This window comes from Asanoa iriomotensis (assembly GCF_016862515.1).
Classification (GTDB): domain Bacteria; phylum Actinomycetota; class Actinomycetes; order Mycobacteriales; family Micromonosporaceae; genus Asanoa; species Asanoa iriomotensis.
The window spans coordinates 57,672-112,834 of the sequence record NZ_BONC01000010.1; the positions used below are offsets into that span (position 1 = coordinate 57,672).

57 protein-coding genes (2 of these 57 cut by a window edge) are annotated in these 55,163 nt (G+C 71.7%); 39 read left to right on the forward strand and 18 right to left on the reverse strand.

What is annotated here, in order from left to right:
* Both Air01nite_RS41040 and Air01nite_RS41045 read left to right on the forward strand, forming a co-directional pair.
* On the forward strand, positions 1-151 hold the 3' end of the coding sequence (locus Air01nite_RS41040) for a hypothetical protein (protein WP_239090608.1). 431 nt of this gene lie to the left of the window's left edge; the window shows 151 of its 582 coding nt (coding positions 432-582); its start codon lies off the left edge, out of view; it ends in the stop codon at positions 149-151.
* Between the two features lie 41 nt (positions 152-192).
* Positions 193-981 (forward strand): hypothetical protein, encoded by a 789-nt coding sequence (locus Air01nite_RS41045; RefSeq protein ID WP_239090609.1) that lies wholly within the window; start codon positions 193-195, stop codon positions 979-981.
* Here the strand turns inward: Air01nite_RS41045 and Air01nite_RS09660 are convergent.
* Both Air01nite_RS09660 and Air01nite_RS09665 read right to left on the reverse strand, forming a co-directional pair.
* Complete coding sequence (locus tag Air01nite_RS09660) at positions 950-2,143, reverse strand: sensor histidine kinase (protein WP_203701643.1); 1,194 nt, start codon at positions 2,141-2,143, stop codon at positions 950-952. The two genes, Air01nite_RS41045 and Air01nite_RS09660, sit on opposite strands and share 32 nt — an antisense overlap.
* Entirely contained in the window at positions 2,140-2,796 is a 657-nt protein-coding gene (locus Air01nite_RS09665; protein WP_203701644.1) for a response regulator transcription factor, read from the reverse strand. The genes Air01nite_RS09660 and Air01nite_RS09665 overlap by 4 nt, the downstream gene beginning before the upstream one ends.
* Positions 2,797-2,930: 134 nt before the next feature.
* On the opposite strand from Air01nite_RS09665, the gene Air01nite_RS09670 reads away from it, so the two are divergent.
* From Air01nite_RS09670 to Air01nite_RS09685, 4 genes are read left to right on the forward strand one after another with little or no spacing between them, the layout of a single operon-like run.
* Positions 2,931-3,473 carry a hypothetical protein gene (locus Air01nite_RS09670; protein WP_203701645.1) on the forward strand — a complete coding sequence of 181 codons (543 nt, stop codon included), beginning with the start codon at positions 2,931-2,933 and terminating at the stop codon, positions 3,471-3,473.
* Positions 3,470-4,543, forward strand: coding sequence for a peptidoglycan-binding protein (locus Air01nite_RS09675; protein ID WP_203701646.1), 1,074 nt, complete (start codon positions 3,470-3,472; stop codon positions 4,541-4,543). Before Air01nite_RS09670 ends, Air01nite_RS09675 begins: the two co-directional genes overlap by 4 nt.
* Positions 4,540-5,193 carry an ABC transporter ATP-binding protein gene (locus tag Air01nite_RS09680; RefSeq protein WP_203701647.1) on the forward strand — a complete coding sequence of 218 codons (654 nt, stop codon included), beginning with the start codon at positions 4,540-4,542 and terminating at the stop codon, positions 5,191-5,193. Before Air01nite_RS09675 ends, Air01nite_RS09680 begins: the two co-directional genes overlap by 4 nt.
* Entirely contained in the window at positions 5,190-6,389 is a 1,200-nt protein-coding gene (locus tag Air01nite_RS09685) for an ABC transporter permease (protein ID WP_203701648.1), read from the forward strand. Before Air01nite_RS09680 ends, Air01nite_RS09685 begins: the two co-directional genes overlap by 4 nt.
* A 2-nt stretch (positions 6,390-6,391) precedes the next feature.
* On the opposite strand, the gene Air01nite_RS09690 is transcribed toward Air01nite_RS09685, so the two are convergent.
* Entirely contained in the window at positions 6,392-8,239 is a 1,848-nt protein-coding gene (locus Air01nite_RS09690) for an AfsR/SARP family transcriptional regulator (protein WP_203701649.1), read from the reverse strand.
* A gap of 82 nt (positions 8,240-8,321) precedes the next feature.
* On the opposite strand from Air01nite_RS09690, the gene Air01nite_RS09695 reads away from it, so the two are divergent.
* Entirely contained in the window at positions 8,322-9,191 is an 870-nt protein-coding gene (locus tag Air01nite_RS09695) for an alpha/beta fold hydrolase (protein ID WP_203701650.1), read from the forward strand.
* A gap of 90 nt (positions 9,192-9,281) precedes the next feature.
* Positions 9,282-10,025 (forward strand): hypothetical protein, encoded by a 744-nt coding sequence (locus tag Air01nite_RS09700; protein ID WP_203701651.1) that lies wholly within the window; start codon positions 9,282-9,284, stop codon positions 10,023-10,025.
* Positions 10,026-10,028: 3 nt separating this feature from the next.
* Here the strand turns inward: Air01nite_RS09700 and Air01nite_RS09705 are convergent, their stop codons facing one another.
* Positions 10,029-11,333: an ABC transporter substrate-binding protein gene (locus Air01nite_RS09705; protein ID WP_203701652.1), complete on the reverse strand. Its 1,305-nt coding sequence runs from the start codon at positions 11,331-11,333 to the stop codon at positions 10,029-10,031.
* 29 nt (positions 11,334-11,362) lie between these two features.
* Entirely contained in the window at positions 11,363-13,429 is a 2,067-nt protein-coding gene (locus Air01nite_RS09710) for an NPCBM/NEW2 domain-containing protein (protein ID WP_203701653.1), read from the reverse strand.
* 92 nt (positions 13,430-13,521) lie between these two features.
* Between Air01nite_RS09710 and Air01nite_RS09715 the strand changes: the two genes are divergently transcribed.
* The 3 genes from Air01nite_RS09715 to Air01nite_RS09725 are packed head-to-tail and all read left to right on the forward strand — an operon-like array spanning position 13,522 to position 15,529.
* Positions 13,522-14,403, forward strand: a complete 882-nt coding sequence (locus Air01nite_RS09715) for a carbohydrate ABC transporter permease (protein WP_203701654.1) — start codon at positions 13,522-13,524, stop codon at positions 14,401-14,403.
* The gene (locus Air01nite_RS09720) at positions 14,400-15,215 is read left to right on the forward strand and encodes a carbohydrate ABC transporter permease (protein ID WP_239090610.1); all 816 of its coding nucleotides are present in this window, start codon (positions 14,400-14,402) and stop codon (positions 15,213-15,215) included. The genes Air01nite_RS09715 and Air01nite_RS09720 overlap by 4 nt, the downstream gene beginning before the upstream one ends.
* Positions 15,216-15,259: 44 nt before the next feature.
* Positions 15,260-15,529, forward strand: a complete 270-nt coding sequence (locus Air01nite_RS09725) for an ImmA/IrrE family metallo-endopeptidase (RefSeq protein WP_239090628.1) — start codon at positions 15,260-15,262, stop codon at positions 15,527-15,529.
* Here the strand turns inward: Air01nite_RS09725 and Air01nite_RS09730 are convergent.
* On the reverse strand, positions 15,526-16,002 hold the full coding sequence (locus Air01nite_RS09730; protein WP_203701655.1) for a hypothetical protein: 477 nt from the start codon (positions 16,000-16,002) through the stop codon (positions 15,526-15,528). The two genes, Air01nite_RS09725 and Air01nite_RS09730, sit on opposite strands and share 4 nt — an antisense overlap.
* Positions 16,003-16,193: 191 nt before the next feature.
* Between Air01nite_RS09730 and Air01nite_RS09735 the strand changes: the two genes are divergently transcribed.
* The 8 genes from Air01nite_RS09735 (at position 16,194) to Air01nite_RS09770 (ending at position 23,910) form a co-directional block, all read left to right on the forward strand.
* Positions 16,194-17,864, forward strand: a complete 1,671-nt coding sequence (locus Air01nite_RS09735; RefSeq protein ID WP_203701656.1) for a purple acid phosphatase family protein — start codon at positions 16,194-16,196, stop codon at positions 17,862-17,864.
* Positions 17,865-17,930: 66 nt separating this feature from the next.
* A complete protein-coding gene (locus Air01nite_RS09740) occupies positions 17,931-18,533 on the forward strand; it encodes a hypothetical protein (RefSeq protein WP_203701657.1) in 603 nt (200 codons plus the stop codon).
* Positions 18,530-19,303, forward strand: a complete 774-nt coding sequence (locus tag Air01nite_RS09745) for a nickel/cobalt transporter (RefSeq protein WP_203701658.1) — start codon at positions 18,530-18,532, stop codon at positions 19,301-19,303. The genes Air01nite_RS09740 and Air01nite_RS09745 overlap by 4 nt, the downstream gene beginning before the upstream one ends.
* 46 nt (positions 19,304-19,349) lie before the next feature.
* Positions 19,350-20,435, forward strand: a complete 1,086-nt coding sequence (locus tag Air01nite_RS09750) for a lysylphosphatidylglycerol synthase transmembrane domain-containing protein (RefSeq protein ID WP_203701659.1) — start codon at positions 19,350-19,352, stop codon at positions 20,433-20,435.
* A gap of 41 nt (positions 20,436-20,476) precedes the next feature.
* Positions 20,477-21,637: a glycosyltransferase family 4 protein gene (locus tag Air01nite_RS09755; protein WP_203701660.1), complete on the forward strand. Its 1,161-nt coding sequence runs from the start codon at positions 20,477-20,479 to the stop codon at positions 21,635-21,637.
* Positions 21,634-22,473 carry a PIG-L deacetylase family protein gene (locus Air01nite_RS09760; RefSeq protein WP_203701661.1) on the forward strand — a complete coding sequence of 280 codons (840 nt, stop codon included), beginning with the start codon at positions 21,634-21,636 and terminating at the stop codon, positions 22,471-22,473. Before Air01nite_RS09755 ends, Air01nite_RS09760 begins: the two co-directional genes overlap by 4 nt.
* On the forward strand, positions 22,467-23,057 hold the full coding sequence (locus Air01nite_RS09765) for a glycerophosphodiester phosphodiesterase (RefSeq protein ID WP_203701662.1): 591 nt from the start codon (positions 22,467-22,469) through the stop codon (positions 23,055-23,057). The genes Air01nite_RS09760 and Air01nite_RS09765 overlap by 7 nt, the downstream gene beginning before the upstream one ends.
* A 34-nt stretch (positions 23,058-23,091) precedes the next feature.
* Complete coding sequence (locus Air01nite_RS09770; protein WP_239090611.1) at positions 23,092-23,910, forward strand: enoyl-CoA hydratase/isomerase family protein; 819 nt, start codon at positions 23,092-23,094, stop codon at positions 23,908-23,910.
* A 28-nt stretch (positions 23,911-23,938) separates the two neighbouring features.
* Here the strand turns inward: Air01nite_RS09770 and Air01nite_RS09775 are convergent, their stop codons facing one another.
* Positions 23,939-25,147, reverse strand: a complete 1,209-nt coding sequence (locus tag Air01nite_RS09775; RefSeq protein WP_239090612.1) for a DUF808 family protein — start codon at positions 25,145-25,147, stop codon at positions 23,939-23,941.
* A gap of 132 nt (positions 25,148-25,279) precedes the next feature.
* Here Air01nite_RS09775 and Air01nite_RS09780 point away from each other — a divergent pair, with 132 nt between their 5' ends.
* Complete coding sequence (locus tag Air01nite_RS09780; protein WP_239090613.1) at positions 25,280-25,738, forward strand: hypothetical protein; 459 nt, start codon at positions 25,280-25,282, stop codon at positions 25,736-25,738.
* Here the strand turns inward: Air01nite_RS09780 and Air01nite_RS09785 are convergent.
* Positions 25,735-26,295 (reverse strand): TetR/AcrR family transcriptional regulator, encoded by a 561-nt coding sequence (locus tag Air01nite_RS09785; protein WP_203701663.1) that lies wholly within the window; start codon positions 26,293-26,295, stop codon positions 25,735-25,737. The two genes, Air01nite_RS09780 and Air01nite_RS09785, sit on opposite strands and share 4 nt — an antisense overlap.
* An 87-nt stretch (positions 26,296-26,382) precedes the next feature.
* On the opposite strand from Air01nite_RS09785, the gene Air01nite_RS09790 reads away from it, so the two are divergent.
* Complete coding sequence (locus Air01nite_RS09790; RefSeq protein WP_203701664.1) at positions 26,383-26,766, forward strand: nuclear transport factor 2 family protein; 384 nt, start codon at positions 26,383-26,385, stop codon at positions 26,764-26,766.
* Positions 26,767-26,811: 45 nt separating this feature from the next.
* Here Air01nite_RS09790 and Air01nite_RS09795 read toward each other — a convergent pair whose 3' ends face one another.
* Positions 26,812-30,207 carry a phosphodiester glycosidase family protein gene (locus tag Air01nite_RS09795; protein WP_203701665.1) on the reverse strand — a complete coding sequence of 1,132 codons (3,396 nt, stop codon included), beginning with the start codon at positions 30,205-30,207 and terminating at the stop codon, positions 26,812-26,814.
* 141 nt (positions 30,208-30,348) lie between these two features.
* On the opposite strand from Air01nite_RS09795, the gene Air01nite_RS09800 reads away from it, so the two are divergent.
* From Air01nite_RS09800 to Air01nite_RS09810, 3 genes are all read left to right on the forward strand, one after another.
* The gene (locus tag Air01nite_RS09800) at positions 30,349-31,695 is read left to right on the forward strand and encodes a YncE family protein (RefSeq protein ID WP_203701666.1); all 1,347 of its coding nucleotides are present in this window, start codon (positions 30,349-30,351) and stop codon (positions 31,693-31,695) included.
* An 11-nt stretch (positions 31,696-31,706) separates the two neighbouring features.
* Positions 31,707-32,852, forward strand: coding sequence for an erythromycin esterase family protein (locus Air01nite_RS09805; RefSeq protein WP_239090614.1), 1,146 nt, complete (start codon positions 31,707-31,709; stop codon positions 32,850-32,852).
* Between the two features lie 145 nt (positions 32,853-32,997).
* Positions 32,998-34,212, forward strand: a complete 1,215-nt coding sequence (locus tag Air01nite_RS09810) for a chymotrypsin family serine protease (RefSeq protein ID WP_203701667.1) — start codon at positions 32,998-33,000, stop codon at positions 34,210-34,212.
* 50 nt (positions 34,213-34,262) lie between these two features.
* On the opposite strand, the gene Air01nite_RS09815 is transcribed toward Air01nite_RS09810, so the two are convergent.
* Entirely contained in the window at positions 34,263-34,751 is a 489-nt protein-coding gene (locus tag Air01nite_RS09815; protein WP_203701668.1) for a hypothetical protein, read from the reverse strand.
* Between the two features lie 65 nt (positions 34,752-34,816).
* Complete coding sequence (locus tag Air01nite_RS09820; RefSeq protein WP_203701669.1) at positions 34,817-35,041, reverse strand: hypothetical protein; 225 nt, start codon at positions 35,039-35,041, stop codon at positions 34,817-34,819.
* 35 nt (positions 35,042-35,076) lie between these two features.
* Here Air01nite_RS09820 and Air01nite_RS09825 point away from each other — a divergent pair, with 35 nt between their 5' ends.
* From Air01nite_RS09825 to Air01nite_RS41055, 3 genes are read left to right on the forward strand one after another with little or no spacing between them, the layout of a single operon-like run.
* On the forward strand, positions 35,077-35,661 hold the full coding sequence (locus tag Air01nite_RS09825) for a TetR/AcrR family transcriptional regulator (protein WP_203701670.1): 585 nt from the start codon (positions 35,077-35,079) through the stop codon (positions 35,659-35,661).
* Between the two features lie 59 nt (positions 35,662-35,720).
* Positions 35,721-36,737 (forward strand): alpha/beta fold hydrolase, encoded by a 1,017-nt coding sequence (locus tag Air01nite_RS41755; RefSeq protein ID WP_203701671.1) that lies wholly within the window; start codon positions 35,721-35,723, stop codon positions 36,735-36,737.
* A gap of 8 nt (positions 36,738-36,745) precedes the next feature.
* Positions 36,746-37,432, forward strand: coding sequence for a class I SAM-dependent methyltransferase (locus tag Air01nite_RS41055; protein ID WP_308439964.1), 687 nt, complete (start codon positions 36,746-36,748; stop codon positions 37,430-37,432).
* On the opposite strand, the gene Air01nite_RS41540 is transcribed toward Air01nite_RS41055, so the two are convergent.
* Entirely contained in the window at positions 37,425-37,898 is a 474-nt protein-coding gene (locus tag Air01nite_RS41540) for an Lrp/AsnC family transcriptional regulator (RefSeq protein ID WP_203701672.1), read from the reverse strand. The two genes, Air01nite_RS41055 and Air01nite_RS41540, sit on opposite strands and share 8 nt — an antisense overlap.
* A 112-nt stretch (positions 37,899-38,010) precedes the next feature.
* On the opposite strand from Air01nite_RS41540, the gene Air01nite_RS09840 reads away from it, so the two are divergent.
* Both Air01nite_RS09840 and Air01nite_RS09845 read left to right on the forward strand, forming a co-directional pair.
* Positions 38,011-39,396 carry an APC family permease gene (locus tag Air01nite_RS09840; RefSeq protein ID WP_203701673.1) on the forward strand — a complete coding sequence of 462 codons (1,386 nt, stop codon included), beginning with the start codon at positions 38,011-38,013 and terminating at the stop codon, positions 39,394-39,396.
* A gap of 31 nt (positions 39,397-39,427) precedes the next feature.
* A complete protein-coding gene (locus tag Air01nite_RS09845) occupies positions 39,428-40,462 on the forward strand; it encodes a LacI family DNA-binding transcriptional regulator (protein ID WP_239090616.1) in 1,035 nt (344 codons plus the stop codon).
* Here Air01nite_RS09845 and Air01nite_RS09850 read toward each other — a convergent pair.
* Together Air01nite_RS09850 and Air01nite_RS09855 are read right to left on the reverse strand one after the other, a co-directional pair.
* Entirely contained in the window at positions 40,459-41,493 is a 1,035-nt protein-coding gene (locus tag Air01nite_RS09850) for a substrate-binding domain-containing protein (protein WP_239090617.1), read from the reverse strand. The two genes, Air01nite_RS09845 and Air01nite_RS09850, sit on opposite strands and share 4 nt — an antisense overlap.
* A 17-nt stretch (positions 41,494-41,510) precedes the next feature.
* Complete coding sequence (locus tag Air01nite_RS09855) at positions 41,511-43,808, reverse strand: glycoside hydrolase family 3 N-terminal domain-containing protein (protein ID WP_373310364.1); 2,298 nt, start codon at positions 43,806-43,808, stop codon at positions 41,511-41,513.
* A 430-nt stretch (positions 43,809-44,238) separates the two neighbouring features.
* On the opposite strand from Air01nite_RS09855, the gene Air01nite_RS09860 reads away from it, so the two are divergent.
* The 4 genes from Air01nite_RS09860 (at position 44,239) to Air01nite_RS09875 (ending at position 49,504) form a co-directional block, all read left to right on the forward strand.
* Positions 44,239-45,576 carry an extracellular solute-binding protein gene (locus Air01nite_RS09860; protein ID WP_239090619.1) on the forward strand — a complete coding sequence of 446 codons (1,338 nt, stop codon included), beginning with the start codon at positions 44,239-44,241 and terminating at the stop codon, positions 45,574-45,576.
* A complete protein-coding gene (locus Air01nite_RS09865; protein WP_203701674.1) occupies positions 45,573-46,499 on the forward strand; it encodes a carbohydrate ABC transporter permease in 927 nt (308 codons plus the stop codon). Before Air01nite_RS09860 ends, Air01nite_RS09865 begins: the two co-directional genes overlap by 4 nt.
* A gap of 1 nt (position 46,500) precedes the next feature.
* Positions 46,501-47,403: a carbohydrate ABC transporter permease gene (locus Air01nite_RS09870; RefSeq protein ID WP_239090620.1), complete on the forward strand. Its 903-nt coding sequence runs from the start codon at positions 46,501-46,503 to the stop codon at positions 47,401-47,403.
* A gap of 229 nt (positions 47,404-47,632) precedes the next feature.
* Positions 47,633-49,504, forward strand: coding sequence for a transketolase (locus Air01nite_RS09875; protein ID WP_203701675.1), 1,872 nt, complete (start codon positions 47,633-47,635; stop codon positions 49,502-49,504).
* Here the strand turns inward: Air01nite_RS09875 and Air01nite_RS09880 are convergent.
* On the reverse strand, positions 49,497-49,841 hold the full coding sequence (locus Air01nite_RS09880; RefSeq protein ID WP_203701676.1) for a UBP-type zinc finger domain-containing protein: 345 nt from the start codon (positions 49,839-49,841) through the stop codon (positions 49,497-49,499). The genes Air01nite_RS09875 and Air01nite_RS09880 overlap by 8 nt on opposite strands.
* Positions 49,842-49,925: 84 nt before the next feature.
* Here Air01nite_RS09880 and Air01nite_RS09885 point away from each other — a divergent pair, with 84 nt between their 5' ends.
* Positions 49,926-50,540 carry a DedA family protein gene (locus Air01nite_RS09885; RefSeq protein WP_203701677.1) on the forward strand — a complete coding sequence of 205 codons (615 nt, stop codon included), beginning with the start codon at positions 49,926-49,928 and terminating at the stop codon, positions 50,538-50,540.
* Here Air01nite_RS09885 and Air01nite_RS09890 read toward each other — a convergent pair.
* Complete coding sequence (locus Air01nite_RS09890) at positions 50,537-51,073, reverse strand: TetR/AcrR family transcriptional regulator (RefSeq protein WP_203701678.1); 537 nt, start codon at positions 51,071-51,073, stop codon at positions 50,537-50,539. The two genes, Air01nite_RS09885 and Air01nite_RS09890, sit on opposite strands and share 4 nt — an antisense overlap.
* A 70-nt stretch (positions 51,074-51,143) precedes the next feature.
* Here Air01nite_RS09890 and Air01nite_RS09895 point away from each other — a divergent pair, with 70 nt between their 5' ends.
* Positions 51,144-51,500, forward strand: coding sequence for a winged helix-turn-helix transcriptional regulator (locus tag Air01nite_RS09895; protein ID WP_203701679.1), 357 nt, complete (start codon positions 51,144-51,146; stop codon positions 51,498-51,500).
* Between the two features lies 1 nt (position 51,501).
* On the forward strand, positions 51,502-52,278 hold the full coding sequence (locus Air01nite_RS09900; RefSeq protein ID WP_203701680.1) for a pentapeptide repeat-containing protein: 777 nt from the start codon (positions 51,502-51,504) through the stop codon (positions 52,276-52,278).
* Here Air01nite_RS09900 and Air01nite_RS09905 read toward each other — a convergent pair.
* Positions 52,275-52,559: an adhesin gene (locus Air01nite_RS09905; RefSeq protein WP_203701681.1), complete on the reverse strand. Its 285-nt coding sequence runs from the start codon at positions 52,557-52,559 to the stop codon at positions 52,275-52,277. The genes Air01nite_RS09900 and Air01nite_RS09905 overlap by 4 nt on opposite strands.
* A 164-nt stretch (positions 52,560-52,723) precedes the next feature.
* Between Air01nite_RS09905 and Air01nite_RS09910 the strand changes: the two genes are divergently transcribed.
* The 3 genes from Air01nite_RS09910 to Air01nite_RS09920 are packed head-to-tail and all read left to right on the forward strand — an operon-like array spanning position 52,724 to position 54,466.
* The gene (locus Air01nite_RS09910; RefSeq protein ID WP_203701729.1) at positions 52,724-53,626 is read left to right on the forward strand and encodes a hydroxymethylglutaryl-CoA lyase; all 903 of its coding nucleotides are present in this window, start codon (positions 52,724-52,726) and stop codon (positions 53,624-53,626) included.
* Positions 53,623-54,039 (forward strand): helix-turn-helix domain-containing protein, encoded by a 417-nt coding sequence (locus Air01nite_RS09915; RefSeq protein ID WP_203701682.1) that lies wholly within the window; start codon positions 53,623-53,625, stop codon positions 54,037-54,039. The genes Air01nite_RS09910 and Air01nite_RS09915 overlap by 4 nt, the downstream gene beginning before the upstream one ends.
* Before the next feature lie 10 nt (positions 54,040-54,049).
* Positions 54,050-54,466: a VOC family protein gene (locus Air01nite_RS09920; RefSeq protein ID WP_203701683.1), complete on the forward strand. Its 417-nt coding sequence runs from the start codon at positions 54,050-54,052 to the stop codon at positions 54,464-54,466.
* Positions 54,467-54,513: 47 nt separating this feature from the next.
* On the opposite strand, the gene Air01nite_RS09925 is transcribed toward Air01nite_RS09920, so the two are convergent.
* Positions 54,514-55,163: the 3' portion of an FAD binding domain-containing protein gene (locus tag Air01nite_RS09925; protein WP_203701684.1), read on the reverse strand. It continues 196 nt past the right edge of the window; the window shows 650 of its 846 coding nt (coding positions 197-846); its start codon lies beyond the right edge, outside the window; its stop codon occupies positions 54,514-54,516.

Sequence of the window (55,163 nt, forward strand, 5' to 3'; positions counted from 1 at the left end):
GTGGGTCGGGGCTCCGGAGGAGGTCCGGCGGATGCTGCTGACCGATCCGGTCGACGAGGTCCGCGGTGCGGCCGGCACACCTACTACGCGAACCTGCCCCACCCGGTCCCACCGGCGGACCTGCATCCGCGGCTGGTCGACGATCCCGTGACGCGGGCAGGCGCCGTGCGCCATCTGCGACTGACGGGGCCGATGGCCGATCGGTTGGCCGGAGACCTCGATCCGGACGTACGCCGACAGGTGGCGGGGCACCCGCGACTTCCGGCGCACCTGCGGGACCGGCTCGGTGCCGACGTCAGCGCGCGGGTGCGCGTCGCGGTCTTCGCTCGCCCGGACACCCCCGACGGGCTGCGCGCGCAGATCTACGCGGCGGTCATGCGGCCGTCCCAGGAGATCGAGCACACGATCGCCGTCCTCGAGCTGAGGAACCTCGACCTGCCCTGGGTCACCGCCGACCCGCTGCCGCACGTCTCCTCGCCGTACACCTGTTTTCGCAGCTCCGCTGCCCGCAACCGGGCACTGCCGGCGGACGTCGCGGCGCGGCTGCTCCGTGACGACGAGAGCGTCGTCCGCACGACCATGGCCAGGCACGCGCCGCACCTCGTCGACGCGGACGCCGCGGAACGCATCGACCGCGAGTTCCGGCCGGACAAGCGGACGCTCTGGCGGCCGGCCGACGAGTTTCCGCTGCCACCGTCGACGCTGCGCCGGCTCGCGACGGATCCGGACCCGCGGATGCGCCAACTCGCGCCCCGCGACCCGGACCTGCCACCGGACCTGGCGAGCCGCTTGGCCGCGGACCCGGAGCCGTCCGTGCGCCAGGCGGTGGCCACCCACCCACGCTTGCCGACCCCGGCCCTCGTCACCCTGCTGACGGACGACGAACCGTGGGTCGTCAGCACCGCGGCCGCCTCGCCGACGCTGCCTGTGTCCGAGATGGAGCTGATCCTCAACCGTGCGGGGGTGGCAACGAGACCGTGACGACCAGGCCGCCGCCGGGGTTCGGGCGGGCCGTGGCTTCGCCGCCGTGTGCGCGGGCCACCGAGCGGACGATCGACAGGCCGAGGCCCGCGCCCTTGGCGGTGACCAGGCGGTCCGCGTCCAGGCGGCGGAAGGGTTCGAACAAGCCCGGTAGGTCGTACGCCGGAATGACCGGTCCGGTGTTGGTGACCTCGAGAACCGCGCCGCCGTCGGGTGTGGTCCGGGTCGCGACCCGGGCGAAGCCGCCGGCGACGTTGTGCCTGATCGCGTTCTCCACCAGGTTCTGCGCCAGCCGTTCCAGCAGCACCGCGTCGCCGCCGGTCGGTGCCGGCCGGGCCGCTTCCGTCAGCGTCACCTCGGCCGCGCGGGCCTCCGCGGCGGCCTGCGCGACCACGTGCGTCGCGATGTCGGCCAGGTCGATCTCCTGCGGGTCGACCACCTCGTGCTCCGAGCGGGCCAGCAGCAGCAAGCCGGTGATCAAGCGCTCCTGACGGCTGTTGATCTCCAGCAGCGTCTCGCCGAGCTGGCTCACGTCCGGTGACGCGGTGCGGCGGTTCATCGCCACCTCCACCAGTGCCCGGTTGAGCGTCAACGGCGTACGCAGCTCGTGCGACGCGTTGGCGACGAACCGGCGTTGGCTCTCGAACGACCGGTCCAGGCGCTCGACCATCGTGTCGAACGTGTCGGCCAGCTCCTTCACGTCGTGGTCGCCGCCCGTGAGGCCGATCCGTTCGTGCAGGCTCAGGTCGCCGCCGCGGGCGATGCGGCGGGCGGTGTCGGTGACCCGGTGCAGCGGCGCCAGCACGCGGCCCGCGATCAGCCAGCCGAGGCCGATCGCCGCGGCTCCGACCACGCCCAACGCGATGCCGCCCTGGGTGAGCTGCGAGGTCAGTGCTTCGGTGCGGAACTCGGCCGTCTGCCGCGCCACGAACTGCGGCACGTCGTCGGCGGGGATCTGCTCGCCGTCGGGGCCCTGGAAGAACACCGCGTCACGGGTGCCTGTCCCCGCGCCCGAAAACTCCTTGGTGACCATCACGCCGCGGGGGAGCTGCTGCTGGACCAGGACGTGCGTCACGCCGAGCACGACCAGGCCACCCAGCAGGAAGAGCCCGCCGTAGACCAGGGTGAGCCGGGCACGCAGGGTCGGACGGAAGCGCCTCATGAGATCCGGTACCCCTCTCCCGCCAGGGTTTCGATGATCGGTGGGTCGCCGAGCTTGCGGCGCAGCTTCAGCACGGTGAGCCGGACCGCCGAGGTGAACGGGTCCGCGTTCTCGTCCCAGACCTTCTCCAGCAACTGCTCGGCACTGACCACGGCGCCTTCGGCCCGCAGCAGCTCGGCGAGCACCCCGAACTCCTTCTTGGACAGTGGCACGTAGCGGTCGTCGCGGAACACCTGGCGCCGCGCGGTGTCCAGCAGGATGCCGGCCCGGCGCAGCACCGGTGGCAGGGCCGGGCGGGCGCGCCGGCCGAGGGCCTGCACCCGGGCCGCCAGCTCGACGAAAGCGAACGGCTTGGGCAGGTAGTCGTCGGCGCCCAGGGACAGTCCGGCCACCCGGTCGCCGACCTCGGCGGCCGCCGTCAGCATCAGGATCCGCGCGGTCGTGTCCGAGCCGACCATCGCCCGGCACACGTCGTCGCCGTGCACCTTCGGCAGGTCGCGGTCGAGCACCACGACGTCGTAGTCGTTGACCGCGAGGCGTTCCAGCGCGGCGTCCCCGTCCAGCGCGACGTCGACGGCGTGCGCGTCGTCACGCAGCCACTCCGCGATCGCCTCGGCGAGCAGCCGTTCGTCCTCGACCACCAGGATGCGCATCGGCTCATGGTGCCGAGCCAACCTGTTTCTTCGCTGTTAGCGGTTTCGGAAGCGCCGCCGAAACGGGCGCGGGCGAAGACTTCGCCGCCATAGCGGGCCGCAGCCCGGCGGCCTGCCCGCTGCCAGGAGAAGTGATGAGAAGACGGCAACCCATGGCGTACGCGTTCGTCCCGCTCGCCCTGTTCGCGGCCCTGGCCGCCGGGTGCGGGTCCGGTGGCGACGACGGCCCGGCGGTCGCCTCGGCCGGCGGCACCCCGACCGCGGCGGCCACCAGCGGCGCACCGGCACCGGAGGACGCCGCGGACCGGGCGCTGAAGTTCGCACAGTGCATGCGCGAGCACGGCGTCGACATGCCCGACCCGGAGATCGACGGCGGCCGGATCAGCCAGCGGATCAACGCCAAGCCCGGCGTCGACGTGCAGGCCGCGCAGGAGGCGTGCAAGGAGTTCTCGCCGTCCGGCGGACCCGGCGGCGGTCAGCCCGACCCGCAGATGCGGGAGCGGATGCTGGCGCACGCCCAGTGCATGCGGGAGAACGGCGTCGAGAGCTTCCCGGACCCGGACCCCAACATGGGCGGCGGCATCAAGATCGACGGGAAGATCGCTTCCGACCCGGACTTCGAGGCCGCGAACAAGGCCTGTGAGGCGGAGCTCGGCCGGCCCGGAGCCAAGCCGTGAGCCGGCGCCGGGGGCGCGGACCCAAGATCGCCGGTGGTGCGGTCACCGTGCTGGCCGTCGGAGCGGCGGCCGCGGCGACGATCGGGTTCGGCTTCGGCGACCGGGACGCGGGCTCGCCCGCGGCGGCCCTGCCACCGGCGACGGCGACCGTGAACCGGCAGACCCTCGACGACACGCAGACGGTCGACGGGACGCTCGGTTACGGCGACACCACCACGCTGACCGGGCGCCTCGGTGGGACGGTCACCGCCCTCCCGTACGCCGGATCGGTCATCGCCCGTGGCAAGCCGATCTATTCGGTGGACGACGAGCCGGTCGTGCTGATGCTCGGCGCCCTGCCGGCCTACCGCGCGCTGGGTGACGGCGACGAGGGCGCCGACGTCAAGCAGCTCGAGCAGAACCTGCGGGCCCTCGGCTACACGGGCTTCACGGTCGACGACGAGTACACCTCGGCGACGGCCGAGGCGGTGCGCGACTGGCAGGAGGACCTCGGCGTCGACGAGACCGGCCGGGTGGACCTCGGCCGCGTCGTGTTCGCGCCCGGCGCGATCCGGGTCGACAGCGTGACCGCGAAGCTGGCCGGCGCGGCCGGGCCGGGTCAGGAGGTGTTGGCGTACACCGGGACCAGCCGGGTGATCACGGTGCAGCTCGACGTCGCCGACCAGCGGTTGGCCAAAACCGGCACGGCGGTGACGGTCGCGCTGCCGGACGGGAAGCGCGCGGACGGGAAGGTGACGCGGGTCTACACGGTGATCGAGGCGAGCGACGACCCGAACGGCGATCCGGAGACCAGGATCGAGGCGCAGGTCGCCCTGTCAGACCCGAAGGCCGGCGCGGGGCTGGACGTCGCCGCGGTCCAGGTGACGTTCACCGCCGCCCAGCACGCCGACGTGCTCACGGTGCCGGTGGCGGCGCTGGTCGCGCTGGCCGAGGGCGGCTACGGGGTGGAGCTGGTCGAGGGGTCGACGACCCGGTACACCCGCGTCGAGACCGGGCTGTTCGCCAACGGCCGGGTCGAGATCACCGGCGACGGCATCGCCGAGGGCGTCACGGTCGGGATTCCGAAATGATCGAGCTGACGGACGTCTCGAAGGTCTACCCGGGCGGCGTCGCGGCGCTGCGCGGGGTGAGCGTGGCGATCGGCGAGCGGGAGCTGGTCGCGATCGTCGGACCGTCCGGGTCCGGCAAGTCGACGATGCTGCACCTGCTCGGCACGCTCGACGTGCCGAGCGCCGGGACGGTCAGGGTGGACGGGCACGACGTGTCGCGCCTGTCCGACCGGCAGCTCTCGGCGCTGCGGGCCCGCCGGATCGGCTTCGTGTTCCAGAGCTTCCACCTGGCACCGGGCGTGAGCGCGCTCGACAACGTCGCCGACGGTCTGTTGTACGCCGGTGTGCCGCTCACCGAGCGCCGGCGCCGGGCGGCCGAGGCGCTGGACCGGGTCGGGCTGTCGGAGCGGCTCGAGCACGAGCCGCACGAGCTTTCGGGCGGCGAGCGGCAGCGGGTGGCGATCGCCCGGGCCGTCGTCGGTGCGCCGGGCGTGCTGCTGGCCGACGAGCCGACCGGCAACCTGGACTCGGCGGCCGGCGCGGGCGTGCTGGCCCTCCTGCGCGACCTGCACGCGGCGGGCACCACGGTCGTGGTGATCACCCACGACCGGGAGATCGCGGCGAGCCTGCCCCGCCAGGTGCGGATGCGCGACGGGGCGGTGGTCGCGTGAGCACGCTGGCACCGGCCCGGCTGCGCCCGCGCGACGTCGTGCGGGTGGGTGCGGTGGGCCTGCGTACCCGGCCGACCCGGGCTCTGCTCTCCGCGTTGGGCATCGCGATCGGCATCGCGGCCATGATCGCGGTGGTCGGCATCTCCGCGTCGTCCCGGGCCGACCTGGACCGCGAGCTGGCGGCCCTGGGGACGAACCTGCTGACCGTCACGCCCGGGAAGTCCATCTTCGGCGAGGACGCGAACCTGCCGCTGGCGGCCGAGTCGATGATCGAGCGGATCGGACCGGTCCGGTCGACGTCGGCGGTCGGCGCCGTCGGTGGCGCGAGCGTCTACCGCACGGACCGGATCCCGCAGGCACAGACCAACGGCCTTGCCACGTACGCCGCGCGGATCGACCTGCTGGACACCGTTTCGGCGGCAGTCCGAAGTGGAGTCTGGCTGAACGAGGCGACGGCAGGTTATCCGGCGGTCGTCCTCGGCGATGCCGCGGCCCGCCGGCTGGGCATCGGTCACGCCGGGCCGGACGTCTCGATCGTGGTGGGCGGCGAGGAGTTCGTGGTGGTCGGCATCCTGGCGCCGGTCGCGCTCGCCGAGAACCTGGACAGCGCCGCCATCATGGGCTGGCCGGTGGCACAGCGGCTGTTCGGCTTCGACGGCCATGCCACGACCGTCTACACGCGTTCGGACGAGTCCCAGGTCGAAGCGGTCCGCGCGGTCCTGGGCCCGACCGCGAACCCGGAGGCACCGAACGAGGTCGACGTGTCGCGCCCGTCGGACGCCCTGACGGCCCAGCGCGCGGCCGGCGCGGCGTTCACGGGCCTGCTCCTGGGCCTGGGCGCGGTGGCGTTGCTGGTCGGCGGCGTCGGGGTGGCCAACACGATGGTCATCTCGGTGCTGGAACGCCGCGGTGAGATCGGCCTGCGCCGGTCGCTGGGCGCGACCCGCGGCCAGATCCGCACCCAGTTCCTGGCGGAGTCGCTGCTGCTGTCGGCCCTGGGCGGCATCGGCGGCGTGCTGCTCGGCGTCGTCGTGACCACCGGGTACGCGTACTACCAGGGTTGGCCGACCACGGTGCCCGGCTGGGCAACGGCGGGCGGGTTGGCGGCGACCGTGGTGATCGGGGGGATCGCCGGGCTGTATCCGGCCATCCGCGCGGCCCGCCTCTCCCCGACGGAGGCGCTCGCGACGCCGTGAAGTCAGCGGTCGACGAGCAGGTCGGCGACCGGTCCGGCGGTGAGCATGCCGCTGGCGGCGCCGGCCAGCTCGTCGGCCGCCGGGGCGAGCGCGGCGCGGGCCACGGCGGCCCGGTCCTGGTCACCGAGCCGCATCGCGGCCCGGGCCGTCAGGCACCAGAGGGCTTCCTGCATGAGGTCCGGCGGCGGGTCCGGAGCCCGGCGCAGAGCTCCCCTGTCCCGCTCTAGCAGCGGGCGCGCCCACGGCGCGTAGGGACCCCAGTCCGTGTCGGCGGGGAAGTCCAGGTCCAGGCCGCGCCAGGTGCGCAGGCACAGCAGCGCCAGCGGCAGCAGGCCCTCCTCGACGCCGGGCATCCCCGCTCCCCGCAGGGTCGTCGCGGCCGCGCGGTAGGCGGCTTCGACCGCGGGTGTCGCACCGCCGGTGGCGGCGAGCCGCAGGGCCGCGTACCAGGCCGTGAACACGCCGACCAGGGGCCGGCCGTGCCGCGCCGCCAACGCGTCGGCTGCGGCGGCGTGCGCGTCCGCCGCGGCGAAGTCGGCCAGCGCCGACCGCGACTGCAGCCGGATCAGGTGGCCGAGGATCTCGTACGACGCGAGGCCGTGGCGGGCCGACAGCGCGACCAGTTCCGCGCCGATCGCGTCCCGCTGCGGCGCCAGCCCTGGCCGCCCGAACGTCTGCATGTAGCGGCCGTTCAGCGCGAACGCCAGCAGCGCCTGGTCGCCGAGCTCCCGCGCGATCCGCTCCGCCTCGACCGCGGCCCGCGCGCCCCGCGGCGTGCCGGTGCCGCGCGACTCGACGGCGATGGTCGCGAGCAACCGGGCCGCGACCGGCGAGCCGGGCGGCACCGCCGACAGCGCGCGCTGCGCGGCGGCCACGACCCGGGCGGCCAGGGGCGGGTCGTCGGATCTCGGCCAGATGGCGGGCACGTCGTAGCTGCCGATCACCCGGGCCGTCAGCTCCGGGTCGCCCAGGCGTTCCGCCGCCTCGATGATGGTCAGGCGCTGCTCGCGCGCCGCGGCCAGGCCGCCGCCGACCGCCAGGCCGCGCAGCAGGTCGACCGTCGACTCCAGGCGGGCCGGTGTGCCGGAGCCGACCGTGCGGTCGTAGGCCGCGGCCGCTTCCGCCCACAAGTCGTCCGTTGGGCGCAGGATGTCCGTTTCCAGGCGGCGTAGCTCCGGGCCCGGGTCCACTCCGAGCTGGTCCCGCAGCAGGGCGCGGGCCCGGCGCAGGACCGCGAGGGCGTCGCCCTGGCGGTTGGCTCGCCACAGCGCCTCCGCCAGCAGGCGCCACGCGGTCTCGCGCCACGGGTGGCCGGCCGCGTGGGCGTCCAGCTCCGGGACCGCCTCCGCGGCGCGGCCCGTGGACAGCAGCTCGGCGGCGTGCAGCTCGACCGCGCGCAGGCGCAGCTCCTCCAGGCGCGCCCGTTCCGCGGTGGCCCACGGCTCGTCCAGGCCGGCGTACGCCGGACCCCGCCACCAGCCGAGCGCCTCCGGCAGCAGGTCTTGTGCGGCGACCGCAGCCTCGAAGCGCCAGGCGTCGACGGCGTCCGGCGGCAGCCGCAGCGCGTACCCCGGGCCCTCGGTGACCAGCACGCGGGCCGGCGTGCGGGGTGGCCGGTCAGGTTCCAGCGCGCGGCGCAGCGCCGCCACGAACGTGCGGAGCGCACTCACCGCGCCCGCCGGCGGGTCCGGCCAGAGATCGTCCGCCAGGCGGTCGACCGGCACCACCCGCCCGCCGGCGGCCACCAGGCGGGCCAGCACCGCCCGGTGCCGCGGGCCGCGCAGGTCGATCGGGGTGCCGTCCGCGGCCCACGCGACCACCGGGCCCAGGACGCCGATTTCGACAGACACGCAGGTCAACGTAGCGCGCTCATCGGTTGCTCATCCGCCGCCGGCACGCTGGCGGTGATCGACCACGTTGAAGGGAACACACATGATCTCCGGTTTCGAGCAGCGCCGCGTCACCGTCGCCGACGGCGTGCGCCTGCACGCCGCGGTGGGTGGTGCGGGTCGCCCGATCGTGCTCCTGCACGGCTTTCCGCAGACCCACCTGATGTGGCGGCACGCCGCCGCCGACCTGGCCGCGGACCACACGGTCATCTGCCCGGACCTGCGCGGGTACGGCGCCAGCGACAAGCCGGCCGCGGTGAGCGAGGACACCTATTCCAAGCGGACCATGGCCGCCGACGTCGTGGCCCTGGCCCGTGAGCTCGGCCACGACCGGTTCGCCCTCGCCGGGCACGACCGCGGTGCGCTGGTCGCGTTCCGCGCCGGCCTCGACCATCCCGACACCGTCACCCACGTCGCGCTGCTCGACGTGCTGCCGACGCTGGACATGTGGGACGTGCTGCACGGCGTCGACGCGGCCGTGGCGTACCACCTCTATCTGATGGCGCAGCCACCCGGTCTGCCCGAGCGGATGATCGAGGCGAGCGCGGACGCGTTCTTCGGCTCCTTCCTCGACGCCTGGGGCAAGAACCCGGCGGCGATCCCGCCCGACGTGCGCGCCGCCTACCTGGCCGCCTCCCGGGCCGCGGTGCCGTCGATCGTGGCCGACTACCGCGCCTCCGCGGGCATCGACGTCGCGCACGACCGCGCCGACCGGGCCGCCGGGCACCGCCTGGCCATGCCGGTCACGGTCGTGCAGCAGGACTGGGGCGCGGCCCTCGGCTACGACGCGGCGGCGCTGTGGCGGGCCTGGGCGCCCGACCTCGTGCACCGCACCACGACGGCCGGACATTTCATGGTGGAAGAAAGACCCGCGGAAATCGTCAATCTGTTGCGTGAACTGCCTACTCGGTAGGACGATGCCGCACATCGGGTCCGTCGTGCTGGGCGGGGGTGGCGCTCTACGGTGGACAGCGATGCCGCAGTAGGGAAGGGGCCACGACCCGTGCACGAGGTTTCGGAGTCTCCGCAGGAGTGGCAGGGCGACGCCGTCGACGATCCACTGCCGACGGTCCACCGCCGGGTGATGCTGACCGACCTGCCAGAGAGCGGTCTGGCCGACATCGCCCGCCGGCTCAAGCTCGCCCTGCCCGAACCCGATCCAGCGAGACCCGAAACCGTGCGCACGTTGGCGCTCGACCTTGATCCTGCCTCTGAGTTCGAGCGCGGGCGCACGCCCGCGATTGAGCGCGGGTCCCAGCCCGCGGGCGAGCGCGGGCCCGAGCCTGAGGGCGTGGCCGAGCCCGAGTACGCGACCGCACCCCCAGCCGGAGCCGAGCCCGAGTCCGCAGCCGAAGCCGCAGTCGAGCTCGAACTCGCGACGGAACCCCACCCCCGGTTGGACGAGACCCGGCCCGCGCTCGCCGCCCTACCAGCAGCCGACATCGAGGAGCTAGCCAGCGGCCTGTTGGCGCGCGTCGTGGGCGGCCCGTCGCACGGCCAACCCGCCGCCACCGACGAGCTCTACCGGCACCTGTCACTCGCCAACGTCCAGCGGATCGACGCGTTCGTCTACCGGGTGGAGGTCGGCCGACCGGTCGTGGTCGTCCGGCCCTCCACCGCCCCCGAGGGCACCCGCACCCTGCACCGCGTCGTCCGCGCCGCGGACGTCTGGATCGGGGTGCCGACCGCGACGATCCTCAACCCACCGACCGACCTCCACGAAGCCGTCTACTACGCCCTGGACTAGGGCCTAGTCCACGAAGATCGTCTTCTTCTGGTTCTCGATGCTCTTCAGGATGTTGGGTGCGTCGCCCGGCTTCTTGATGAACTCCTGGAACGCCGGGATGATCACCGTGGAGGCGAAGTCCGGCCGGGTGTCCCGGTCGAGGAACTGCGCGATGTTCTTGGCGCTGCCGACCAGCTCCGCCGACTTCTTCTGGATCGTCGTGTAGGCGCTCGTGTCGGCCTTGGCGTTCGACGAGATGAACGGCTCGCCGAGCTTGCTCGCCTCCGCCGCCGCGTTCGGGCTGGCCAGGTAGGCCAGCAGCTTTTTCGCGCCGCCCTCGTTCTTCGGCTTCGCGCTCATGCAGAAGCCGTCGATCGGCGCGTCGATGGCGTCCGCGCCGATCGTCGGGTCGATCTCCGGGAAGGTGAACAGGTCGACGTCCTCCCGCTCGTCCTGCGGGAACTGGTCGAGCAGGAACGTGCCGAGCAGGTACATGCCGGCCTTCTTCTGCTGCAGCGCCTGCGCCGCCTCCTGCCACGTGCGGCCCAGCGAGTCGGTCGCGTGCAGCGGCAGGAACTGCGCCCACGTGTCGAAGACCTTCCGCACCTCGGCGCTCTCCCAGGAGCCCTTGCCAGCCATCAGGTCGACGTGGAACTGGTAGCCGTTGATCCGCAGGTTGAGGATGTCGAACGTGCCCATCGCCGGCCAGCCGTCCTTGTCGGCGAAGCTGATCGGGGTCAGGCCGTCGGCCTTCATCCTGCCGGCGAGCGTCACCAACTCGTCGAACGTCTGCGGCACGAGGTAGCCGCGCTCGGTCCAGAGGCTCTTGCGGTAGAACATCGCCCACGGGTAGTAGGACTGCGGCACGAAGTACTGCTTGCCGTCGTCGCCGGTCGACGCCGTCTTGAACGATTCGTTGACGCCGTCGAGGGGCCAGACGTCGCTGATGTCGCCGATCAGGCCGCGCCGGGCGAAGAACCGCATCCGGTAGCCCGCGAACCAGGAGAACACATCGTCCGGGTTGCCTTGCAGGTAGTTGTTGATGTTCTCCTGGAACGTGTTGTGGTCGATCTCGTTGAGCTTGACCGTGTAGCCGGCGTTCTTGGCCTGGAAGTCGGCCGCGGCCGCCTGGCGTTGCTTGGCGAACGTCGAGCCGACCTCGTTGGAGCCGAAGGTCACCTCGCCACCGGCGGCACCACCGCCGTTGTCGTCGTCGCCGCACGCGGCGAGCGCGGGCGCGGCCGCCAGGGCCGCCGCGCCGAGCAGCAGGGACCGCCGGGGCACGGGCATACCGAACAGGGCGGGAGCCGGGGAAAACTGGTCTTTCATCCGATCCTCCAGACGACGAGCGATGCAGATCAGCAGAGGAGGCGGGCGTCGGCCCAGTCGGCGTGGTCGTAGTCGACGCCGTTGCCGCCGTCGCCGACCACGAGGCGCAGCGCCGCGCGGCCGGTCACGTCGAGGTCGACCACCACCGGGCCGCTGGCGAGCGTCACCGCCGGGCTGGTGTAGAGGGTCGCGCCGTCGGCCAGCACCGTGAAGACCACCCGGGCGGTGGCCGAGCTGACCTCGGCGTCGATGCCCGCGACGGCGGTGAACCGCTCGCAGGCGCCGTTGAGGTTGACGGTCAGGTCGCCGGGCGCGTGCGCGCCGATGCCACGGACGTAGCTGACCCCGCCGACGGTGACCACCGCGCCGTCGCCCGCGGCCTGCTCACCGTTGGACTGGTCGCGCTCCGCCGGCCCCCAGCCGTTGCCGCCGGTGAACCCCGGCACCGAGCCGGTGCCGGGCGCCGCGCAGGTCAGCGTCGCACCACCCCAGTCGGCGTGGTCGTAGTTGGCGTTGTCCCGACCGTCGGTGACGCGAAGCTCCAATGTGGCGTATCCGCCCGTCGCCACGCGCAGCGAGGTCGGCCCGTCCGCGGCCCGTTTCACCGGGCTGTAGGCGAGCAACCGCCCGTCGCCGTACACCTGGAAGCGCACCGACGCGGCGGCGTTGGTCACCTCGTCGTCGACGCCGACGGACGCGGAGAACAGCGGGCAGGCGCGACCCAGGTAGAGGTGCACGGCGCTGTCCGCGTGCACGCCGACGCCCTTCGCGTACGTCGTGCCGTTGACGGTCAGTGTGCCGCCGTCCCCGGCGGCCTGCTCGCCGTTGGCCCGGTTGCGCTCGGCCGGACCCCAGAAGTTGCTGGACGCGAGCCAGGCCGCGTCGCCGACCTGGTGCGTGCCGGCCGCGGGTGCGGCGGCCAGGGAGCCGGACCGGTTGACCCGGAACATCGCGACGCCGTGCGCGGGCACGCTCGCCGAGACGGCCCCGGTCGAGGTCGAGGTGGCACCGGTCCAGAGGTTGCGCAACGCGTACCCGGTGGAGCCGCCGAGGCCGACCTCGGCGGCGGAGGTGGTGATCGTCGCGGTCGCCGCCGTGCGGTTGAAGAGCACGACCGCGGCACCGCCGTCGCTCATCGGCTTGGCCCAGACCTCCGTCTCGCCGAAGTCGCGCATCTTGCGGCCCTGCGAACCGCCCCAGTCCTGGTTGACCGCGATCACCTCGGCGTTGCGGATGATCGCAAGCGTCTGCGCGGACATCGACCGCAGGTCGTTGCCGAGCAGCAGCGGCGCGTTGAGCAGGGCCCAGAGGCTGAAGTGGGCCGTGTATTCCGTGGTGGTCATGCCGCCGTTGCCGACCTCGAGCATGTCGGGGTCGTTGAAGCCGTTGTTGCGGGCGAACGGCTCGAGCCCGACCTGCTGGTCGAGCAGCGAGAGCACGCTGCCCCAGGTGTCGGTGATGTCGCCGGTAGTGCGCCACAGGCTGCCGCCGACCCGGGGCGCGAACAGCCACGGCTCGGCCAGGCCCCAGTTGCAGATGCTGTAGACGATCGCCCGCCCGGACGCCTTCAGCGCGTCGCCCATCGCCTGGTAGCGCTGTGCGTCCGGCCGGCCCTGGTGGTTGCAGTTGTCGTACTTGAGGAGGTCGACCTCCCAGGCGGCGAACGTGTTGGCGTCGATCACCTCGTGGTCGAGGCTGCCGGGCAGCCCCTGGCAGGTCGCGGTGCCGGCGGACTCGTAGATGCCCAGCTTGAGCCCCCGGGCGTGGACGTAGTCGGCCAGGGCCTTGATCCCCGACGGGAACCGGGTCGGGTGGGGCTGCAGGCGGCCCTGCGCGTCGCGGGTGGAGGCCATCCAGCAGTCGTCGATGTTGACGTACCGGTAGCCCAGGTCGTCGAGGTTGTTGGCGACGATCGCGTCGGCGGTCTGCCGGATCAGGTTCTGGTCGATGTCGCAGCCGAACCTGTTCCAGCTGTTCCAGCCCATCGGCGGCGCCGTGATCGGCACGACCGGGGTCGCGGCCGCGGCGGGCGACGGGACGGCCAGTACGGCCGCACCGAGGATCATGGCGACCGACAAAGCGAGCGGTTTACGCATGATCAGCACCAATCTTCGTGCCGCTACAACGTTACGTCAGTAAATATTGACGGTTACGATCATGCAAGGTGTTCGATCTATGGAGGTGCGCGATGCGCAGCCCGAGACGGCTGACGGTGCGCGACCGGATCGTCGTCGCGCTGATGATCGGCGTACCGCTGCTGTTCGTGATCCTGCTGGTCTGGTTGCCGGCGCTCGGGTCGGTCGCCCTCTCGTTCTCCCGATGGGAGGGGTTCGGGGGCCTGGGCTCGATCGACTGGATCGGCTTCGAGAACTACAAGAACATCGCCACGATCTACCCGCCGTTCTGGCCGGCGATCTGGCACAACGTCATCTGGGTCGGCTTCCTGTTCCTGATACCGACGCCGCTCGGGATGTTCCTGGCTGTGCTGCTCGACAAGGAGATCCGCGGCAGCCGGTTCTACCAGACCGCGTTCTACCTGCCGGTCATCCTGTCGCTGGCGCTCACCGGCTTCATCTGGCAGCTCATCTACTCGCGCGACCAGGGCCTGCTCAACGCGGTGCTGGGGACGCAGATCGACTGGTACGGCGACCCGAACGTCAACCTGTGGGCGGTGCTGGCGGCCACCGCCTGGCGGCACACCGGCTACATCATGCTGATCTACCTGGCCGGGCTGAAGGCGGTCGACGCCGGCCTGCGCGAAGCGGCCAAGGTGGACGGTGCCAGCGAGGCGCGGACGTTCTTCTCGGTCGTCTTCCCGGTCATGCGCCCGATCAACCTGATCGTCCTGGTGATCACGATCATCGAGTCGCTGCGGGCGTTCGACATCGTCTGGATCGTCAACAAGGGCCGCAACGGGCTCGAGGTGATCGCCGCGCTGGTGGCGCAGAACATCATCGGCGAGGCCAGCCGGATCGGCTTCGGGTCGGCACTGGCGACCATCATGCTGCTGATCTCGTCGATCTACGTCGTCGTGCACCTGCGCGCCACCACGAGGGGTGATGACCGGTGAAGCCGCGTCTCGTGCTGCACGCATTCCTCGCCGTCATGGCGGTCGGCTGGCTCGTCCCGTTGCTGTGGGGCGTCTTCAACTCGCTGCGGGACTACAGCTACACCGGTACGCACGGCTACTTCTCCTTCGGCGGCTTCACCTTCCAGAACTACGTGGACGCCTGGGAGCGTGCGGAGTTCGGCGAGAAGTTCCTCAACTCGATCTACATCACCGTGCCGGCCGTGGTCGCGACGCTGTTCCTGGCCTCGTGCGCCGCGTTCGTCCTGGCCCGCTTCAGCTTCAAGCTAAACCTGACGCTGCTGGGCATCTTCGTGGCGGCCAACCTGCTGCCGCCACAGGCGCTGCTGATCCCGGTCTACCGGGCGTTCCGGGAGCTGGGGCTGCTCGACAGCTACATCGGCGTGGTGCTCATCAACACCGCGTTCCAACTCGGCTTCTGCACGCTGGTGCTGAGCAACTACATGAAGACCATCCCGCACGAGTTGTACGAGTCGGCAGAGGTCGACGGCGCCGGCGTCCCCCGGCAGTTCTTCACGCTGACCCTGCCACTGGTGCGACCGGCGTTGGCGGCACTGACCACGCTCCAGGTGACCTGGATCTACAACGAGTTCTTCTGGCCGACGGTCCTGATCACCGACGGCGACAAATACCCGATCACCAGCTCCCTGAACAACCTCCGCGGCGAGTTCTTCACGGACTACAACCTCTTGTCGGCCGGCTCGATCATCGTCGCGCTGCCCACGCTGCTGGTGTTCTTCGTCCTCCAACGACAGTTCGTCTCGGGCCTGACCCTGGGTTCCACGAAGGGCTAGACATGCCCCGCGCTTAGCGAACGGATCGCACGGCGACACGGCTCCTGGCGACACCCCAGCACGAACGGGAGGCTGACGCGTTCGCGGCGGAGTTCCTTACCCCGCGCGACAGCATCCTGCCTGCGCTGCCCGGCCGGGCAGAACTGCGCCGGTTGGCCGAGCTGCAAAAGGTCTGGGGTGTGTCGGTGGACTCACTCCTGTACCGATGCCGGGAGGTGGGGCTGTTGTCGGAGCAGGCCGCAGGCCGTGCGTGGCGGCGGCTGGAGCTTGTCACACCGACGTCCGGTGCTCCGGCTGGTTCCCTAGCCGGCTAGCGACCCGCCAGCGGGAGGACCGAATCCGGGAGGCGGCCCGTTGGGCGGTAGACCACGCACATGATGACGCGGTCGCCGTCCGCCCAGGTCTCGGCTGTTGGCAGGACCGGGTAGAAGTCGAGGCCCTCGGCCGACGGGCCGCGCCACAGTTTGTCGAATGCCTGGCCGCAGCGGTCCCAGCCGAACGCCGCGACGGTCGGGCGGTCGAAGGTGCCCTCGGCCGCGTGCACGAAACCGTACGACTGGTTGTCGGCGCCCTCCGTGCACGGCACGTAGACGACCACCTTGTCGTTGGCCATCCGGTCGTACTCCGGGTCGTCGAAGCACTCGGTGGCCTCGATGTTGAGCAGGCCGGTGGTCTCGGCGTCGAGGAAGGCGTCGGTCTTCTTCACCGGTGCGTCCGGCGGCGTGGCGAACAGCGTTCCGAGTGCCAGCGCCGTGGCCGCCACTCCGACCCAGCGGATAACAGGCACCCGGGGACCGTAGGCGGCCGCGCTGGCTGCCGGGCCAACGCCGGATGTCGGTCCGGCTGCGCTCGGATGGCCGCCTGTCAGCGGTCTTTCAGCTGTTCTTCAGTTCATCCGTAGGAAACGTCGAGGTGCGGTGGCCGTTGATCGGCTTTGGCTGAATGCGCGTGTCGCAAATCCCTGAGGAGGGACCAAAGTTGAGTGAGGTCAAGAGGCCTTTCCACGCCGGCCGTCGTCGCGCGGCGATCGCGGCGATCGGTGCCGCGGCGCTGTTCGCCGGTGGTGTCGCGTTCGGCCCGGCCGCGTTCGGTGACGCCGCGCCTACCAAGTTCCCGGCTGCCGAGTACTACAAGCCGACCCCGGTGCCGGACCGGGTCATCCTGATCCCGACCGACCAGCCCGCCACCAGCCAGCGCGTCTCGTGGCGCGCCGAGGCGTCCGCCGAGTGGGCGCAGGCGCAGATCCTCGAGGCGCCCAAGGCCCTCGGCGACGTCGCGCCGGCCGCCGGCGCGGTGCGCACCGTCAAGGCGTTCGCCAACACCCCGGTCAACACCTCGCTGGGGTACGCCTCGACGTACCACTCGGTGGAGTTCACCGAGCTCAAGCCTGAGACGCGGTACACGTACCGGGTCGGCGACGGCACCAACTGGAGCGAGTGGATCGACTTCACCACCGCCGCCGAGGGCTTCTCGCCGTTCTCGTTCATCTACTACGGCGACGCGCAGAACTACATCGACAGCGCCGTGCCGCGGGTGTTCCGCCAGGCGTTCGCCGACCGGCCGCAGGCCAAGGTGATCGTCAACGCCGGTGACCTCATCGACTCCGCGAACAGCGAGGAGCAGTGGGGCCAGTGGTACAAGGCCGGCAGCTTCATCGACGGCCAGATCAACAACATCTCGGTGACCGGCAACCACGAGTACAGCGGCACCAGCCTGTCGTCGTTCTGGGCGCCGCAGTTCCCGTACCCGGACAACGGGCCGGCCTGGGGTGACGAGCCGGCGCTGAAGTCGACGTCGTACTCGGTCGACTACCAGGGTGTGCGGTTCATCGGGCTGAACACCAACGTCCAGAGCATCCCGCAGTACATGGACGCGCAGACCGCGTGGCTCGAGGGCCTGCTCAAGGACAACCCGAACAAGTGGACCGTGGTGACCTTCCACCACCCCGTCTACTCGACCGCCGAGGGCCGCAACAACCCGATCGTCCGGGCGCAGTGGGGTCCGCTGTTCGAGAAGTACGGCGTGGACCTGGTGCTCCAGGGCCACGACCACACCTACGGCCGGGGCAGCACCACCGCCTCCAAGAAGTCGGCGACCGTGCACAACAGCACCGTTTACGCGGTGTCGGTGTCCGGCGGCAAGATGTACGACGTCGACGGTTCCGTGTGGACCGACAACGGCGCCGACATCATGGCGAAGACCGAGGACTCGCAGCTCTACCAGATGATCGACGTCAAGGCGGACTCGCTGGTCTACGAGGCCCGCTACGCCAACGGCAAGCACTTCGACGGCGTCGTCGTGCGCAAGAACGACGCGGGCGAGCGGACCGTCAACGAGTGGCGCACGCCCGAGACCACCACGGGTGAGCACGTCATCGTCAACACGACCACGCCGAAGGTGGGCAGCAAGCTGGCCGTCACCGCCTACGGGTACGACCCGAGCGAGTCGGTCGACATCTACCTGCGCAAGACCAGCACCGCCGAGGGCAAGCCCGGCATCCTGATCGCCACCAAGAAGGCCGACGAGCTGGGCCGGTTGGACTACACGTTCACCCTGCCGGGCAGCGCGGCCGGCGGCAGCACCCACACGGTGTACCTGGAGAGCCGCACCCAGCAGATCTACAGCCCGCTGATCACCGTCAAGAAGTAACCCAGTTTCTGGTGCGGGCCGGCGCTTTTCGCGCCGGCCCGCATCGTCGTCCTGTTTGGAGCATCCGTGAGACGGTTGGTTCTCGGTGCGCTGGTCGCGCTGGCCCTCTTCGGCTCGGCCGCGCCGGCCGCCGCGCACCCGTTCGGCCCGCCCTCGACCGCGAAGGTCACCGTGCGCGGCACCTCGCTGACGCTGGTCTGGCACGCGGCCGAGGACGACTGGGTGGCGCTCGGCCAGTCCCTCGGCGCGTTCGACGACCCGTCCACGGAGCTGACCGGCGAGGAGAAGCTGCAGCGCTCGCCGGCGGTGCACCGGTACCTGCTGGAGCGGATGACCGTGTCGCAGGCCGGCCGCCCGTGCCCGGGGGAGCTGGGCGAGCTGAACGACCTGCTCGGCACCGGCGCGACGATCGAGTTCGAGTGCCCGGCCAAGATCGACGAGGTGAAGATCAAGCTGGCGGCGCTGATGGACCTGAACGACGCGTACCGCACCGTCCTGGTCGGTGACTCCGAGGCGCTGTTCACGGTGACGACGCCGGAGCAGCAGGTGCGGCTGCACGGGTCGGCGGTGCCGGGGGCGGTGCTGCCGCTCGCGATCGGCACGTTCGCCGTGGTCGTGCTCGGCGTAGTCGCGGCCGTGGTCCTGCGTCGCCGGCGGCGGTCCGCGTGACCGGGATCGAGGAGCTGGACAACCGGCTGATCACATTGTTCGACGGCGGCGCGGTCTTCTGGGTGTTGCTGCTGGTCGCCCTCGGCGTGGGTGCGGCCCACGCGGTGGCGCCGGGCCACGGCAAGACCATCACGGCGGCCTATCTGGTGGGTACGCACGGCCGCTACCGCGACGCTGTGCGGCTCGGCGTGATCGTGGCGGTCATGCACACGTTCTCGGTGCTGGTGCTGGCCCTGCTCTGGGTGGGGCTCAGCGTGTCGGCGAGCATCGGCACGAAGTCGGTCACGGCGTGGATGCAGGTGGCGGCGGGCCTCGTGGTGATCGCCGTCGGCGGCCGCCTCGCGTGGCGCCAACTCCGCCACCGCCACCAGCACAAGCACGGTCATCATCACCATCACTCGCACGGCGAGGGCCACCATCACTCGCATGGCGAGGACGAGGCGACCGATCCGTGGTCGCGGCGCGGCCTGGTGGCCCTCGCCCTGTCGGGCGGCCTGCTGCCGTCGCCGTCGGCGTTCCTGCTGCTGGTCAGTGGGCTGCTCACCGGCCGGTCGATGGACGCGTTGATCCTGGTGCTGGCGTTCGGTGTGGGCATGGCGGTGACCCTGACCGCGGTCGGCGTGGTCACGGTGCGGGGCTTCGGCGCGCTGGCCGCGCGTACCCGCAAATGGTCCGCGGTCGCGGCCTGGACCCCCGCGGTGGCCGGTGTGGCCGTCGCCACCGCGGGCTTCCTCTACGTCGCCGCGGCAGTCTCCACACTCACCACCTAGCGCGGTTTCGGCCCGCACCGAGGTGGGAAGGCGGCTTGGTGTGGGCATGTCGACGGCGGGTGCTCCCGCGCAGACCGAGACACGCGCTGTCGGCGGTGTTTCGGCGCGTTCGCGGCTGACCCGCGCCGGCCTGCTGGCCGCCGGCATCGGCCTGACGGTCTGGGGCGCGTTCCACGCGAAATCCGTCGGCGCCTCGTGGTCGGCGGCCTGGCACCACGTGGTGCAGTTGGGCTGGCTGTGGCTGATCGGCCTGGGTGTGCTGTGGTTCCTGGGGTTGTGCGTGCACACGATCGTGCTCACCGCCTCGATGCCGGGTCTGTCGCACCGGCGGGCGTTGGCGCTCAACCTGTCGGGCAGTTTCGTCGCGAACGTGTTGCCGCTGGGTGGGGTGGCCGGCACCGTGCTGAACCTAGGCATGGCCCGCACCTGGGGACACAGCAACATGGACTTCGCCCGGTTCGTCGTCGTGTCGAAGGCCGCGGACCTGGTGGCGAAGCTGATCTTGCCGGTGGCCGCCGTGGTCGCCTTGCTGGCGTGGGGTTCGGTGGCGCTCGGCCGGGGCAGCATGCTGTGGCTGTTGGCGTCGCTGGCGTGTCTGGGGGTGGCGGCGCTCGTGGCCGCGGCCATCGCCGGCCGGGCTAGACCCATGCTCCGCATGGTCGCCGCCCTCGAACGTTTCTGCCGTTGGTGTACCCGAAAGGTGGGCGCCCGGATCCCCGTGGAGTTCTCCGCGGACGCGGTCCGCCTGGCGGAGACCACGGACGGGCTGGTGCGCCGGCGATGGCTGCAGCTGACCGTCGGAATGGCCGGCTATCTCGTGCTGCAGGGCGGGTTGCTGTGGCTGTGCATGGTGGCGGTCGGTGTCCACCTGTCGCCGCCCGTGATCTTCGCCGGCCTGGTCGCGGAACGGGTGCTCACCCTGTTCGCGTTGACCCCCGGTGGGGTGGGGCTGGTCGAGACCGGCGCGATCGCCGTCCTGATCGCCCTGGGCACCGCCCCGACCGGCGCGCTGGCCGGTGTCCTGCTCTATCGCGCGTACATCTTCCTCGCCGAGATCCCCTTCGGTGGCCTCGCCACCGTCCTGTGGCTGGTCGGCCGGGGCACCACCCGACGAAAGGCCGTGACGACCTGAGCACGTAGCTGCCACCGCCAGCGGACTGGAGGCCTACCGCGATGCGCATCGCCCACGTGACCGACGTCTATCTGCCTCGCGTCGGCGGGATCGAGTTGCAGGTGCACGACCTCGCGGCCAGGCAGCGGGCGGCCGGACACGAGGCGGTCGTCGTGACGGCCACGCCGGGACCCGGCCTGGAGTCGGTGGTGCGGCTGGGCGAGGGCGCACTCCAGCTCGGCACCTACCGTGGCATGTGGCCCGGTTCCGGCCGCCAGGCGTTGGCGCTGTCGGGTGCCGACGTCGTACACGCGCATGTCTCGTCCTTTTCGCCGCTCGCGTGGGCCGTCTGCCGGGCGGCCGCCGCGCGGGAGGTGCCGACCGTGGTGTCCGTGCACTCGATGTGGCAGGACGTCCCGATGTTCCGCCACTACGTGCGCCTGAAAGGGGCCGCCGGCTGGCCGGTCGTGTGGACCGCGGTCAGCAACGCGGCGGTAGGTGGGGTTCAGGAGGCCCTGCACGGGGCGCCGGTGGCCGTGCTGCCCAACGGAATCGACCCGGCCGACTGGCTGCTGCCGGCCCGGCGGCGCGGAGACGACGTGCTCACGTTCATCAGCGTCATGCGGATGACCCGCGGCAAGCAGCCACGGGACCTGCTGAAGACGCTGCTGTCGCTGAGCGCGAGCCGGCCCGGCCGGTTCCGGGCGGTGCTGGTGGGCGACGGCCCGTTGCTGCCGAGCCTGCGCCGCGACCTGAACGCCGCCGCACCCGGCACGGGAATCCGGCTGACCGGCGCGCTCGACCGGAGCAGCATCCGCCTGCTGCTCGCCCGGTCCGACGTCTACCTGGCGCCGTCCCCGCGGGAGTCGTTCGGCATCGCCGCGCTGGAGGCGCGCAGCGCCGGCCTGCCGGTCGTCGCGCGGGCGGGCAGCGGGGTGGCCGACTTCATCCGGCACGGCACCGAGGGTTGGCTCGTGCGCTCCGGTGACGACCTGGCGCGGACCGTCGCCGGCCTGCTCGACGAGCCGGGGCGGCTGGCCGCCGTGGCACGGCACAACCGCAGCGTGGCGCCGCGGATCTCGTGGCAGACGGTCCTCGACTCCGCCGACGCTCTGTACGCCGCGGCGGCCCGGCGGATCGGGCTCGAGCCGGGGGAGCGCGGGGAGTTCGGCGAGCTCGCGGAGTTCGGCGAGTTCCGCGAGTTCGCGGGAAGTGCGGCATGACCCGCCCGGGCGGCTTCACGGTGGTCGCCTTCCACGCCCATCCGGACGACGAGGCCCTGCTCACCGGCGGCACGCTCGCCCGGCTCGCCGCCGACGGGCACCGGGTCGTGCTGGTCGTGGCCACGCTCGGCGAGGCCGGTCTGTCCGCCGGTCCGACGGGCGACGCACTGGCCGCCCGGCGGCGCGACGAGCTTCGCACGGCGGCGTCGGCGCTCGGGTGCGCACGGGTGGTGGAACTCGGCTACCTCGACTCGGGACTGCGCGCCGACTATCGCCCGCCGGACGGTGCGCACCGCTTCGTCGACGTGCCGGTCGCGACGGCGGCCGCACGTCTCGCCGAGATCCTGCTCGCCGAACGCGCCGAGGTGCTCACCACCTACGACCCGCGCGGTGGTTACGGACATCCAGACCACGTGCAGGTGCACCGCGTCGGCGCGGCGGCTGCCCGGCTGGCCGGCACGCCGATCGTGCTGGAAGCGACCGTCGACCGCCGGCCGCTGCGCCCGATCCTGGCCGTGCTGCGGTTGACCGGGTCGCTGCTGCCCCGCCTGCCCCTGGGCGGAGCGAGCACCGTCTTCACCGACCACGCGGTCATCACGCACGCGATCGACGTGCGGCCCTTCCTGCGCCAGAAACGCGCGGCGCTCAAGGCGCACGCCAGCCAGACCGAGGGTGGTCGGGGGCCGCGCACGCTGGCCATCCTCAGCCGCCTGCCGCTGCCGGTGTTGGCGGCGGTGGCGGGCCGGGAATGGTTCGTCGAGACCGGCCGCGCCCCGGGGCAGCCGTTCGCGGACGACGTCTTTCTCAGCTTGCGAGAGCGACCGGCCAGGTGCTGACGGTCGCGCACCGCGCGGGCAACCGAGTCGCCGACCTGCGTGCGGCGCTGGCATCCGATGTGGACCTGATCGAGGCCGACGTCCACCTCCGCGCCGGCACCCTCCAGATCGGACACGGAATCCTCGGCCGCCGCCTCGTGCCCGCGCCGACCCTCGACGAGATCCTCGCGGTCATGGACGGAGACCCGCGGCTGCTGCTGGATCTCAAGGGCCTCTCGACAGCGGTGGCCACCGCGGCTGCGGCCATGTTGGTCGACACGCCTGTCGCGCTGTCCGCGCGCAACTGGCGGATGTTCGACGCGTTCGGTCCCCGGCAACGTCTCTGGCGCATCTATGCGGCCGGCAACAGGTGGGAACTGCACCGGCTCCGCGAACGGATCGGCCACCCGTCCATCCGGGCCGTGTCGGTCCGGCGCCGCCTGCTGACTCCGGCCGTCGTCGCCGAACTGCGCGGGCACGGGATCACGGTGCTGGTGTGGCCGGTGAGTTCTAAGGCGGCGGTCGCCGACGCCCGCCGCCTCGGCGCCTCGGGCGTGATCGGAAAGAACCTGGCCCTGCTCGAAGGCATCAACCGGCAGCCGTGAGGCCCGCGGCTGCCCCGCACGGAGGGTGATCCACGTGACGCAGATCAACATCACCAAGGAGTCGCCGTCGTTCTGGCGCGCCTCTTTCGACAACCCGCCGGTCAACGTCTTCGGCGCGCAGATGATCATCGAGCTGCGCGCTCTGCTGTACGCGGCCGAGAACGATCCCGACCTCGTCGTCATCGTGTTCGAGAGCGCCGATCCTTCCTATTTCATCGCGCACTGGGACCTGGCCGACGACCTGTCCGCTCTGGCCGACCAGCCGCCGCCGGTCACCGGGCAGCAGCCGTTCGTGGACGTCATGGTGCGCATGAGCAAGCTGCCGGTCCTGACGATCAGCAAGCTCCGCGGTCGGGCGCGCGGGGCCGGCAGCGAGTTCCTGCTGGCGACCGACATCCGGTTCGCGAGCCGGGAGCGCACCCTGATCGGCCAGTTCGAGATGGGCGCGGGCAGCGTCCCGCCGGGCGGCGGGGCGCCGGCCCGCTTGCCGCGTCTCGTCGGTCGCGGGCGGGCGTTGGAAATCCTGATGGGCGCCCAGGACTTCGACGGGGACCTCGCCGAACGGTACGGCTACGTCAACCGGGCCGTTCCGGACGCCGAGCTGGACGATTTCGTCACGGCTTTCGCGAGCCGGGTGGCGGCGTTCGACCGCAAGGCAGTGGCGGAGATGAAGGGATGGGTGGACGCGGTCACCCTTCCCGACGACAGCGAGTTCCCGGCACAGTCGGCCGCCTTCGCGGCCCGGCTGGGCGGGCCGCGCTACCGGAGCTGGGCGGAACACGCGTTCGCAGCGGGCCTGCAGCAGTCAGGCGACGTCGAGGAGCGCCTCGGCACCGTTTCCGTCGATTTCTGAGCGCGCAGCCGCCGGAGATCGGCGTCGGCTACTCGCGGGTTTCTGCTCCTATGCCGCTCCCCGCCGCGTCCGCTGTCTTCGGGTTGTTGGCGCTCGCGTCCGCGTCCGCGTTCGCGCTCGTCTTCGTGTCCGCGCTCGTCTTCGTGTCCGCGGTCTTGTTGGCGCTCGTGTCCGTGCCGGTGTTCGCGGTCGTGCCCGTTTCCGCGCGCGGGTCCGTGTCCGTGTTCGTCTTCGCGCTCGTGTCCGGACTCGTGTCCGGGCTCGTGCCCGGGCTCTTGGCCGTGCTCTCGACCGCGCTCTCGCTCGTCTCGGGTGACTTGGCGCGGTGGAAGGTCACGCTCATGATGGCCACGATCGCCGCACCGACGATCAGGCCGAGGATTGCGCTGGCAACCGTGTTGACCAGCCAGCCGACGATGCCACCGAGGGCGCCCGTGGCGTCGTGGGCCGCCTCCTCGATGTGGTGCACGAACTCGTAGAGGACGTGCAGACCTAGCTCGTCCGCACCGACCAGCAGGATGTGTCCGCCGACCCACAGCATCGCGGCGGTGCCTACCACCGTGAGGACGGCCAGGACCCGGGGCATCGCCTTCACCAGGCCGCGGCCGAACCGGGCGACAGCCTGGCCCGGTAGCTCGGCCAGGCGCAGGCCGACGTCGTCCATCTTCACGATCAGGCCGACCGCGCCGTACACCAGGACGGTCATGGCGATCGCGACGATCACGAGAATTGTCAGCCGGGCCACGAAGGACTCGTCGGCCACCTCGTTCAGCGAGATCACCATGATCTCCGCCGACAGGATGAGGTCGGTCCGGATCGCGCCGGAGACCAACGTCTTCTCGTCCGGTTGCTGTTTCTCGGCCGGGCCGTGGGCGTCGTGATGGGTGATCTTGGCCCAGACCTTCTCAGCGCCCTCGTAGCACAGGTAGGCGCCGCCGAGCATGAGCAGCGGGGTCAGCAGCCACGGGAGGAACTGGCTGAGCACCAGGATCACCGGCAGGATGATCAGGAACTTGTTGCGCAGCGAGCCCAGCGCGATGCGCTTGACGATCGGCAGCTCGCGCTCTGCCGCCAGGCCACGCACGTACTGCGGGGTGACGGCCGCATCGTCGATGACGACCCCGGCGGCCTTCGAACCGGCCTTGGCCGCGGCCACCCCGACGTCGTCGATGGACGCGGCCGCCGCGCGCGCCAAGACCGCCACGTCATCCAGCAGTGCTGCGAGTCCAGCGCTCACCAATGCTCCTTCGCCATCGACACGTGCGTGTGCCGGCCCATTCTCGCCCGCATCCGCAATACACGCAGCACTGGGCGCCCTCGGTGATCGACGGGCACGCCGCCGGCGGCGCGAGCCAGCTAACCTGCGGCCATGGTCGAGTCTGTTGATCTATCGAGCCCAGCCGCACGCCGGGAAGTGCTCCGAATGATCGACCTGGCCGACCCCGGCCCGCACCACGTGTTGCTCCGGGAGATCTTCGACCTCGAGCGGACCTGGCGCGAAGGTCCGGACGGCGGCGAGAGCGACGAGTTCGAGAACATCTATCTGACCGCCTTCCTGCTCTTCCTGATCGGCGATCCCACGGACGCGCCCCGCCTGTACGCGGCGAAGTACCGCACGCGGGACATGGACCTGGGGTCCGGCTTCGATGCCCAGTCGGCCTTCGGAGCGGGCAGGTCCGAAACGCTTCGATGGCTTCTCGAGAACGGTTACACCGAGGAGCACGAGCAGCTGTCGCAGTGGGATGAGGACGAGATCGAGCGCTGGGCCGGGTACGCACGGGGCTACTTCTACTCACCCGACGGCGTTCTGCTGCTGGACCCGCTCTAGGGCAAAAGGTGTTCGGCCAGGGCGCGGGCGTCGCGGGCCGGGTGTCCGGCGGGTCGGGCCGCGCCGGTGGCCAGGGTTCCTTCGATGAGCAGCATGAGTTGGTCCGTCACCCGGGCCGGGTGCGGCAGGCTCAGCCGGCTCACCTCGCGGGCCAGCAGTTGGTGCAGCGACTGCCGGTATTCCCGGGTGATCTCGTGCGCCGGGTGGGCCGGGTCGGCGAGCGCCAGGTCGGCGCCCAGGTAGCGGCAACCCCGGAAATCGGGTGCGCTGACGACCTGGTCGAGCATGTCGAAGACGGCCAGGAGCCGCGCCCTTGGATCGTCGCCGGCCGCGGCGATCGCCGACCGGTAAGCGTCGAGGTCTTCGGCCGCCGCGCGGCGTAGCACCTCGGCGATCAGGCCGTCCTTGCCGCCGAAGTGCTCGTAGAGCGAGCGGCGGGCGACGTTGGCCGCCGTCAACAGCGCGTCGACCCCGACGTTGACGCCCTGCTCGTAGCTCAGCCGCTGCGCCGCGGTGAGCAGCCGCTCCCGCGGGCCCGGCTGGATGCGCGTGCTCACCCGCCGATTCTGCCAAACCTTGACCAGTAGAACAACCGGTCGATATATTGCGGAGTAGACCGAACGTTCTATCAGAGAGGACGGCCCGTGGACGACACCGGCGAGATCATCCGGCGGTTCAACGACGCGTTCCTGCGGCACGACCCCGAGAAGCTCGACGACCTGATCGGCGAGGACTGCGTGATGGAGGCGATCCAGCCGGCTCCGGACGGGGCACGCTACGAGGGCGGCGCCGCGTGCCTGGCGTTCTGGCAGGCGCTGGCGGGCGACCACACGACCCAGTTCGAGGACGAGGAGATCACCGTGGCCGGCGACCGGGCGACCATCCGGTGGCGCTACCGCTACGGCGCCGGCACCGGCGACTACGTGCGCGGCGTCAACCTCATGCGCGTGCGGGACGGCAGGATCGTCGAGGCCCTCGGCTACAGCAAGACCCCGGGCGAGGAGGCCGTCCCGCTCGCCGCGCGTTAGGACGTCAGCGCGACGGCCGCGGAGGCCGTCCCGCTCGCCGCGCATTTAAGACGTCAGCGCGACGGCCGCAGAGGCCTTGACGCCGTTGACCGTGACCGTCAGCGTCACCGCGCCGCCGGCGCGCAGGGCGGTCAGCCGGCCGGTCGACGGGTCGAACCAGGCGCGGTCGCCCGGTCGGACGCCCAGCACCGACCCCACGTGCAGGTCCGGCGAGCCCGACCACTGCGCCGTCACCGGCGCGGCCACCGGCACCGCCCGGCCACCGGGCTGCGTCAGCGTCGCACCAACCGCCGCGGGCGTGCCGACCGCAACCGTCGCCGGCGCCGTCACGGTCACCGCGTCAACGTGTGGGTTGACCTCCGCATCGATCCATCGTGGACCTTCGGCCAGCGGGTTGAGTCGGGCCAGCGCGGCCTCGCCCGGCGTGACCGGGTCGATGCCGAGCATGGTCCAGCCGGTGAACCCGCCCAGGTGCGCTGCGGTCGACGGCTCCTTGCCGCTGTTGCCGTTGATCAGGTACGGCACGCCGTCCACCCGATCCGCGTGGAACGTGCCGACGTGCGCGCCCACGAACGCCGCGCCCTTGCCGGTGCGGTGCTGCAGGTCCGCCAGCCACTGCTCGACGAGTGCCGCCTCCTTGCGGTCGCCGAGCTGGCTCGCCTTGGCCGGGGTGGGATCGCGCGGCGGGTGATGGGCGAACACCGCCACCGAGCCGATCCGCGGGTCCGTGGCCGCCGAGTCGAGCGCGGCCCGCAGCGCGAGCAACTGGTCGAAGCCGCCGCCGCGCAGGCTGCCGGTGCTCGTGTCGAGCGTGACCAGGCGCGTCCCCTTGTGGTCGAACACCCGCGACGTCGGACCGAACGCCGACGTGAAGTTCGTGATCGGCGCACCCATGATCTCGTGGTTGCCCGGCACGTAGAAGTAGGGCAGTGCCCCGCCCAGCTCCTCGTCGAGGATCTGCTTCGCGAGGGCGAAATCCTGCGGGTACGCCGTGTCGACCAGGTCACCGTCGATCACCAGGAAGTCCGGCCGGGCGGCCCGGATCTCCCGCAGCGTCCGCCGCGCCCGTGCGACCTGGGTGCTGTCGGGGTCCGCGGCCACGAACTGCGCGTCGGAGAGCACCGCGAGCCGCCACGGCGCACCGTCCACAGTGCCGTTTCGCAGCACGACGCGGTCGGTCCGCGGCGGCTCCGGCGGCGCGTCGACCGGCGGCGCGACCCGCGCGACGATGTCGTCGATCACGATGTCGGTCTGGTACGCCTCCGCCGGGTCGGTCTCGGCCACGTAGAACCGCCGGATCCGCACGGGATACTGCACGCCCGGCGGCACCGCCATCTCCACGTACCGCCAACCGGTCCAGGTGATGTAGGGGCCGCGCAGCACGTGCTGCTGGTCGAGCGCGTCGTGCAGGTGCAGGCTCGGCCACTCGCCCTTGCCGTTGCCGTAGATCCACATGCCGAACGCCTGCGGCTGCCCGTCCACCGGGATCCACTGTGGCGGGTCGGCGTAAGCGGCCCGCGTGCCGGTCGACTGGCCGAAGTCGTACGCCATCCGCAGCCCGTTGCCGGTGTGGCCCGGCGCCGGCGCGACCGACCCGGTGGCCCGCGCGGCGCTGAATTTCCACGCCGCCGCGTCGTCGAACGTCGCGACCGGCACGTCGGTGAGGCCGATCGTCACCGGCACCACCGTGCGCTGCCCGTTGACGGTCGCCGTGACCAGCCCGGAGCCGCCCTCCCTGACGGCGCGCACGGTGAAGAAGCCGTTGGTGCCGGGCGTCACCTCCACCAGCGAGGGGTCGTACACGAGCCGCACGTCACCGGGCTCGATCGGCGCGCCGTTGCCCTCCGCGTCGTAGCCGACCACGCCGAACGTCCCGGTCGAGCCGGCGCCGTCGAGCGCCACCTTGTCGGCGGTCGCGTCCACCCTGGACAGTGGCCCGAGCACGACGAGGTCGACGGAACCCCGGGCACTCCCGCGCGACGCGGTCACGGTCGCCGAGCCCGGCAGCAGGCCGCGGAACACGCCGTCGGCCGACACCGTCCCGTTCAGCACCCGGTTGGACCGCCAGGCCGGCGCGCCCGCCGCGGGGCCGTAGGTCTCGTCGTAGCCGGCCGCCGACAACCGCCGGGTCAGCCCCGGGAACACCCGGTCCGGCCGCCCGCCGCGCACCGGCCCGATGCCCGGCGCGGCCGCCGGGTCGGTCACGGTCTTCACCCAGTACGCCCGCAGTAGCCCGCTCCCCTCGGGCGCGTAGACCGCCAGCCCGTTGGGCACCGGCCGCTCGGACCCGTCGGACGGCGCGTTCTCGACCCGCACGGCCGGTGCGCCCGGCTCGCGGGCCACCAGCGTCGACGAGCCGCCGCCGTCGAGGTTGAGCGCGTCGTGCGCGCCGAGAGAGGCCATCAGCCGGCCCAACTCGGTGAGCGTGACGCCGCGGCTGTCCGCCTGCCGCCCGTCCACGGTCAGCATGATCATTTTCTTGCCGTCGGCGGAGAAGCCGACCGCGGTGCGCGGCTCGGGCGTCACGTCGCCGATGTCCTGCGGCACGCCGCCCTTGACCAGCACCCGGTTGCCGCCGATGGCCGCCGCCACGGCCCGGTCGTCGGACGGCCGCGCCTTGTACGTCACGTCGACCGGGTCGCCCGCTCGCAGACCGGCCAGCGCGTCGGCGCCGGCGTCGCGGCCGAGCAGGACCGTCGTGCCCGCCGGGATCGGACCCCGCCCCGCGGCGTTCGCGACCGCGGCGACCCGGCCGCCGGCCAGCGTCACCTCCGTCACCCGCGCGGCGCCGGCCACCGCGCGGGCCCGGTCGTAGTCGCCCCACAGCGCGGTGAACACGCCCACGCCGCCCGCCTGCACGAGGTTGTTGAACTGCGTCAGCGTGATCGGGCCGCCGGGCAGCGCGGCGGTGCCCGCGAAGTAGAACTGCACGACGCGACCGACCCCGTCCGGCCCGACCGCGACGCCGTCGGGGTGGCCGGCGACCGGCGACTGCACGAGCGCGCCGTCCCGCACCCCGATGCCCTGCGCCGCACCGGACTGGTTGATGTCGAAGAAGTCCCCGTTGACCGCGGCGACCGCGCCTTCCTGGTCGACGACCCCACGCAGCGGTGCGGTCCTGGCCACCGCGCCGGTGTTGACGTACCCGACCGAGAGGCCGGAACTGCCGAGGTCGGCGGTCAGCGCGTCGGCCCGCGTCCAGCCGTTGGCGTCCAGCCGGTCGAAGGAGGTCAGCTCGAGCCCAGGCGCGACCGGCCGGGTGCGCCGGTCGGTCTCGATCGACTGCTCGACGGCCGGCGCCACCGACGTCGACGGTGCCGGGTATGACGACGCGGCGGTCGAGTCAACGCCGTCGACGGGCGCGGCGACGGCCGGACCACCACCGAGCAGCACGGCCAGCAGGGGCAACAGCAAAGGCGCGGCGGATCGACGGGAACCCATGCCGCGAGCCAACCGGAACCTGGAGAAATGTTCAAGGTACGGAGCAGTACGTGAAGGAAAACTCCGGTGGATCCCGTGACGGGAGCGTTCCTTTAGACGCTGTAACGGGTGGCAACGCACCGTTCGTTCGAAAGGAACAACATGCGCAGGATCTCCACGATCGCCGGTATCGCCGCGACGCTCCTCGTCGCCGGTGGACCGCCCGCCTCCGCACAGACCGACTACGACCAACCCCTCGAGACGGCCAACTCGACCACACTCTTCAACGGCTTCGCCGACCTGGCCAAGAGCGACGCGACCGGCCGGATCCTGATCAGTCCCGGTCGAGGTTTCGACGAGATCATCGTCGCCGACCTCGACGGGCAGGTGATCGGCGCGGTTCCCGGTCAAGCGGGGGCGACCGGGCTCGCGCTGAGCAAGGACGGGCGCACCGCGTATGCGGCACTGGCCGACGCGGGCGCGGTCAGCGTGATCGACGTGGCCACCGCCACCGAGACGGCGCGCTACCCGATCGGCGGCAACACCTGCCCGTACGACGTCGCGCTGGCCGGCGGCAAGCTCTGGTTCAGCTACGGCTGCTACGGCATCTCGAACTCGGCCATCGGCTCGATCGACATCGCCGCGCCGGGCACGCCGATGGCGCTGGGCCAGGGCGGCTACCTCACCTTCACACCGCGGCTGGCCAGCGGTTCCATCGACGACGGCGTGCTGTTCGCGGCAGTGGAGGGCGAGTTCCCGAACCGCCTGATCAGCTACGACGTCTCCGGGGGCACGGCGGTCCGGCGCACGGCTCTGGAAGACCGGCTGAGCAGCGTCAGCGAGTTCACGGTCACCCCGGACGGGTCGGCGATCATCGCGGCCACGCCCGGCGAATACCAGTTCACCACCAAGCTGGGCCGCTACTCGACCACCGACCTCACCGAGCAGGGCCGGTACGCCGTCCCCGGCCAGGTGGTCGGCATCGCCGTCGAGCCGGACGGGCGGGTCGCGACCTACTCCGACGACCACGGGATCGCCTACTTCGCCCCGGGTGAGTACGAACCGCGCTGGGTCGTCTACCGGAACTTCGCGCCCGGGCTCGACCCCGCCCACCGGGGCATCGCGATCGGCGGGCCGGGGCGGCTCCACCTGGTGCAGAAGATGCTCAGCAACTCGATGATGGCGCTGACGACGGTCGACGCCACGCCGATGGGCACGTCGCTGGCCGTCGAAGGACCTTTCTTCGCGTACGTCCGGAAGCCCGTCACCTTCACCGGCACGCTCGCGGCCGCCGACGGCACGGCGACCGGCGTGCGGACCGTGCAGGTCACCCGGCGCGACCCGCGCGGCACGACGGTCCTGCGCGACGTGCTGACCGCGGCCGACGGGTCGTTCACGGTCACCGACAAGCCGCGCGTGGTCGGCGAGACCACCTGGACGTTCACCTTCGCGGGCACGGAACGGTTGCTGCCGTCCACCTTCGACGTGGGGCTGACCGTCGACCGGTAACGTGCGATGGCGTGACCATCCGCGTACGGGAGTTCCTGGCTGGGCCCGGCGCCGGCACCGATCTGCTGGCGCTGGGCGAGCCGACACACGGTGAGCCGGCGTTCGCGTTCGCCCGCAACGAGATCTTCCGGGAGCTGGTCGGGCTGGGCTTCCGCTCGATCGCCCTGGAGTCCGACCGGATCGCCGGGCTCGTCGCGGACGCGTACGTCCAAGGTGCGCCGGAGACGCTCGACTCCGCGCTGGCCGACGGGTTCAGCCACGGCTTCGGCCCGTTGCCGGGCAACCCGGAGCTGCTCGACTGGATGCGTTCCCACAACGCCGCCCGCCCGGCCGCGGAGCGGGTCACGCTGCACGGCTTCGACGCGCCGCTGGAGATGACCGGTGCGCCGAGCCCGCGCCGCTACCTGGCGCACGTGCTGGCCTACCTGGGCGAACACGTCGACCCGCCGGCCGACATCGACGCGCTGGTCGGTGCCGACGAGCAGTGGACCGACGCCGAGGCGATCCTCGACCACACGCGCTCGGTCGGGCGTACACCCGAGGCGTTCCGGCTCCGCGCGATCGCCGCCGACCTGCGGACCGCGCTCCATGCGTCGGCGCCGCAACTCGTCGCGGCCTCCTCCCTCGCCGCCTGGCGGCGCGCCGACCTGCACGCCGACGTGGCCGAGCGGGTGCTGGGCTACCACGCCGAGGCAGCGGCACCGGCGCCGCAGGCGTTGCGCACGTCGCGCCTGCTCGGGGTGCGGGACGCCTGGATGGCGCACAACCTGCTCGACATCCGCGCCCAGGAGCAGCACCGCGGACCGACGCTGGTGTTCGCCAGCAACCGGCACGTGCAGCGCCCGCCGAGCACGTGGCAGCTCGCCGGCATGAACCTCGAATGGTCGTGCGCGGGATCGATCGTGTCGGCCCTGCTCGGCGACCGCTACCGGGTGATCGTCGGCAGTCTGGGCGCGAGCACGCCGTTGGGGCTGCCGGCCGCGGCCGAGGGCACGTTCGAGGCGGCGCTTTCCGCGGCGGCCGACGGAGCGACGCTCTTCGTCGGTGCGGCGATCGACGGCCGAACGCGGACCGACATGACGCCGGAACAGGGTTACTTCCCGCTCGACCGGGAGCTGATCGCCACCAGCGACGGGATTCTGCACATCCCGGGCTGAGCCGTCCCGAACATCGGTCAATACGAACTATTCGCGTTGCGGGACAAGGTCAACTAGCAGAGATCGATACTCTTCCACTCATGAATTCACGCTCGATGAGTGGTTGGGGGCCGTCTTGGCAGTGAGTTCCAGGTCCGTCTCGCGTGTGCGGCGGGCACTACGCAATGTGCTGGTCACCTCGGCGGTGGCGGCCGTGACGCTCGCGGGCGTCGCGGGGCCGGCGTCGGCCAGGCCCAAGCCCGGGCCGGGTGGCGCCGTCGACCAGCTCCAGATCAGTCAACGGCCGTTGGTCGACGCCGCCACGCGGATCCGCGCGGTGGTCGACGAGGAGCGGTCCAACTTCGCGGGCATCGAGCTCGTCGGCTCCACCGAGCTGCGGCTCTATTGGAAGGGCACGCCACCGCCCGCGGTGGCCAAGGTCGTCGGGCAGCTGCGGCCTCGCGTTCCGATCAAGGTGCTTCCGGCGGCGTACGCGCTGCGCGAGCTCAAGGCCGAAGCCACGCGGCTCGTCGCGTCCGGCACCGGCGTCGTCCTGGCCGCGCCGCTCACCGACGGCAGCGGCCTGCAGGTCCGCGTGACGGCGCAGGCCAGGATGGCTGACCCGCGCACGCTGACCGCCATGCCGACCAAGGTGGAGGTCGGCGACGCGCCGACCGCGACCGGCAGATGGGCCGACACGTCACCGTTCTGGGGCGGGTCGACCATCGAACGACAGGTCAGCCCCACCACGATCGGGCGTTGCACGAGCGGTTTCGCGGGTCAGCGCAACGGCCAGAAGGTGCTGATCACGGCCGCCCACTGTGGCCCCACGGGCGCGGTGTGGCGGACGCCGAGCGGCACCTACTTCCCGCCCATCGGCGTCGGCACGGCCAACCACCGCGTGGCCGACCTGGAGGCGCTGTTCATCCCGGTGGGCGACCACCGGGGCCGGATCTACGACGGCGGGGTCGACCCGACGGGCCAGGGCATCGGCGAGTTCTCCAAGGCGGTAGCCGGCTGGGGTCCGCCCGAGGTCGGTCAGTACGTCTGCCAGTCCGGCAGCTACTCCGGCGTCCGCTGCAGCCTGCGGATCACGCTGAAGTGGGTCAGCTACTCGCTCAACGGCGTCATCGTCACCAACGGCGTCGAGGCACAGCGCGACGACCGCGCCAACGCGGTCGGCAAGGGTGACAGCGGCGGGCCGGTGTTCCGGCTCTCCAGCGACCCGAACCGGGTCATCGCCCTCGGCGTCCAGTCGGCCGCGGACGGCAGCAAGCCGGCCACCTGCACGGGCATCGCGACCGAATGCTACTGGCGGCTGTACTTCGCCGACATGACCCAGATCGTCGGCCGCACCGGATTCACCATCACGGTCGGCTGACGGCACGACGGCGCCGGCGGAGCCGTTCTAGCTCCGCCGGCGCCGTTGCTTCAGTCGATCCGGATCGAGTCGGAGATCGTCGCGACCAGGGCGGGGTCGCTGGACACGACCTCGACGACGATGTCCCGGTCGGGCACCACCGCCATCCACCGGGTGCGCCCGTCGGGCAGGGCTCCTTCGCTGGTGCGCACCGCCACGCCACCGATCTCGGCGGGCGTCGTGGCCGCGCTGTTCGCCGGGTCGGCCGACAGGTCCGACTCGCGCAACTCCACGTAGCTGACCTTCGGCGCCGGGTCGATGGCACAGGTGGGCACGTTGCCGGGATCGAGCACGTAGGTGTCGGCCACGGGGGTGCCGCACTCCAACCGGTTCTTCGGCCACGCTTCGGGCACCACGACGCTGACGCCCTCTTTGCTGATCTCCCGGCCGGCGGCGGTGACCCGCTCACCGTCGCCCGACCCGCCGCGCACGAACCAGACCGCCGCGACGACGACCACCACACCAACGCCCGCGGCGCCCCAGACCCAGATCCTCTTCATCCCACCAACCCCACGTCGCCCGTTTCGGATTCGACGCCCAGCGCCCGCCCTCGGTTGCACTTCGGCTATCGGATCAAACCGGTCTCGGGATCGACCTGCGCGAGGAAGGCATGGATCGCGGCCCGATGGTCAGCCTCAGTGGATGATCTGCCGTCCGACGATGCCGAGCTGAAGCCATAGCCCGGGTTGGGCCCGGAAATCCAGGTGTAGTCGTACTGTCCAGGATGATCGCGGCGCGCGACAACGTCGAACACCTCTCCATCGACTTCGACGCGAACGGACGGCTGCACGTCTTCACGCTAGCCGCGCAGGGGAGACTCGTGTCATGACCTATCGGCGCTCGGCCGGGTCGCCGCGGGGGGATGCGCGGCGGCGGGAGTTGCTTGACCTTGTCACCGAGGATCTGGCTGTCAACGGGCTGGTCGACTTCTCGTTGCGCCGAGCGGCCAAGGCCGCCGGCACGACGCACAAGGTGCTGCTCTATCACTTCGAGAGCGCCGAGGATCTGTTGCAGCGGGCCGTGGCGCAGTTGCGTGAGCGGCGGATCGCTCGCGGCCTCGGGGCCGCTGCCGAGGCGCCCACGCTCGCCGGGCGGGTGCGCGCTCTCTGGCCCGTGCTGACCAGCGGGGAGTCGTGGGTGCTCGACCAGGCGATCGGGCTCGCGATCTACGACGCCGACCGGCACGGCGGGCTCGCGCGGGGCGGGACCCAGCAGTATCTTCCGGCGCTCGTCTCACTCTGCCCTCCGGCGTGGTCGCCGGAGCGTAAGACCGAGGTCGCCGCGATGATCCTGGCCACGCTGCGGGGGTTTCTCATCGATCTGCGTACGAGTGGCGGCGACCCGGTCAGCGTCGACGTCGGCTTCGCCGCGTTGAGTCGCGCCCTCGAACGTGAGGAGGCCGCGGGCTAGACGCTTTGCGAACCACGTGGTTCACTTCGAGGGAGAGACCTGGAAGGGGGACCAGGCACATGAAGACGATCCAGACCTCGGCCGGCCCGATCGCCTACACCGACTCCGGCGGAGGCGGCACCGGACCGACCATCGTGTTCCTGCACGGCATGCTGATGGACGGCTCACTCTGGGACCAGACCGTCGCCGCGCTCACCGCCGACCACCGCTGTGTGGTGCCCACCCTGCCGATGGGTGCACACCAACTGCCGGCGAAGGCCGACGCCGACCTCTCGTTGCCCGGCCTGGCCAGGTTGGTCGAGGAACTTCTCGCGGCGCTCGACCTCGACGACGTCACGCTGGTCGGCAACGACACCGGTGGAGCGTTGGCTCAGCTCGTGGTGGCCGGCGACCCCGCGCGGGTGTCCCGGGTGGTGCTCGCGTCGTGCGAGGCCTTCGACAACGTTCCGCCCGGCCTGACCGGCCGCACACTGGCGTTCGCCGGCCTGCTGCCACCGCGCCTGTTCGGCCTGTTCATGACCCAGATGCGGGTCCGCGCCCTGCGCCGCCTGCCGGTCGCGTTCGGCTGGCTGACGAAACGCGGCGACGCGACCACGGCGCGCTGGATCCGGCCCGTCCTGCGTGAGGCCGGCATCCGCCGGGACGCGACCCGCATGTTGCGCGCGATCCGCCGCGACCGGGACGTCCTCAACCGCGTGGCCGTGCCGCGACTGTCCAATTTCGACGGCCCCGCCCTGGTGCTCTGGGCCCGCGCCGACCGGGTCATGCCGCCGGTGCACGGCGGCCGCCTGGCCGCGCTCTTTCCGCACGGCCGCCTGGTCGAGGTCGACGACACGGCCACGCTGATCCCACTCGACCAGCCCGGCGTCTTCGCCAGGAACCTCGCCGATTTCGTCCGCGCTACCGCGAGAACATGCAGACCGGGTTCGACGCCCTGGTCGAGCTGTACTACACCTACTGGGGCGAATACTTCCACCTGGCCCTGTTCGAGCCGGGCGACGATCCGGCCGACCTGGTCACCGCCTACGAGCGCACCCACGAGCGGTACCTCGACGCGATCGGGGGCCCGGGCGTAAATCGGATCATGGACGTGGCCTGTGGTGGCGGGGCGCTCTCGGCGTGGCTGGCCGATCGCACGACCGCGGACGTGGTCGGCGTCGACCAGTCGGCCAGCCAGCTCGCGCACGCCCGCCGGTGGCTCGCCGGCGGAACCCGACCGAAGCTGCGTTTCGTCCAGCAGGACGTCATGCGTCTCGGTGACCTCGCCGAGCCGCCCGTCGATGCCGTGATCTGCCTCGACGCCGCCTGCTACTTTCCCGACCGCCGGGCGGCGCTGCGCGGGATGGCGGCCCGCCTGCGCCCGGGGGGCCGGGTGCTGCTGGTCGACTGGTGCCGCGCCGAACACGCCACCAGGCTGCAGCGCGAGCTGATCCTCGATCCACTGTGCCGCTACTGGGCGATCGCCGATCTGGAGACCGCCGAAGGCTATCGCCGGTCGTTCGAGACCGCTGGCTTCCACGTCCTCGCCCTGGACGACCTGTCCGACCAGGTGACGCCCAACTGGGAGCGCGGCTACCAGGCGGCGCTGCGCGCCGTCGCCGAACCGGTCCGGATCGACCGGATCCTGCGCCTGGCCGCCGCCGCCGTCAGGCACGGCAGCCTGGCCGTCCAAGCGGCCAAGGAGCAGTTCCAGGTCGCACTGCTCGCCAAGGCCGCCGCCGACTCGGGGCTGCTCCGCTACGTGTCGGTCCAGGCCGAGCGCGTCACGTGAGTTGAGCCAGCGGGAGCGGGCCCCGGGTCTTGACCGTGCGGATCGCGAACGTGCTGTGCGCGTCGACGATCGACGGGATGGTCAGGATCTGGTCGATGAGCAGGTGTTCGTACGCGGCCAGGTTGGCGACCGCCGCTTCGACCAGGATGTCGGCGCGGCCGGAGATGATGTGGCACGCGACGATCTCCGGGATGGCGGTCAGCGCCGCCTCGATCCGGGCGGCCGTCTCCCGGGAGTGGTGGTCGACCCGCAGCTCGACGAAGACCGTGAGGTCGAGGCCGAGCCGGGCGCGGTCGAGCTCCGCCCGGTAACCCGCGATCAGGCCGTCCGACTCCAGCGCCCGCACCCGGCGCAGGCACGCCGACGGTGACAGGCTGACCGCCTCGGCCAGGTCGACGTTGGCGATCCGGCCGTCGGCCTGGAGCCGGTCAAGGATGGCGCGGTCGGTGCTGTCGTACGACGTCATCGGCACATCATGCGATCGGAGGCGCGATCCGCGCAACGATGTTGCGCCTTGAAGATCAACAGCAGGCACATTTGCCATCGCGTGCGGCGGCACAGTTGCCAGACTCCGGAGTATGACCAGCGACATCGGCACAGCCCGTGGCAGCGCGCTCTACATCGGAGCACTGCTCGGTCCCGGTCTCCTGCTGCTTCCCGGGCTCGCGGCGCACCAGGCCGGCCCGGCCTCCGTCGTCGCCTGGGCCGTGCTGCTCGGCGCCTCGGCGCTGTTCGCCGTCGTCTTCGCGGCGCTCGGCGTGCGGCATCCGTCGGCCGGCGGCGTCTGGGGCTACGCCACCGCCGGGCTCGGGCCCCGCGCCGGCCGGGCGGTCGGCTGGTGCTTCCTGGCCGGTGTGATCGCCGGTGCGCCGATCGTCTGCGTGATCGGCGGCAACTACGTCGCCGAGTTGACCGGCGGCGGCGTCCGGGTCGCCGTCATCACCGCGGCCCTGCTGCTCGTCGGCACACTGACCGTCATCGCGCTGGGCGTGCGCGCCTCGGCGAGCGTCCAGTTCGGACTCGTCGCCCTGCTCCTGGTGATCGTGGTCGGTGCGGTGGTCGGTGCGGCGCCCGCCGCCGAGGCCGACAACTGGACACCGTTCGCTCCACACGGCTGGTCCGCGATCGGGCGGGCAGCCGCGACGCTGATGCTCGCGTTCGTCGGCTGGGAGGCGATCGCGCCGCTGACCACCCGGATCGCCAAGCCGCACCGGGTCATCGCGATCGCGTTCACCGCCACCGCGGTCATCTACCTGGCGCTGGGCATCGTGACCGTCGCGGCGCTCGGCGACCGGGCCGGCACCGAGGTGCCGCTGGCCGCGCTGCTCACCATCGGGCTCGGCGGCACGGCCGGCACCGCCGTCGCGGCGGTCGGCGCCGTGGTGCTCACGGTCGGGGCGGTCCTCGCCTACGTCTCGGGCGCGGCGAGCCTGGCCCGCGCGCTCCGGCCTAAGGGCGGGTCCTGCCGATCAACGCGGCCTGCGACGGGCCCAGCCGCCGCCTGGCGGCGTCTCGGGATCATCCGGATACAACACCGGTATCCGGGCAATCCCGAGCCACTGCCAGACAACGCCTGGACTCCGTCTCGGCTCACGTTGATCGGCAGGACCCGCCCTTTGCCGGTCCGGACCGACACCCTGCCGCCCTGGCTCGCGGGCGCGGTGCTCGTCTCCGGTCTCGTGCTGATCGGGCCCTTGGCCACCGGGCGGATCGACCTGACCACCCTGGTCAACGTGCCCACCACGTTCTTCCTCGTGGTCTACCTCGGCTGCACCGCGGCCGGCTGGCGGCTGCTGCGCGGCGGCCCGCGGATCTGCGCGGCGGTCGCCTGCGGCATGGTCGCGGTCGTGCTGGCCTTCTGCGGGTTCGCGCTGGTCCCGGCCGCCCTCGTCACGCTGGCAGCGGTCATCAGGTGGCCACGCTTGCTGCCGTTGCGGGCCGAGGCTAGTCTCCGCGAGAGGTAGCTCGAAACATTTTCGACGTGGGGAGACGAGGGTGCCGGAGGGCCCGCGGGCCACGCTCGCGATGGTGGCCGAGTCGTGCGGCGTCTCGCTGCCCACGGTCTCCAAGGTGCTCAACGGCCGCGCCGACGTCGCCGCCGCCACCCGGGCGCGGGTCGAGGAGGCGCTGCGGGCGCACAACTACCGCCCGCCGGGCGCGCGGACGCGGGGCATGCCGGCCGCTGCCCGCACGGTCGAGCTGGTCTTCGACGACATCATCAGCCCGTACGCGACCGAAGTGCTGCACGGTGTCACCGACGGCGGCGACGAGCTCGGCGTCGACGTGGTGGTCCGCCGCCTGCCCTCGCTCTCCGAGAAGCCGCCGCGCACCGAGGCTGCCTGGGCACGGCGACTGACCGAGGCCGGGCGCAAGGGCCTGATCGTGGTCACCTCCGAGCTGACCTCGCGCCAGCTCGCCGCGTTCGACCGCGCGGGCCTCTCGCTGGTCGTCATCGACCCGGTCAACCTGCCCCGCTCCGACGTGGTCAGCGTCGGCGCCACCAACTGGAGCGGCGGGCTGGAGGCCACCGACCATCTGATCCGCCTCGGCCACCGGCGGATCGCGTTCGTCGGCGGGCCGGTCGCGTCGTCGCCGAGCCGGGCCCGGCTGCACGGCTACCGCGCGGCCCTGGAGAACGCCGGCATCCGCTCCGACCCGGCGCTGATCCGCAACGGCTCGTTCGACTTCGTCTCCGGGCTGATGCTCGGCGGCGAGCTGCTGTCGGCGAAGGAGCCACCGACCGCGGTGTTCGCGGCCAGCGACCCCACCGCGGTGGGCGTGTTCGCCGCTGCCCAGGCACGCGGCCTGCGGGTGCCCGACGACCTGAGCGTCGTCGGGTTCGACGACACCTACCTGACGGTGATGTCGATGCCGGCACTCACCTCCGTGCGGCAGCCGCTGCGGGAGATGGGCCGGGTCGCCCTGCGTACCCTGTTGAGCTTGATCGCGGGGGAGAAGCTCGACTCGCACCACGTCGAGCTGGCCACCACGCTCGTGGTCCGCGAGTCGACAGCCAAGCCGCGACGCTAAACGGAAGCGGTCGAGCCTCGCACGACCAGCTCCGTCGCCAGCTCGACGTGGTGCGAGTCGAGTCGCTCGCCGGCCGCCAGCCGCAGGGCGGTGCGCAGCGCCACGCCGCCCATCTCCCGCAAGGGTTGGCGCACCGTGGTCAGCGGCGGTGAGGACAGGCGGGCGACCTCGGTGTCGTCGAAGCCGACCACGCTCAGGTCGTCGGGCACCCGCAGCCCGCGCGCCCGGGCCGCCTCGATCACGCCGGCCGCCGTCTCGTCGCTGCCGGCGAAGATCGCTGTCGGCGGCGCCGGCAGGTCGAGCAGGGCAGCGCCGCCCGCGACGCCGTCCCGATAGCGGAAGTCGCCGGTGCGCTGGTATTCGTCGGGCACCGTGACACCGGCCGCCTCCAACGCGGCCCGGTAGCCGTGCAGCCGGGCCTGGTTGCAGGCCGACCGGGTCGCGCCGCCGACGTAGCCGATCCGCCGGTGGCCCAGCGACAGCAGGTGCTGGGCCGCGGCCAGCCCGCCGGCGAAGTTGGTCGAGCCGACGCTGGTGACCCGGTCGCGCTGGAGGTTGAGCGGGTCGATCACGACGAGCGGCAGGTGGGCGCGGGTGAGCGCGGCGATGTCCGCGGAGGTCAGCTCGTCGACCACCGCGATCACCGCCCGGCGGCCCGCGGTGGCCAGGTCGCGGGCCCAGCCGCGCGGTCGCGAAGGGTCGGTGCCGGCCGCGGCGCGCGGGCGGACGCTGACCACGACCGCGACACCCGCGTCGCCGCCGGCCTCCAGCACACCCTGGATGATCTCCGTCGAGTAGGCATTCAGCTCGCCGTTGAACATCAGCTCGATCCGGGCCGTGGCCGGGCTGCCCTTGGCCGCCGGTGACCGGCGACCGATGTAGGCGTGCTGCTCCAGCAGCGACTCCACCAGCGCGCGGGTCTCCGGGCCCACGTCGGAGCGACCGTTGACCACCTTGGACACGGTGGTCACGGACACGCCGGCCGACGCGGCGACGGTGGCCAGCGTCGCGCGCCGAACCTTGGGCGGCACGGACGACCTTCCTCTCATCACGGACCAGTTGGTGCGACTGCCACCGGTGTGTCCAGGCGCCGGTCGTGCCCGACGACGCGGGTCGGCCCGGCGAGCCGTACCGTACCGCGCAGCGGCAGGTCCTCGGCGGACGTGCCGACCAGCACGTCGACGTCGCCGGCCTCGACGATCCGGCGCAGGTCGCGGCCCGTGAACGCGGTGCGGTCGGCGTGCACGGCGAACGTCACGTCGGCGGCCGCGCCGGGCGCCAGCTCGACCCGGGCGAACCCGGCGAGCTGCTTGACCGGGCGGACCACCTGGGCGACCACGTCGTGCAGGTAGAGCTGAACGACCTCGGCGCCGGACCGGTCACCGGTGTTGCGGACCCGGGCGCTGACGGTGAACTCGCCGTCGGTCGCCACCTCGGCAGCCGAGACCCGCAGATCGGAGACCACGAAGCTGGTGTAGGACCGCCCGTGCCCGAACGGGAACAGCGGCGTCGGGTCGAGGCTGCTGATGTCGGTGCTGTCCGCACCGAGCGGCGGTTGCAGGTAGGTGCCCGGCTGGCCACCGGGGTCGCGCGGGATCTGCACCGGCAGCTTGCCGCTGGGCTGCACCCGGCCGGAGAGCACGCCGGCGATCGCGGCGCCGCCCTCCTCGCCCGGCATGAACGCCTGGACCAGCGCGGCGGCCCGGCCGTGCACCTCGCCGAGCGCGTAGGGGCGGCCGGAGACCACCACCACGACCACCGGCGTGCGGGTGGCCAGCAGCTCCGCGAGCAGGTCGGCCTGCACGCCCGGCAGCCGCAGGTCGGGCGCGTCGCAGCCCTCGCCGGAGGTGCCGTGCGCGAACAGCCCGGCCAGGTCGCCCACGAACGCCACGCAGACGTCCGCCGCGCGGGCCGCCGCGACCGCGGCCGCGAAACCCGACCGGTCGTCGCCCTGGATCTCGCAACCCGGCTCGTACGCGATGTCCGCACCCGGCAGCTCGGCGCGCAGCGCGTCGACCGCGGTCGGCACGTCGACACCGAGGCCGAGCCCCGGGTGCCGGGGCAGCACGTGGTTGGGGAACGCGTAGCAGCCCATGAACGTGCGGGGCTCGGCGGCGCACGGCCCGACCACCGCGACCCGCCCGGTGCCGGCCAGCGGCAACGCGCTGCCCGGGTCGAGCAGCACGATCGAGCGCTCGGCGATCTCCCGGGCCAGCGCCCGGTTGGCGGCCGAGTCGAGCGCGACGGTGTCGGCGCCGGCGACCGAGCCTTCCGGTGTCCACGAAGGATCGAGCAGGCCCAGCGAGACCTTCTGGGTGAGCAGCCGGCGGGCGGCCCGGTCGACGAGCTCCTCGGGGACCTTGCCCGCGCGTACCAACGCTTCCAGCGCGGCGCCGTAGCCGATCGTGTCGGGCAGCTCCACGTCGATGCCGGCGGCCAGGGCCAGCGCGCCGGCCTCGGCGTCGTCGGCGGCGATGTGGTGCATGGAGGCCAGGAACGGCACCGCCCAGTAGTCGGAGACCACCGTGCCGGTGAAGCCCCAGTCGTCGCGCAGCACGTCGGTGAGCAGCCACCGGTCGGCGCCGGCGGGCACGCCGTCGACGTCGGCGTAGGAGTTCATCACCGAGCCGGCGCCCGCGACCGCCACCGCGGTCTCGAACGGCGGCAGGATCACGTCGATCAGCTCGCGCCGGCCCATCGAGACCGGGCCGTGGTTGCGCGCGCCGCGGGACGCGGAGTAGCCGGCGAAGTGCTTGAGAGTGGCGATCACGCCCGCGCTCTGCAGCCCGCGCACGTAGGCGGCACCCAGCATCGAGACCAGGTAAGGGTCTTCGCCCATCGTCTCCTCGACCCGGCCCCAGCGGTAGTCGCGCACGACGTCGAGCACCGGGGACAGGCCCTGGTGCACGCCGACCGCGGCCATGTCGCGGCCGATCGCGGCGGCCATCCGCTCGACCAGGTCGGGGGAGAACGTGGCGGCCCAGGCGATCGCGGCGGGGTAGACGGTCGCGCCGTAGCTGGTGAAGCCGGTGAGGCACTCCTCGTGCACCAGGGCCGGGATGCGCAGCCGATGGGCGTCGAGCACGACGTGGTGCTGCCGCACCAGCTCAGCCGCGCCCTCGACGGCGGTGACCGGTGCGCTGCCGTACACCCGGGTGAGGTGACCGAGGCCGTGCCGGCTGACCTCCTCGAGCGGCCGGTCGCCCGCGGAGAAGACGTCCTGCATCGGCGCGACGTTGTGGTCCTCGACGAAGATCGGCTCGGCGTCGGGCTCGTGCAGGTCCTTGCGCAGCCACCGGCTGCCGAGCTGGGCGATCTTCTCTTCGAGGGTCATCGCGCGAAGCATCAGCTCGACCCGGTCGGCGACGGGGCGGCTGGTGTCGTTCCACGGCTGGGTCGCGACCTGCGCGGGTTGGGTGGTCACGGGGTGGTGCCTCCTTCGCGCAAGATAGCGGAACGGTCTTCGAAACTTTCGAAGCTGGCGGTGCTCTTGCGGACCGTCCGGCTACCGGCGGTCAGCGTCGGGACCATGGCGACGTGCCTTGCGCTGGGCTTACTTTCGCCGATCAGAACGGCGGCTTCAAGCCCTTGACACGTTGATGGCGGAATCCTACGTTGACTTGAAAATTCTACGTTAATTTGCGAGATCACCGGCCGAAAATTCCCTGACCGGGCACCCATGTGCATGGCTGTGGGAGCGCTCCCTCACGGCCGGTGACGTCGCGCCCTCGATCGATCAGCCGCGCCTGACGCGGCACACGAGTACGGAGGTCAGCGTGGAGCGCAACATCCTGTCCCGGCGGAACTTCCTGGGTCTCTCCATGGGCGTGGGCGCCGGTGTCGCGCTCGCCGCCTGCGGCAGCTCCGGTCCCGGCACCGGGTCCGGTGGCGGCAGCGGTGCCGGTGCGGCCAGCTACTGGTTCCTCACCGGCGCACCTGGTGAGGGCATCCGCACCAACACCGTCAACCGGTTCAACCAGGCCAACCCCAACAGCAAGATCACTGCGACGACGTTCCAGAACGACGCGTACAAGACGAAGATCAAGACTGCCATCGGCGCCGGCCAGGCGCCGACCATCATCTGGGGCTGGGGCGGCGGCACGCTGCGCAGCTACGTCCAGGCCGGCCAGGTCGAGGACCTGACCTCGTGGTTCGGCGAGAACGCGGCCGTCAAGGACCGGCTGTTCCCGTCGTCGTTCGGTGCGGCCACCATCGACGGCAAGATCTACGCGATGCCCGCCGAGACAGTGCAGCCGATCGTCCTGTTCTACAACAAGCGGGCCTTCGAGAAGATCGGCGCGCAGCCCCCGACGACCTGGGGCGACGTCATGGACCTCGTGCCCAAGTTCAACGCGGCGAAGATCGCGCCGTTCTCCCTCGGCGGCCAGTCGCGCTGGACCAACATGATGTGGCTCGAGTTCCTCTTCGACCGCATCGGCGGCAGCGAGGTCTTCCAGGCGGTCTTCGACGGCCAGAAGGACGCCTGGTCGCACCCGGCCGCGTTGCAGGCGCTGACCATGACCCAGGACCTCATCAAGGCCGACGGGTTCATCAAGGGCTTCTCCTCGATCACCGCCGACTCCAACGCCGACCAGGCATTGCTCTACACGGGCAAGGCGGCGATGATGCTGCACGGTACGTGGACCTACGGCGGTATGGCCGCCGACGGAGGTGACTTCGTGTCCAGTGGCAGCCTCGGCTACATGAACTTCCCGCCGGTCGACGGCGGCAAGGGCGACGTCTCCGACACGGTCGGCAACCCCGGGCAGTACTACTCGATCTCCTCGAAGGCCACGGCCGAGCAGAAGGAGACCGCGAAGAAGTTCTTCAAGGACGCGGTGCTCGCCGACGCCGAGGTCAAGGAGTGGGTGGACGCCGGTGCGGTGCCGATCGTCAAGGGCACCGAGAGCGCGTTCAGCGCCTCCAAGGACGCCGACTTCCTGAAGTTCGTCTACAACACGTCGGCCAACGCCAAGACCTTCGCGCAGTCGTGGGACCAGGCGCTGAGCCCGACCGCGGCGGAGAAGCTGCTCGACAACATCGCGCAGCTCTTCCAGCTCAAGATCTCGCCACAGCAGTGGGTGACCAACATGAACGGGACGATCGGGCAATGACCACCCTCGCTCCGCCCGTCCAGCGGAGGAGCAGCGAACAGACCTCCGCGGGCGGGCGGAGCGGGCCCGTCGCGTGGCTGGCCCTCCCGGCGTTCCTGATGTTCGCCGCGTTCGGGATCATCCCGCTGATCGGCGTGCTGGTGCTCAGCTTCACGCAGTGGGACGGCATCGGCGACATCCACCCGGCGGGCTTCGACAGCTGGACCACGGTCCTCAAGGATCCCGGTCTGGTGCACGCGCTCTGGGTCACCTTCCTGATCATGGCGCTGTCCTGGGCCTTCCAGACCCCGCTCAGCCTGCTGATCGGCGTCTACCTGGCGACGCAGAACCGCTACCGCGAGATCCTCGCGGTCATCTACTTCGTGCCGCTGCTGCTCAGCTCCGCGGCCCTGGCGATCACCTACAAGGCGCTGCTCGACCCCAACTTCGGGCTGGGCGCCGGGCTCGGCATCCCGTTGCTGCAACAGGACTGGCTCGGCCGCGACAACCTCGCCCTCGGCGTGCTGGTGTTCGTGGTCTCGTGGCAGTTCATCCCGTTCCACTCCCTGATCTACCAGAGCGGCGTGCGGCAGATCCCGACCGCGATGTACGAGGCGTCCGAGATCGACGGTGCCGGCCGGGTGCGGCAGTTCTTCAGCATCACGCTGCCCCAGCTCAAGTACACGATCATCACGTCGTCGACGCTGATGGTGGTCGGCTCGCTGACGTTCTTCGACCTGATCTTCGTGCTCACCGCCGGCGGGCCCGGTGACGCCACCCGCGCGCTCGCTCTCGACATGTACAAGCGCGGTTTCCAGGCCAACCTGATGGGCCCGGCGAGCGTGATCGCGGTGATCCTCGTGCTGGTCGGCCTCGGGCTCGCGCTGCTGCTGCGCCGCCTGGGCGGGCGGGACGCGACCGAGAGCCAGATGGAAGGCGTGTGACGTGGCGACGACCCTGACGACGACGGCGCCCGACCGGACGACCGAACCACGCGCGCCGCACCGGCCCGTCCTGCGCGGCCGCCGCCGGCGGGTCAACCTGCCGGCCGGCGTGGCGGGCCTGATCTGGCTGGCGATCGTGCTGATCCCGCTCTACTGGATCCTCATCACCAGCCTCAAGACGCAGGCCAACTATTTCCTCAGCAACCCGTTCACGCCGCCGACCGATCCGACCCTCGACAACTACCGCATGGTGATCGAGGCCGACTTCGTCCGGTACTTCGTCAACAGCGTGATCGTGACGGCGGGCGCGGTCATCCCGGCCGTGGCGATCTCGTTCATGGCCGCGTACGCGATCGTCCGGGCCGGCAACCGCAGCCGGTTCCTGCGCGCGGTCAACTCGGTGTTCCTGATGGGCCTGGCGATCCCGCTGCAGGCCGTGATCATCCCGGTCTACCTGATCATCATCCGGCTCAAGATGTATGACACCCTGATGGCGATCATCCTGCCCTCGATCGCCTTCGCCATCCCGCTGTCCGTGCTGGTGCTCTCCAACTTCATCCGCGACGTGCCGCGCGAGCTGTTCGAGTCGATGCGGATGGACGGCGCCAGCGAGTGGGGCACGCTCCGGCACCTGGCATTCCCGCTCGTGCGGCCCGCGCTGATGACCGTGACGATCTACAACGGACTGTCCATCTGGAACGGCTTCCTGCTGCCGCTGATCCTGACCCAAAGCCCCACTCAGCGCACGCTGCCGCTGGCGCTGTGGACCTTCCAGGGGCAGTACAGCATCAACGTGCCCGCGGTGCTCGCGTCCGTGGTGCTGACCACCCTGCCGATCCTCGCGCTCTACGTGGTCGGCCGGCGGCAGCTGGTCAGCGGCCTGACGGCCGGCTTCAGTAAGTAGGTTCAACGTCCCCGCGCGGGGTATGCGGCCCGGAAGGGACTAGGGCCTGTCCTGCCGATCAACGCGGCCTGCGACGGGCCCAGCCGCCGCCTGGCGGCGTCCCGGGATCACCCAGATACAACACCGGTATCCGGGCAATCCCGGGCCACCACCAGACAACGCCTGGACTCCGTCTCGGCTCGCGTTGATCGGCAGGACAGGCCCTAAACCACGCCGCGAAGGGGACACCGTGACCAGCACAGCGACCATCGCCGACCTGTCCACCGCGCGCGAGGTGGCCCGGCAGCTCCGGGTCGACTCCGTGCGGTCCAGCACGAGCGCCGGATCCGGCCATCCCACCTCGAGCATGTCGGCCGCCGACCTGCTCGCGGTGCTGGTCACCCGGCACCTGCGCTACGACTGGGACAACCCGGGGAACGACGCCAACGACCACCTCATCTTCTCCAAGGGCCACGCCTCACCGCTGCTGTACGCCGTGTACAAGGCGGTGGGCGTGATCTCCGACGAGGAGCTGATGACCGGCTACCGGCGGTTCGGGCAGCGGCTGCAGGGCCATCCCACGCCGGTGCTGCCCTGGGTCGACGTGGCCACGGGCTCGCTCGGCCAGGGTCTGCCGGACGGTGTCGGCGTGGCGCTGGCCGGGCGCTACCTCGACGAGGTGCCCTACCGCGTCTGGGTGCTCTGCGGCGACAGCGAGATGGCCGAGGGATCGATGTGGGAGGCGCTGGACAAGGCCGCCTACTACCGGCTCTCGAACCTGGTCGCGATCGTCGACGTCAACCGGCTCGGCCAGAGCGGGCCGACGGAACTGCAATGGGACCTCGACGCGTACGCCCGGCGGGCCGAGTCGTTCGGCGCCCGCGTGCTGATCGTCGACGGGCACGACGTGGACGCGATCGACGAGGCGTACACCTCGGCCACAAACCGCACCGACGACCGCCCGACGGTGATCCTCGCCCGCACGCTCAAGGGCCGCGGCTTCAGCGAGGTCGAGAACCTGGAGGGCTGGCACGGCAAGCCGCTGCCGGCGGAGATGGCGCAGCGGGCGATCCGGGAGCTGGGCGGCGAGAGCGACCTGGTGGTGCGCGGTCCGCAACCGCCGGACGAGCAGCCGGCGACCCGGCCGGCGCCGCGGGAGATGCCGGATCTGCCGCGCTGGGAGGTCGGTGAGAAGGTCGCGACGCGGCGGGCGTACGGCGACGCGCTGACCGCGCTCGGCGGCGGCCACCCGCGGATCGTGGCGCTCGACGGCGAGGTCGGCAACTCCACCTACTCGGAGGAGTTCGCGAAGGCGTTCGGCGACCGGTTCTTCGAGATGTACATCGCCGAGCAGCAGATGATCGCGGCCGCGGTCGGGCTGTCCGTGCGGCACTACGTCCCGTTCGCCTCCACGTTCGCGGCGTTCCTGTCGCGGGCGTACGACTTCATCCGGATGGCGTCCATCTCGCGCGCGAACATCCGGCTGGTCGGCTCGCACGCCGGCGTCGAGATCGGCGCGGACGGGCCGTCCCAGATGGCGCTGGAGGACCTGGCAATGCTGCGGGCCGTGCAGGGCTCGACGGTGCTCTACCCCAGCGACGCGGTCAGCACGGCCGCGCTGGTGCGGGCCATGGTCGGGCTGGACGGCGTGAGCTACCTGCGCACGACCCGCGGCGCGTACCCGGTGCTCTACGACCAGGGCGAGGACTTCCCGATCGGCGGGTCCAAGGTGCTGCGGTCGAGCCCCGACGACGCGGTGACGCTGGTCGGTGCCGGCGTGACCCTGCACCAGTGCCTGGCGGCGGCCGACCAGCTCGCGGCCGACGGCATCCGGGCGCGGGTGATCGACCTGTACTCGGTCAAGCCGATCGACACCGCGACCCTGCGCGACGCCGTGGCCGCCACCGACGGGCGGATCGTCGTCGTCGAGGACCATCACCCGGAGGGCGGGCTCGGCTCGGCGGTCGCCGACGCGCTGCTGGCCGCCGGCGCGCCGACGCTGCGCTTCACCCACCTCGCGGTGCGCGAGCTGCCCGGCTCCGGCTCGACGGCCGAGCAGCTCGGTGCCGAGGGCATCGACGCCGACACCATCGCCGGCGCCGCCCGCGCGCTGACTAGTTGAGCTTGAGCTGCCAGTCGGCGGGCACCCGGTCGGCCGGGCCAGGCACGGACTGGTCGGCCGGGTGGCTCTGCGGGTCCGCGAGCGGCGGGCCTTCGAGGAAGTCGCCGGTCGTGTAGTCGTAGTACCAGTCCTCGCCGGGCTCGTACGAGCGGATGATCTTGTGTGTGCTCGTGGTCGCGTGCTTGGTGGCGTGCTGCGACGGCGAGTTGTCGCAGCAGCCGATGTGCCCGCAGGTGGCGCACCGCCGCAGGTGCAGCCACCAGCCGCCGCTCTCTTCGCAGTCCGCGCATCCGGTGCCGGACGGGGGCACCTCGGGTCGTACCAGTTGTTCGGTCACGGTTCCTCCTCCTGGTTTTCGCCTTGTACCCCCGCCGGGCCCGGTCTCACGTGATCATTCGAGCACCCCACGTAAGATCGCCAGGTGAGTGGCCTGCTCAACAGCCTGCTCGACCAGCGGGCGATCCTCGTCTACGTGATCGTCGGCCTGGTCGTGTTCGCCGAGGACGCCCTCTTCTTCGGCTTCATCCTGCCTGGCGAGACCGCCGCCGTCCTCGGCGGCGTCGCGGCGAGTCTCGGGCACGTCAGCGTGGTCTGGATGAGCGTGATCGTGGTGGCGGCGGCGATCATCGGCGACACGGTGGGCTACGAGATCGGCTCGCGCTGGGGCTACCGCCTGCTGAGCGTGAAGGTGCTCCAGAAACGTGAGAAACAGGTGGAGTCGGCCCGGTCGTTGATCGCCAGACGGGGCGGGCCGGCGGTGTTCCTGGGACGGTTCATCGCGTTCCTGCGCGCGTTCGTGCCGTTCCTGGCCGGCGCTTCGCACATGCACTACCGCCGGTTCCTGGCCTGGAACGCGCTCGGCGGCCTGGTCTGGGGCGTGGGCTCGGTGCTGCTCGGCTTCCTCGCGGGCCACTCGTACCAGATGATCGAGGCCGCGGTCGGCAAGTGGGCCGCGATCGGGATCGGCGCGGCCGTGGTGGCCGCGCTGCTGGCCTGGGCGATCTACCGCCGGGTGCGCGAGCGCCGCGCGCACTAGGGTCGCGCGGCCAGCTTGATGGCGGCGGTCAGGTCCGCGGCCGTGAGGGCGCCGTCGGGGTCGATCAGCCACTGGATGGCCAGGCCGGCCAGCAGAGCCTGGGCCAGACCGCCGAGCAACCGAGCCTCCTCGCCCTCGCCGGCGCCGAACAGCCCGGCCAGCTCGGTGCGGCCCGTGCGCTGGCCGGCGACCAGGAAGTCGTGGATCTCCGGCAGCCGGTCGACCTGGCCGGCGAGCTCGAACTGGGTGGTCCAGAGCGGGCGCTGCGTGCGCACCGACTCGATCACCGCCGCCCAGACCGCCTCGGCCGAGCCGTCGGTGGTCTGCAGCGCCGTGGCCAGCTCGCCGCCCCACTCGGCCAGTGCCTCCATCAGCGCCTGGTTGAGCAGCTCGCGGGTCGAGCCGAAGTGGTAGCCGATCGCGGCGAGGCTGACCCCGGCCGCCGTGGCGATGTCGCGGGCGGTGGTGCGGGTGTAGCCGATGTCGCGCAGGCACTGCTTGGCACCCGCGATCAGGCTCTCCCGGTTTCCCATCCGGCGATTGTACAAGTGTCCAAGAACGGCTTGGTGTACGACTTGTAACCGGCGCCCGACCTCTGTGACGATGGAGGGCATGACCGAGGAGTGCACCGCTCGCGAGGTGCTCGACCGGGTCGGCGGCAAGTGGAGCATCGCGATCATCGTGGCCGCGGCCCAGGGCCCGGTGCGGTTCACCGAGCTGGAGCGGTCGATCGACGGGATCAGCCGGCGGATGCTCGCCCTCACCCTGCGCAATCTCGAACGCGACGGCCTGCTGACCCGCACGGTCTACCCGACCGTCCCGCCCAAGGTCGAGTACGTCGCGACCGACCTGGCCCGGGAGATCTACGACGCGCTGGTCACGCTGACCACCTGGGCCGAGCGGCACCGCGCGGAGATCGCCGCCGCGCGGGCCGCGTACGACCGGCGGGCGGCGTCCTGACATGGAGCTGACCGCGGACTGCACCCGCTGCGTGGGCCTGTGCTGCGTCGTGCCCGCCTTCGCCAAGTCCGTCGACTTCGCGATCGACAAGCCCGCCGGCCAGCCCTGCCCGCACCTGGGCGGCGACTTCCGCTGCGGCATCCACAGCAAGCTGCGGGCGGAGGGCTTCCGCGGCTGCACGGTCTACGACTGCTTCGGCGCGGGCCAGCACCTCACCCAGGAGACCTTCGGCGGCCGCGTCGACCGGCCGGCGATGGTCGCCGCCTTCCCGGTGATGCGGGAGCTGCACGAGCTGCTCTTCTATCTGACCGCGGCGCTGGAGCTGAAGCTGCCGGGGTCGCAACGGGCGGCGCTGGAGACCGCCCGAGCGCAGACGGAGGCGCTGACCGGCGGCACGGCCGACGAGCTGACGAAGCTCGACGTCGCGCCGCACTGGGCGGCCGTCAACGACCTGCTGATCCGGGCGAGCGCCACCGTGCGCGGCACCGCCACCGGGCCGCACCGCGAGCGCCGGGGAGCCGATCTGGTCGGCAAGGACCTGCGCCGCACCGACCTGCGGGCGGCCAACCTGCGCGGCGCGTACCTGATCGGGGCCGACCTGCGTGGCAGCGACCTGAGCTGGGCCGACCTGATCGGCGCGGATCTGCGCGACGCCGACCTGCGCGGTGCCCGCCTGCGCACCGCGTTGTTCGTGACACAGCCCCAGGTCGAGTCGGCCCGGGGCGACCACGGGACGGCGCTGCCGACGGGGCTGCGCCGCCCCGACCATTGGGGCTAGCTGAGCTGCTCGCCCACTTCGAACTGGACCGCGCCGTTGGCGTCGACGGCCGCGTCCAGCGACTTGTCGTCGAGCACCCGGGCGGCTTCGCCGTCGAGGAACAGCCGGGCGCCGGACGTGTCGACGACCTGGTCGCCCTCCTGCGGCGAGGTGGCGAGGCTCATCGTGAGCGCGCCCTGTGTCGGGTCGGACGCGATGCGGACGCCGGCACCGTCCGGCAGGTTCTGCTGGCCGGTGAGGTCGCGGATCACCGCGACCGCGTTGTCGGTCACTGCGAGCATGGTGAAACCCTCCAGTTTTGCGGCAGGGGAAATCGTTGAGACCGCAACTGATAGGGAAGCCGTTCCCAAACGGCGAGCGGTTCTGCGGCCGTCCAAGAACCACGTAACCCTCCGGCGCCGGATCTCGCAACCCGAACGCGACTTAACATGAGTTCATGAACCCGATGCCCGGCTCTGTATCCATCCGCGAGGTCGCACCCCGAGATGGGCTCCAGAACGAGGATCCGGTGCCGACCGCGGCCAAGATCGAGCTGCTGGACGCGCTGTCGGGCACGGGCGTACGGCGGATCGAGGCGGTCTCGTTCGTGCACCCGAAGGCGATTCCCCAGATGGCGGACGCCGACGCGGTGTGGTCGCAGGTGCGCAAGTCGCCTGCTGTGCGCTACTCGGCCCTCGTGCCCAACTCGCGGGGTGCCCAGCGCGCCCTGGCGGCCGGTTTCACCGAGGTCGAGGTCGTGGTCTCGGCGAGTGACACGCACAACAAGCGCAACGTCAACCGCTCGACCGCCGAGTCGCTCGACGACATCGCCGCGCTGATCGAGGAACTGCACGGCGCGGGCGCGAGCGCCGAGGTGATCATCGCGACCAGCTTCGGCTGCCCCTTCGAGGGCGACGTCGACCCCAAGCGGGTCGCCGACATCGTCGACCGGGTGGTGGCGGACGGTGCCGACCGGATCGCGTTCGGCGACACGACCGGCATGGCCACCCCGCGCCGGGTCACCGACGTGGTCACCCTCGTGCGCGAGCGCCAGCCGGACATCCCGGTGCTGCTCCACTTCCACAACACCAGGGGCACGGCGCTCGCCAACATCCTGACCGCGCTCGACCTGGGCATCACCGAGTTCGACGCGAGCGTGGGCGGGCTGGGCGGCTGCCCCTACGCACCGGGCGCGACCGGCAACGTGGCCACCGAGGAGGTCGTGCACATGCTCGAGGACATGGGCATCGACACCGGCATCGACCTGGACGCGCTGGTCGAGGCGGCGGCGCTGGCGCAGCGGGTCGTCGGCCGTGAGCTGCCGTCGGGTGTGCTGCGGGCGGGTCCGCGCACCAGACTGGTGTCGTGAACGTCGAACACCTGCGACGGGCGCGCGATCTGATCGACCGGGAATACGCCCGGCCGCTGGACGTGCCCGCGCTGGCCCGCGCCGCGCTGATGTCGCCGTCGCACTTCGCGCGCCAGTTCCGTGTGGCCTTCGGCGAGACGCCCTACCAATACCTGATGACCCGGCGGATCGAGCGGGCCCAGGCGCTGCTGCGCCGGGGCGACCTGTCGGTCACCGAGGTCTGCGTGGCGGTCGGTGCGACCTCGCTCGGCTCGTTCAGCGCGCGGTTCACCGAACTGGTGGGCGAGCCGCCGTCGGCGTACCGCGCCCGGGACCACAGCCGGCTCGCGGCGGTGCCGGCGTGCTTCGCCAAACGGCTGACCCGGCCGACAAGAGCAGTTTCGGAGAAGCGGCGGGCGCCTGCCCGGGCCTAGCGTCGAAGGCATGAACCTGACGCTTTCGCACTGCTTCATCCTCGTCGACGACCAGGACAAGGCGCTCGCCTTCTACCGTGACGTGCTGGGCCTCGAGGTCCGCAACGACGTCGACATGACCGACTGGGGCAACCCCTGGCGGTGGATCACGGTCGGGGTGCCCGGCCAGCCCGGCATCGAGATCGGGCTCGACCCGGCGGTCTCGCGGGCGCCGGACGACCAGGCGGCCATCCGCGAGCTGATCGCCAAGGGTGCGCTGGCGGCGCTGATCTTCGACACCGAGGACTGCGACGCGACGTTCGAACAGGTCCGCGCGTCCGGTGCCGAGGTGCTGCAGGAGCCGATCGACCAGCCGTACGGGGTGCGCGACTGCGCGTTCCGCGACCCGTCCGGCAACATGGTCCGCTTCAGCGAGCGGCGCGGGTGAAGGAACGGTCCGTTGTTAATGCGTTAACAACGGACCGTTCCTTTCGCTTAGGCCAGGCTGGCGACCGCCCGCCTGGTCAGCACGCCGGCCAGGTGGCGCCGGTAGTCGGCGCCGGCGAGCAGGTCGTCGCTCGGCCGGGTGTCGTCGGCCGCCCGGGCCGCGGCCGCGCCGACGGCCGCCGGGCTGTCGGCGCCGGCCAGCGCCGCCTCGGCCCGGCGCGCCCGCAGCGGGGTCGAGCCCATGTTCGTCAGCCCGACCCGGGCCTCCGCGATCGCGCCGTTCTCCCGGCGGACCAGTGCGGCCACGCCGACCAGGGCCCAGCCCTGCGCGACCCGGTTGAACTTCTCGTAGCGGCCCACCCAGGAGCCCTGTTTGGGCACCCGGACCGCGACCAGCACCTCGTCGGGCGCGACCACGCTCTCCAGATAGTCGACGAAGAACTCGCTCGCGGGCACGACGCGGCGCCCGTGCGGACCGGCGATCTCCAGCGACGCGCCCAGCACCAGCGCCACCGCGGGCAGGTCGCCGGCCGGGTCGGCGTGCGCCAACGACCCGGCGAACGTGCCGCGGTGCCGGATCTGCCGGTCGGCCACCGTCGAGGTGGCCTGCGCCAGCAGCGGCACGTGCGCGTTGACCAGCGGATCCCGCAGCACGCGGGCGTGGGTGACCATCGCGCCGATGACGATCGTGTCGCCGT

What these genes read in the sequence shown, in the direction of transcription:
- Air01nite_RS41045 (WP_239090609.1), top strand. Translation starts at nt 193, where the DNA reads ATGGCCGATCGGTTGGCCGGAGACCTCGATCCGGACGTACGCCGACAG.
- Air01nite_RS09660 (WP_203701643.1), bottom strand. Translation starts at nt 2,143, where the DNA reads ATGAGGCGCTTCCGTCCGACCCTGCGTGCCCGGCTCACCCTGGTCTAC.
- Air01nite_RS09665 (WP_203701644.1), bottom strand. Translation starts at nt 2,796, where the DNA reads ATGCGCATCCTGGTGGTCGAGGACGAACGGCTGCTCGCCGAGGCGATC.
- Air01nite_RS09670 (WP_203701645.1), top strand. Translation starts at nt 2,931, where the DNA reads ATGAGAAGACGGCAACCCATGGCGTACGCGTTCGTCCCGCTCGCCCTG.
- Air01nite_RS09680 (WP_203701647.1), top strand. Translation starts at nt 4,540, where the DNA reads ATGATCGAGCTGACGGACGTCTCGAAGGTCTACCCGGGCGGCGTCGCG.
- Air01nite_RS09695 (WP_203701650.1), top strand. Translation starts at nt 8,322, where the DNA reads ATGATCTCCGGTTTCGAGCAGCGCCGCGTCACCGTCGCCGACGGCGTG.
- Air01nite_RS09705 (WP_203701652.1), bottom strand. Translation starts at nt 11,333, where the DNA reads ATGAAAGACCAGTTTTCCCCGGCTCCCGCCCTGTTCGGTATGCCCGTG.
- Air01nite_RS09710 (WP_203701653.1), bottom strand. Translation starts at nt 13,429, where the DNA reads ATGCGTAAACCGCTCGCTTTGTCGGTCGCCATGATCCTCGGTGCGGCC.
- Air01nite_RS09715 (WP_203701654.1), top strand. Translation starts at nt 13,522, where the DNA reads ATGCGCAGCCCGAGACGGCTGACGGTGCGCGACCGGATCGTCGTCGCG.
- Air01nite_RS09750 (WP_203701659.1), top strand. Translation starts at nt 19,350, where the DNA reads ATGTCGACGGCGGGTGCTCCCGCGCAGACCGAGACACGCGCTGTCGGC.
- Air01nite_RS09755 (WP_203701660.1), top strand. Translation starts at nt 20,477, where the DNA reads ATGCGCATCGCCCACGTGACCGACGTCTATCTGCCTCGCGTCGGCGGG.
- Air01nite_RS09760 (WP_203701661.1), top strand. Translation starts at nt 21,634, where the DNA reads ATGACCCGCCCGGGCGGCTTCACGGTGGTCGCCTTCCACGCCCATCCG.
- Air01nite_RS09780 (WP_239090613.1), top strand. Translation starts at nt 25,280, where the DNA reads ATGGTCGAGTCTGTTGATCTATCGAGCCCAGCCGCACGCCGGGAAGTG.
- Air01nite_RS09795 (WP_203701665.1), bottom strand. Translation starts at nt 30,207, where the DNA reads ATGGGTTCCCGTCGATCCGCCGCGCCTTTGCTGTTGCCCCTGCTGGCC.
- Air01nite_RS09800 (WP_203701666.1), top strand. Translation starts at nt 30,349, where the DNA reads ATGCGCAGGATCTCCACGATCGCCGGTATCGCCGCGACGCTCCTCGTC.
- Air01nite_RS09815 (WP_203701668.1), bottom strand. Translation starts at nt 34,751, where the DNA reads ATGAAGAGGATCTGGGTCTGGGGCGCCGCGGGCGTTGGTGTGGTGGTC.
- Air01nite_RS09825 (WP_203701670.1), top strand. Translation starts at nt 35,077, where the DNA reads ATGACCTATCGGCGCTCGGCCGGGTCGCCGCGGGGGGATGCGCGGCGG.
- Air01nite_RS41755 (WP_203701671.1), top strand. Translation starts at nt 35,721, where the DNA reads ATGAAGACGATCCAGACCTCGGCCGGCCCGATCGCCTACACCGACTCC.
- Air01nite_RS41055 (WP_308439964.1), top strand. Translation starts at nt 36,746, where the DNA reads ATGGACGTGGCCTGTGGTGGCGGGGCGCTCTCGGCGTGGCTGGCCGAT.
- Air01nite_RS41540 (WP_203701672.1), bottom strand. Translation starts at nt 37,898, where the DNA reads ATGACGTCGTACGACAGCACCGACCGCGCCATCCTTGACCGGCTCCAG.
- Air01nite_RS09840 (WP_203701673.1), top strand. Translation starts at nt 38,011, where the DNA reads ATGACCAGCGACATCGGCACAGCCCGTGGCAGCGCGCTCTACATCGGA.
- Air01nite_RS09855 (WP_373310364.1), bottom strand. Translation starts at nt 43,808, where the DNA reads ATGCTTCGCGCGATGACCCTCGAAGAGAAGATCGCCCAGCTCGGCAGC.
- Air01nite_RS09865 (WP_203701674.1), top strand. Translation starts at nt 45,573, where the DNA reads ATGACCACCCTCGCTCCGCCCGTCCAGCGGAGGAGCAGCGAACAGACC.
- Air01nite_RS09890 (WP_203701678.1), bottom strand. Translation starts at nt 51,073, where the DNA reads ATGGGAAACCGGGAGAGCCTGATCGCGGGTGCCAAGCAGTGCCTGCGC.
- Air01nite_RS09895 (WP_203701679.1), top strand. Translation starts at nt 51,144, where the DNA reads ATGGAGGGCATGACCGAGGAGTGCACCGCTCGCGAGGTGCTCGACCGG.
- Air01nite_RS09900 (WP_203701680.1), top strand. Translation starts at nt 51,502, where the DNA reads ATGGAGCTGACCGCGGACTGCACCCGCTGCGTGGGCCTGTGCTGCGTC.
- Air01nite_RS09905 (WP_203701681.1), bottom strand. Translation starts at nt 52,559, where the DNA reads ATGCTCGCAGTGACCGACAACGCGGTCGCGGTGATCCGCGACCTCACC.
- Air01nite_RS09910 (WP_203701729.1), top strand. Translation starts at nt 52,724, where the DNA reads ATGCCCGGCTCTGTATCCATCCGCGAGGTCGCACCCCGAGATGGGCTC.
- Air01nite_RS09920 (WP_203701683.1), top strand. Translation starts at nt 54,050, where the DNA reads ATGAACCTGACGCTTTCGCACTGCTTCATCCTCGTCGACGACCAGGAC.